53 protein-coding genes and 10 pseudogenes (2 of these 63 cut by a window edge) are annotated in these 57,671 nt (G+C 51.2%); 45 read left to right on the forward strand and 18 right to left on the reverse strand.

The genetic code is table 11. The annotated features are described in order from the left end of the window. Positions 1–937 (forward strand): annotated as a pseudogene (locus tag NSS88_RS15860) (mannitol-1-phosphate 5-dehydrogenase); it begins 226 nt to the left of the window's first position. A gap of 103 nt (positions 938–1,040) precedes the next feature. Here NSS88_RS15860 and NSS88_RS15865 read toward each other — a convergent pair. The 3 genes and pseudogenes from NSS88_RS15865 to NSS88_RS15875 form a co-directional block, all read right to left on the reverse strand. Continuing rightward, a complete protein-coding gene (locus tag NSS88_RS15865) occupies positions 1,041–2,081 on the reverse strand; it encodes a PucR family transcriptional regulator (protein ID WP_341085258.1) in 1,041 nt (346 codons plus the stop codon). 25 nt (positions 2,082–2,106) lie between these two features. Beyond that, positions 2,107–3,165 (reverse strand): IS630 family transposase, encoded by a 1,059-nt coding sequence (locus NSS88_RS15870; RefSeq protein ID WP_339239467.1) that lies wholly within the window; start codon positions 3,163–3,165, stop codon positions 2,107–2,109. Positions 3,166–3,262: 97 nt separating this feature from the next. Beyond that, a pseudogene (locus NSS88_RS15875) lies at positions 3,263–3,775 on the reverse strand (PucR family transcriptional regulator ligand-binding domain-containing protein); the annotation flags it as partial. A gap of 162 nt (positions 3,776–3,937) precedes the next feature. On the opposite strand from NSS88_RS15875, the gene NSS88_RS15880 reads away from it, so the two are divergent. The 9 genes from NSS88_RS15880 to urtE all read left to right on the forward strand — a co-directional run bounded on the left by NSS88_RS15880 (position 3,938) and on the right by urtE (position 12,854). Continuing rightward, positions 3,938–5,176, forward strand: a complete 1,239-nt coding sequence (locus NSS88_RS15880; RefSeq protein WP_055358533.1) for an allantoate amidohydrolase — start codon at positions 3,938–3,940, stop codon at positions 5,174–5,176. Between the two features lie 13 nt (positions 5,177–5,189). Next, a complete protein-coding gene (locus tag NSS88_RS15885; RefSeq protein ID WP_055357883.1) occupies positions 5,190–6,437 on the forward strand; it encodes an ArgE/DapE family deacylase in 1,248 nt (415 codons plus the stop codon). A gap of 458 nt (positions 6,438–6,895) precedes the next feature. After that, the gene (locus NSS88_RS15890; RefSeq protein ID WP_235468426.1) at positions 6,896–7,477 is read left to right on the forward strand and encodes a hypothetical protein; all 582 of its coding nucleotides are present in this window, start codon (positions 6,896–6,898) and stop codon (positions 7,475–7,477) included. Beyond that, the gene (locus NSS88_RS15895; RefSeq protein ID WP_235468428.1) at positions 7,474–7,863 is read left to right on the forward strand and encodes a PDC sensor domain-containing protein; all 390 of its coding nucleotides are present in this window, start codon (positions 7,474–7,476) and stop codon (positions 7,861–7,863) included. Before NSS88_RS15890 ends, NSS88_RS15895 begins: the two co-directional genes overlap by 4 nt. A gap of 290 nt (positions 7,864–8,153) precedes the next feature. Further along, a complete protein-coding gene (urtA, locus tag NSS88_RS15900) occupies positions 8,154–9,410 on the forward strand; it encodes an urea ABC transporter substrate-binding protein (RefSeq protein WP_055357884.1) in 1,257 nt (418 codons plus the stop codon). 61 nt (positions 9,411–9,471) lie between these two features. Next, positions 9,472–10,365 carry an urea ABC transporter permease subunit UrtB gene (gene urtB / locus NSS88_RS15905; protein WP_055357885.1) on the forward strand — a complete coding sequence of 298 codons (894 nt, stop codon included), beginning with the start codon at positions 9,472–9,474 and terminating at the stop codon, positions 10,363–10,365. Between the two features lie 11 nt (positions 10,366–10,376). Beyond that, positions 10,377–11,435, forward strand: a complete 1,059-nt coding sequence (urtC, locus tag NSS88_RS15910; protein ID WP_055357886.1) for an urea ABC transporter permease subunit UrtC — start codon at positions 10,377–10,379, stop codon at positions 11,433–11,435. Beyond that, on the forward strand, positions 11,410–12,174 hold the full coding sequence (gene urtD, locus NSS88_RS15915) for an urea ABC transporter ATP-binding protein UrtD (protein WP_055357887.1): 765 nt from the start codon (positions 11,410–11,412) through the stop codon (positions 12,172–12,174). The genes urtC and urtD overlap by 26 nt, the downstream gene beginning before the upstream one ends. Continuing rightward, positions 12,153–12,854, forward strand: coding sequence for an urea ABC transporter ATP-binding subunit UrtE (gene urtE / locus NSS88_RS15920; RefSeq protein ID WP_055357888.1), 702 nt, complete (start codon positions 12,153–12,155; stop codon positions 12,852–12,854). Before urtD ends, urtE begins: the two co-directional genes overlap by 22 nt. A 331-nt stretch (positions 12,855–13,185) precedes the next feature. On the opposite strand, the gene NSS88_RS15925 is transcribed toward urtE, so the two are convergent. Then, a complete protein-coding gene (locus tag NSS88_RS15925; RefSeq protein ID WP_095859072.1) occupies positions 13,186–14,622 on the reverse strand; it encodes a DDE-type integrase/transposase/recombinase in 1,437 nt (478 codons plus the stop codon). Positions 14,623–14,794: 172 nt separating this feature from the next. On the opposite strand from NSS88_RS15925, the gene ureA reads away from it, so the two are divergent. The 8 genes from ureA to NSS88_RS15965 are packed head-to-tail and all read left to right on the forward strand — an operon-like array spanning position 14,795 to position 20,430. Next, positions 14,795–15,100 (forward strand): urease subunit gamma, encoded by a 306-nt coding sequence (gene ureA, locus NSS88_RS15930; RefSeq protein ID WP_020755308.1) that lies wholly within the window; start codon positions 14,795–14,797, stop codon positions 15,098–15,100. A 44-nt stretch (positions 15,101–15,144) separates the two neighbouring features. Then, on the forward strand, positions 15,145–15,480 hold the full coding sequence (locus NSS88_RS15935; protein WP_055357897.1) for an urease subunit beta: 336 nt from the start codon (positions 15,145–15,147) through the stop codon (positions 15,478–15,480). Then, positions 15,477–17,186, forward strand: coding sequence for an urease subunit alpha (gene ureC / locus NSS88_RS15940; RefSeq protein WP_341085264.1), 1,710 nt, complete (start codon positions 15,477–15,479; stop codon positions 17,184–17,186). Before NSS88_RS15935 ends, ureC begins: the two co-directional genes overlap by 4 nt. A gap of 10 nt (positions 17,187–17,196) precedes the next feature. After that, positions 17,197–17,643 carry an urease accessory protein UreE gene (gene ureE / locus NSS88_RS15945; RefSeq protein WP_341085411.1) on the forward strand — a complete coding sequence of 149 codons (447 nt, stop codon included), beginning with the start codon at positions 17,197–17,199 and terminating at the stop codon, positions 17,641–17,643. Beyond that, on the forward strand, positions 17,636–18,313 hold the full coding sequence (locus NSS88_RS15950; RefSeq protein WP_055357899.1) for an urease accessory protein UreF: 678 nt from the start codon (positions 17,636–17,638) through the stop codon (positions 18,311–18,313). Before ureE ends, NSS88_RS15950 begins: the two co-directional genes overlap by 8 nt. 49 nt (positions 18,314–18,362) lie before the next feature. After that, positions 18,363–18,977, forward strand: coding sequence for an urease accessory protein UreG (gene ureG / locus NSS88_RS15955; protein ID WP_011231413.1), 615 nt, complete (start codon positions 18,363–18,365; stop codon positions 18,975–18,977). Continuing rightward, a complete protein-coding gene (locus tag NSS88_RS15960) occupies positions 18,974–19,789 on the forward strand; it encodes an urease accessory protein UreD (protein ID WP_011231412.1) in 816 nt (271 codons plus the stop codon). Before ureG ends, NSS88_RS15960 begins: the two co-directional genes overlap by 4 nt. Positions 19,790–19,809: 20 nt before the next feature. Further along, positions 19,810–20,430, forward strand: a complete 621-nt coding sequence (locus NSS88_RS15965; protein ID WP_055357900.1) for an urease accessory protein UreH — start codon at positions 19,810–19,812, stop codon at positions 20,428–20,430. A gap of 110 nt (positions 20,431–20,540) precedes the next feature. On the opposite strand, the gene NSS88_RS15970 is transcribed toward NSS88_RS15965, so the two are convergent. From NSS88_RS15970 to NSS88_RS15985, 4 genes and pseudogenes are all read right to left on the reverse strand, one after another. After that, positions 20,541–20,912, reverse strand: a complete 372-nt coding sequence (locus tag NSS88_RS15970) for a GNAT family N-acetyltransferase (RefSeq protein WP_341085268.1) — start codon at positions 20,910–20,912, stop codon at positions 20,541–20,543. Between the two features lie 25 nt (positions 20,913–20,937). Beyond that, positions 20,938–21,996 (reverse strand): IS630 family transposase, encoded by a 1,059-nt coding sequence (locus tag NSS88_RS15975; protein ID WP_339239467.1) that lies wholly within the window; start codon positions 21,994–21,996, stop codon positions 20,938–20,940. Between the two features lie 97 nt (positions 21,997–22,093). Further along, positions 22,094–22,210: pseudogene (locus NSS88_RS15980) on the reverse strand (GNAT family N-acetyltransferase); the annotation flags it as partial. A 69-nt stretch (positions 22,211–22,279) separates the two neighbouring features. Further along, a complete protein-coding gene (locus tag NSS88_RS15985; protein WP_055358110.1) occupies positions 22,280–23,449 on the reverse strand; it encodes an MFS transporter in 1,170 nt (389 codons plus the stop codon). Positions 23,450–23,718: 269 nt separating this feature from the next. Here NSS88_RS15985 and NSS88_RS15990 point away from each other — a divergent pair, with 269 nt between their 5' ends. Together NSS88_RS15990 and NSS88_RS15995 are read left to right on the forward strand one after the other, a co-directional pair. Further along, positions 23,719–25,098, forward strand: a complete 1,380-nt coding sequence (locus tag NSS88_RS15990) for a D-serine ammonia-lyase (RefSeq protein WP_341085270.1) — start codon at positions 23,719–23,721, stop codon at positions 25,096–25,098. 51 nt (positions 25,099–25,149) lie between these two features. Continuing rightward, positions 25,150–25,695 (forward strand): sugar O-acetyltransferase, encoded by a 546-nt coding sequence (locus tag NSS88_RS15995; RefSeq protein ID WP_121625932.1) that lies wholly within the window; start codon positions 25,150–25,152, stop codon positions 25,693–25,695. A gap of 59 nt (positions 25,696–25,754) precedes the next feature. On the opposite strand, the gene NSS88_RS16000 is transcribed toward NSS88_RS15995, so the two are convergent. Continuing rightward, positions 25,755–26,405, reverse strand: coding sequence for a cyclase family protein (locus NSS88_RS16000; RefSeq protein ID WP_061580726.1), 651 nt, complete (start codon positions 26,403–26,405; stop codon positions 25,755–25,757). A gap of 355 nt (positions 26,406–26,760) precedes the next feature. Here NSS88_RS16000 and NSS88_RS16005 point away from each other — a divergent pair, with 355 nt between their 5' ends. From NSS88_RS16005 to NSS88_RS16025, 5 genes and pseudogenes are all read left to right on the forward strand, one after another. Continuing rightward, positions 26,761–26,919, forward strand: a complete 159-nt coding sequence (locus NSS88_RS16005; RefSeq protein WP_160315817.1) for a hypothetical protein — start codon at positions 26,761–26,763, stop codon at positions 26,917–26,919. Between the two features lie 131 nt (positions 26,920–27,050). Beyond that, a pseudogene (locus NSS88_RS16010) lies at positions 27,051–27,623 on the forward strand (aldehyde dehydrogenase family protein); the annotation flags it as partial. Between the two features lie 237 nt (positions 27,624–27,860). Further along, positions 27,861–29,048: an IS701 family transposase gene (locus NSS88_RS16015; protein ID WP_049625563.1), complete on the forward strand. Its 1,188-nt coding sequence runs from the start codon at positions 27,861–27,863 to the stop codon at positions 29,046–29,048. Between the two features lie 89 nt (positions 29,049–29,137). Beyond that, positions 29,138–30,385, forward strand: a complete 1,248-nt coding sequence (locus NSS88_RS16020) for an RNA-guided endonuclease InsQ/TnpB family protein (RefSeq protein WP_341085273.1) — start codon at positions 29,138–29,140, stop codon at positions 30,383–30,385. Positions 30,386–30,448: 63 nt separating this feature from the next. Beyond that, positions 30,449–31,318, forward strand: a pseudogene (locus NSS88_RS16025) (aldehyde dehydrogenase family protein); the annotation flags it as partial. 95 nt (positions 31,319–31,413) lie between these two features. On the opposite strand, the gene NSS88_RS16030 reads toward NSS88_RS16025, so the two are convergent. Together NSS88_RS16030 and NSS88_RS16035 are read right to left on the reverse strand one after the other, a co-directional pair. Next, the gene (locus NSS88_RS16030; RefSeq protein WP_235434246.1) at positions 31,414–31,671 is read right to left on the reverse strand and encodes a hypothetical protein; all 258 of its coding nucleotides are present in this window, start codon (positions 31,669–31,671) and stop codon (positions 31,414–31,416) included. An 85-nt stretch (positions 31,672–31,756) separates the two neighbouring features. Beyond that, a complete protein-coding gene (locus NSS88_RS16035) occupies positions 31,757–32,635 on the reverse strand; it encodes an IS982-like element ISGsp1 family transposase (RefSeq protein ID WP_341085278.1) in 879 nt (292 codons plus the stop codon). Positions 32,636–32,738: 103 nt separating this feature from the next. Here NSS88_RS16035 and NSS88_RS16040 point away from each other — a divergent pair. Continuing rightward, a pseudogene (locus NSS88_RS16040) lies at positions 32,739–33,140 on the forward strand (Gfo/Idh/MocA family protein); the annotation flags it as partial. A gap of 16 nt (positions 33,141–33,156) precedes the next feature. Further along, positions 33,157–34,203, forward strand: a complete 1,047-nt coding sequence (locus NSS88_RS16045) for an aldose epimerase family protein (RefSeq protein WP_049626087.1) — start codon at positions 33,157–33,159, stop codon at positions 34,201–34,203. Positions 34,204–34,400: 197 nt separating this feature from the next. Here NSS88_RS16045 and NSS88_RS16050 read toward each other — a convergent pair. Further along, a pseudogene (locus NSS88_RS16050) lies at positions 34,401–35,012 on the reverse strand (RNA-guided endonuclease TnpB family protein); the annotation flags it as partial. A gap of 321 nt (positions 35,013–35,333) precedes the next feature. Between NSS88_RS16050 and NSS88_RS16055 the strand changes: the two are divergent. Together NSS88_RS16055 and xylB are read left to right on the forward strand one after the other, a co-directional pair. Continuing rightward, positions 35,334–35,998: pseudogene (locus NSS88_RS16055) on the forward strand (hypothetical protein). A gap of 13 nt (positions 35,999–36,011) precedes the next feature. Beyond that, positions 36,012–37,511, forward strand: coding sequence for a xylulokinase (gene xylB, locus NSS88_RS16060; RefSeq protein WP_049626741.1), 1,500 nt, complete (start codon positions 36,012–36,014; stop codon positions 37,509–37,511). Between the two features lie 43 nt (positions 37,512–37,554). On the opposite strand, the gene NSS88_RS16065 is transcribed toward xylB, so the two are convergent. Beyond that, positions 37,555–38,079, reverse strand: coding sequence for a hypothetical protein (locus NSS88_RS16065; RefSeq protein ID WP_128738870.1), 525 nt, complete (start codon positions 38,077–38,079; stop codon positions 37,555–37,557). 201 nt (positions 38,080–38,280) lie between these two features. On the opposite strand from NSS88_RS16065, the gene NSS88_RS16070 reads away from it, so the two are divergent. The 5 genes and pseudogenes from NSS88_RS16070 to NSS88_RS16090 form a co-directional block, all read left to right on the forward strand. Beyond that, positions 38,281–39,315, forward strand: coding sequence for a nitronate monooxygenase (locus tag NSS88_RS16070; RefSeq protein ID WP_049626740.1), 1,035 nt, complete (start codon positions 38,281–38,283; stop codon positions 39,313–39,315). 103 nt (positions 39,316–39,418) lie between these two features. Beyond that, positions 39,419–40,606, forward strand: coding sequence for an iron-containing alcohol dehydrogenase (locus NSS88_RS16075; RefSeq protein ID WP_049626739.1), 1,188 nt, complete (start codon positions 39,419–39,421; stop codon positions 40,604–40,606). A gap of 222 nt (positions 40,607–40,828) precedes the next feature. Then, the gene (locus NSS88_RS16080; RefSeq protein WP_047818459.1) at positions 40,829–41,230 is read left to right on the forward strand and encodes an acyl-CoA thioesterase; all 402 of its coding nucleotides are present in this window, start codon (positions 40,829–40,831) and stop codon (positions 41,228–41,230) included. 18 nt (positions 41,231–41,248) lie between these two features. Further along, positions 41,249–41,653 carry a DnaA N-terminal domain-containing protein gene (locus NSS88_RS16085; RefSeq protein WP_014195972.1) on the forward strand — a complete coding sequence of 135 codons (405 nt, stop codon included), beginning with the start codon at positions 41,249–41,251 and terminating at the stop codon, positions 41,651–41,653. 419 nt (positions 41,654–42,072) lie between these two features. Continuing rightward, positions 42,073–42,749: pseudogene (locus tag NSS88_RS16090) on the forward strand (IS110 family transposase); the annotation flags it as partial. A 32-nt stretch (positions 42,750–42,781) separates the two neighbouring features. Here NSS88_RS16090 and NSS88_RS16095 read toward each other — a convergent pair. Both NSS88_RS16095 and NSS88_RS16100 read right to left on the reverse strand, forming a co-directional pair. Beyond that, positions 42,782–43,288, reverse strand: a complete 507-nt coding sequence (locus NSS88_RS16095; protein ID WP_235434237.1) for an IS630 family transposase — start codon at positions 43,286–43,288, stop codon at positions 42,782–42,784. Beyond that, positions 43,275–43,838 carry a helix-turn-helix domain-containing protein gene (locus tag NSS88_RS16100; protein ID WP_183085841.1) on the reverse strand — a complete coding sequence of 188 codons (564 nt, stop codon included), beginning with the start codon at positions 43,836–43,838 and terminating at the stop codon, positions 43,275–43,277. Before NSS88_RS16100 ends, NSS88_RS16095 begins: the two co-directional genes overlap by 14 nt. A gap of 276 nt (positions 43,839–44,114) precedes the next feature. On the opposite strand from NSS88_RS16100, the gene nirB reads away from it, so the two are divergent. From nirB to NSS88_RS16115, 3 genes and pseudogenes are all read left to right on the forward strand, one after another. Beyond that, entirely contained in the window at positions 44,115–46,535 is a 2,421-nt protein-coding gene (gene nirB, locus NSS88_RS16105) for a nitrite reductase large subunit NirB (protein ID WP_049626733.1), read from the forward strand. Between the two features lie 221 nt (positions 46,536–46,756). Continuing rightward, a complete protein-coding gene (gene nirD / locus NSS88_RS16110) occupies positions 46,757–47,059 on the forward strand; it encodes a nitrite reductase small subunit NirD (RefSeq protein ID WP_049626735.1) in 303 nt (100 codons plus the stop codon). 11 nt (positions 47,060–47,070) lie between these two features. After that, positions 47,071–48,272, forward strand: a pseudogene (locus NSS88_RS16115) (molybdopterin-dependent oxidoreductase); the annotation flags it as partial. 172 nt (positions 48,273–48,444) lie between these two features. Here NSS88_RS16115 and NSS88_RS16120 read toward each other — a convergent pair. Both NSS88_RS16120 and NSS88_RS16125 read right to left on the reverse strand, forming a co-directional pair. Continuing rightward, positions 48,445–48,582, reverse strand: coding sequence for a hypothetical protein (locus NSS88_RS16120; protein WP_011231352.1), 138 nt, complete (start codon positions 48,580–48,582; stop codon positions 48,445–48,447). Then, positions 48,542–48,757 (reverse strand): Fur-regulated basic protein FbpA, encoded by a 216-nt coding sequence (locus NSS88_RS16125; RefSeq protein WP_081106636.1) that lies wholly within the window; start codon positions 48,755–48,757, stop codon positions 48,542–48,544. The genes NSS88_RS16120 and NSS88_RS16125 overlap by 41 nt, the downstream gene beginning before the upstream one ends. A gap of 267 nt (positions 48,758–49,024) precedes the next feature. Here NSS88_RS16125 and NSS88_RS16130 point away from each other — a divergent pair, with 267 nt between their 5' ends. The 6 genes from NSS88_RS16130 to NSS88_RS16155 all read left to right on the forward strand — a co-directional run bounded on the left by NSS88_RS16130 (position 49,025) and on the right by NSS88_RS16155 (position 55,062). Next, entirely contained in the window at positions 49,025–50,200 is a 1,176-nt protein-coding gene (locus NSS88_RS16130; protein WP_341083693.1) for an ISL3 family transposase, read from the forward strand. 80 nt (positions 50,201–50,280) lie between these two features. After that, positions 50,281–50,586, forward strand: a complete 306-nt coding sequence (locus tag NSS88_RS16135; protein WP_033017045.1) for a MerR family transcriptional regulator — start codon at positions 50,281–50,283, stop codon at positions 50,584–50,586. Positions 50,587–50,910: 324 nt separating this feature from the next. Then, on the forward strand, positions 50,911–51,486 hold the full coding sequence (locus tag NSS88_RS16140) for a YkoP family protein (RefSeq protein ID WP_341085299.1): 576 nt from the start codon (positions 50,911–50,913) through the stop codon (positions 51,484–51,486). A 60-nt stretch (positions 51,487–51,546) separates the two neighbouring features. Next, on the forward strand, positions 51,547–52,395 hold the full coding sequence (locus NSS88_RS16145) for a metallophosphoesterase (protein WP_061580925.1): 849 nt from the start codon (positions 51,547–51,549) through the stop codon (positions 52,393–52,395). 171 nt (positions 52,396–52,566) lie between these two features. Next, positions 52,567–54,072, forward strand: coding sequence for a Na+/H+ antiporter NhaC family protein (locus NSS88_RS16150; RefSeq protein WP_061580926.1), 1,506 nt, complete (start codon positions 52,567–52,569; stop codon positions 54,070–54,072). A 63-nt stretch (positions 54,073–54,135) separates the two neighbouring features. Next, a complete protein-coding gene (locus NSS88_RS16155) occupies positions 54,136–55,062 on the forward strand; it encodes an endonuclease I family protein (RefSeq protein WP_341085301.1) in 927 nt (308 codons plus the stop codon). Positions 55,063–55,223: 161 nt separating this feature from the next. Here the strand turns inward: NSS88_RS16155 and NSS88_RS16160 are convergent, their stop codons facing one another. Next, positions 55,224–56,183 (reverse strand): bile acid:sodium symporter family protein, encoded by a 960-nt coding sequence (locus tag NSS88_RS16160; protein ID WP_341085304.1) that lies wholly within the window; start codon positions 56,181–56,183, stop codon positions 55,224–55,226. Between the two features lie 226 nt (positions 56,184–56,409). Here NSS88_RS16160 and NSS88_RS16165 point away from each other — a divergent pair, with 226 nt between their 5' ends. Together NSS88_RS16165 and feoB are read left to right on the forward strand one after the other, a co-directional pair. Further along, positions 56,410–56,631, forward strand: coding sequence for a FeoA family protein (locus NSS88_RS16165; protein ID WP_341085305.1), 222 nt, complete (start codon positions 56,410–56,412; stop codon positions 56,629–56,631). After that, on the forward strand, positions 56,632–57,671 hold the 5' portion of the coding sequence (feoB, locus tag NSS88_RS16170) for a ferrous iron transport protein B (protein WP_341085307.1). 955 nt of this gene lie beyond the right edge of the window; only the first 1,040 of its 1,995 coding nucleotides appear in the window; the start codon lies at positions 56,632–56,634; the stop codon falls past the right edge of the window.

Here is a 57,671-nt window from a genome sequence, read left to right on the forward strand (position 1 = left end):
ATCGCGGCGATCGCCGCCGCTGATTTGGTCACGACCGCCGTCGGCCCGCACATTTTGCCGGCCATCGCCCCCCCTTGTTGCCGATGGGCTCAAGCAGCGGCTGGGCGTTCAGCAAACTCCCCTTCATGTCATCGCGTGCGAAAACATGATTGGCGGTACGGAGACGTTGAAGCAGTACGTATTTGCCCATCTTTCTGAAGCGGAACAACAGTTGGCGGGCGAATCGGTTGGCTTTCTCAACTGTGCGGTTGACCGCATCGTGCCGAACCAAACGAACGATGATCCGCTGGCGGTGACGGTCGAGCCGTTTTTCGAATGGGCGATTGAAACGCGCAACGTCATCGGCACTGTTCCGCCGATTCAAGGGGCTCATTTTGTCGCTGACTTAGAGCCGTATATCGAGCGCAAATTCTTTACGGTCAATACCGGCCATGCGTTGGCCGCTTACTTAGGGTATCTGCGAAACTACAAAACCGTCCAGGAAGCGATGAACGATGAAGGTATTCGATTGAATGTCGAGCAAGCGCTCAGTGAGTCGGGAGCCGTCTTAGTGAAAAAGCACGGATGGCATGAGGAAGAGCACCGTTCCTATATCAAAACGACGATCGGGCGTTTCACCAACCCGTCCCTTTTCGACGATATCGTCCGCGTCGCCCGTTCGCCGATCCGCAAGCTCGGGCCGAACGACCGGCTCATCGCTCCGGCGACGCAATACTGCACACTATTTGGCAACGTTCCTGCTGGTCTCGCCAAAGGAATTGCCGCGCTGTTGCGCTTTGATGATGCGAGCGATGCAGAAGCCGCCGCTCTGCAACAAACGATCGCACACCACGGAATCGAAGGCGCGCTTCGGCAATACGCGGGGCTTGAGAGTGCGCACCCGCTTGTGGCGGCGGTGAAGGACGAGTACGGAAGAATGAAGAAAAACAAAAGCTGACCGCCTTTCAAATGTCGTCGACCTCCAATCGTGCAAAAACCCCGGGGGATCGACGACAATGTGCTTTCGTGTCAAAACCCTACAGCTTACATTGCAGGTTCAGTTAGAAACAGCTACCATACTTTAATGGCAGGTGCAAGTACATCTTTTGGTGATGAACCAGTTTTTTCGCAGTTTCTGAAATTTGTCCATGGTTTTCTAAAAACACGAATAACGTTTGTAACAACATATCCCGTTCATTTGTTGAAGAAAGAGCCAACTTTTGAAATGTTTCATAATAGAAGGTTTTTAAATAATCCGGAGGAATCATTTGCAATAGTTCGGAAATGTCTTTTCGGCGATAAATTTGGATGAACTGGTGATGGTTTGCTAATTGGCCGATTTGCAACGCTTCTAATGCTTCTTTAAACCCTTTTTGCACGTCTAAAAATTGTGTGCATAAGTTGCTAACACCAAACGAAATGGTTCGATTGTATGTGTTCTTAATTTTGTACTGCAATTCTTTCAAAAATGGAAAAACGGTTGTGTGGAACTCGTTCCACGATTGGGAGATCGGAAATAAGGAAACGCATGTCGTTCCTTTCACAAAATGATGAACAGATGGAAAACAAACCTTCGTTTCGTCTTCGATCCATTCAAAAATCATATCTATTTCCTTCTGTGATTGGATGAAACTCAACGATGCTAGGTTCTCATCGAGCTTGCCAACGACACAAACATATGGCTGTTCATTTTCAATTTGGAATTCTTTGGCTTTTATCACGATTTCTTCTTGCGAGTGGAAAGCCCCCTCTATGATGTTGTTAAAAAATTCATTGCGCACTCTTTTTCCGTACTGCTTCAATGCTTTTTCTTTCATGAACTCAAAAGCGATAACGTTGGTTGCTTGTTCAACCGTTAAAACAAGCGATGGTTTTGAAAAAGGAATTGTTCCTACGATGATTAAGCAACCGCTTTTCTCTTCGTGAGTATAAATTGGGAAAGCAGAAAAAGTTTTTTTATTGCCTAATAGCGAAAAACAAGAATAGGGTGTTTTTTGCAAAAACAGGCGATATCCGTTTTTATGCAGATCTGTTAAATCCACAAGAAGATGGAAATCAGGATGCGATGAACTGATGACGCGAAGGTATTTATCTATATACATGCAACATGAAGAGTTAACTTCTCAGTCATCCTGCACACCCTAAGCGCTGCAGCACTTCCTCCGGACGTTCGTGGATGTAGTGGACAAACCGAGTAATGGCTTGAATGATATCGTTGCGATCCTTGTGAAATACATTGGCAATCACCGTATCTTTCAGCCATTTCCATAAGCGTTCGATCGGGTTCAGCTGTGGCGAATAGGGAGGAAGGTAAATAAAGTGAAAACACTGCCCTTCTTCCTGCAAAAACTCCTTGACCATTTTGGCATGGTGAATGCGGGCGTTATCCAACACCAAGACCATGAGACGGTCCGGATAGCGCTCTTTGAGCATTCTCAAGAAATCCAAGAACGTCGCGGCATTGGCAGCGGTCGTTTGATGAAGCACCGTTTCGCCATCGTGGATGTTGACCGCGCCAAACAGCGATACGTGGGCATGATGGCCGAACGTCGGCACTTGTTTTTGGCGGCCGACTTCCGACCATGTGGACCGCAAGACATGGTAAGAGCGGATATGTGTTTCATCAAGGTACAACAAGACCGAATCAGGATCCATTAAGTTTTTTTTTATGAAGTCGATCTGTTTCTCAAAATTCTTTTGTCGATCCGGATCGCCTTTCGCCAATGTGTAGGTCGGCCGTGTCCACGACAGCCCTTTGCGGTGCAGGAGTTTTCGCAACGCTTCGCGGGAAATGGAAACACCGAAGTGCTTTTCGACATAGGATTGCAGGAGTTTGGTGTTCCACGCCGAAGCGACGTCCCAGCCCAGTTCCGCGGGAGTGGTGGTCAACACAAGCTGTTTGATCTCTTCCTGCTGTTCTTCGGTGAGAAACGGCTCCCGCCCGGGGGCGAAATCCCGATGAAGCAAGAGCTCCAGACCGCCTTCGTTGAACAGCGACACATAATGGGAAACGGTTTGTCGGCACACGTTGACCATGGAGGCCACCTCTTTGCCCAAATAGCCTTCCATGACCAGGCGAACCGCCATCACCCGTTGGCGAAGAAGGGTGTTTTTGATTTTCCGTTCCTGTTTGCGAAGTGTCCGAGGTGTCCATCCGTGATCGTTGGTGATTTTGAGACGTTTCATGCAGAATTCCGCTCCTTTTCCATGCTTTTCCTTAGGAGCAGTATAACCGGAGTGGGCACCACTTATACGAAGGTTAACTTTTCAATGAGCATATATATAACAATAGAACAGGATGGCGAATAATAGACGATAAGTTTTTTAATAAAGAAGAAATGCCTTTTCCGCTCATAATATGCTCGGTAAACTTTTGATGGGTTTCAATCGCTTGCAACAGCTCGTTTGTTCGTTTATCAAGAATACGGCTTAATGTTTGCGTAACGACGTCGCCTAAGGCGATATGAATAGGCAGTTCGATAAGAGGGAATTCCATTTTATTCGCAAAAGCAAGCACCTCATGCGGAATTTCATGTAAAAAGCGTTTTGTTTTGATAGCAAGTCCTGCGCATTGTCGATTGACCATGCTTTGGACTAATTCGAGCAAATCGTTCGGTTTATCCTTTAAGTGGTAGGCGGTTGTGACAAGCAGCTCGTTTGGTTTTAAGTAATCAGCAATATCGGGGGCGTCCATCATGTTCACGCTATATACTTCGCGGTCTTTTCCTTTTTGTCCGGCTACTAATCGAGCTGACTGGAAGGCAGGGACTGAGCGGAATAAATCAGAAATTTTCATTAGCGTTCGCGCTCCTTTTTAGTCAAGTTGTATAAAAAAGTGTTGAATTTATAGCGATTTTACCAATGAATATCTTTCAATGGCAAGATAAAATAAAATCTATATTACAAGTCTTGCGATCTTTTATGACAATTCATGTTTTTAAGCAGAGGTGTACAGCAAATGACGATGCCTAATCTGCAAGTCGATCCTAGCCGAATTGTACAGAGAATTGAGGAGTTGGCCCGGTGCAGTGCAACAAAAGTAGGAGTGACACGCCTTTCATTTTCCGAAGAAAGCGAACGGGCTAATCAATTGGTCGCTCAATGGATGAAAGAGGCAGGAATGGATGTTAGAAAAGATGGAATGAACAATCTGATCGGCCGATACGAAGGGAAAGATCGCGATGCGCCGATTTTGCTTGTCGGATCGCATCTCGATTCAGTTGTTGAAGGCGGAAAATATGACGGCATTCTTGGGGTCGTAGCGGCGATTGAGGCTGTTCATACACTGCATTGGCATGGCATACGGCCCAACTGCTCTATTGAAGTCGTCGGTTTTTCGGATGAGGAAGGAGCAAGATTTCATACGACACTGCTTGGAAGCCGGGCGATGACAGGCCATCTTCGTCCGGAAGAACTGTTGGCCAAAGATGACCAGGGAACGACGCTAGCGGAAGCGATGGAACAGCTCGGGATGAATCCGCATCACTATCGCGCCGCTGTCCGGGATCCTCGCACCATTCGTGGCTATATTGAACTACACATTGAACAAGGGCCGGTGCTCGAGCAAATCGGCCAAGCGTGCGGAGCGGTGTCTGGCATCGCTGGACAGTCGAGGTATACGTTTCGGATCGAAGGAAAATCAGGACATGCGGGTACGGTTCCTATTCAATGGCGGAAAGATGCGCTTGCCGGAGCGGCGGAAGTCATACTGGCAGCCGAACAAATGGCGAGCCAATGTGATCAGCTGATGATGACAGTAGGGAAATTATCTGTGTTTCCGGGCGTAAGCAATGTCATTCCTGGAGCGGTGGAAGGGACGGTTGATATTCGTTCCATTGATGATGAATTGCGGAAGAGTGCGATCAATGAATTCGTAAGGAAATGTGAAAATATTGCCCAACGACGGGGACTCGTTTGCCGATTTACGGAAGTGATGGATTCTCCGGCTGTATTATGTTCGGGTCATCTCACAAATGTGATTACCGATGTCTTAAAAGAGCACGGAATGGCTCCGGTTAAGCTTGTCAGCGGGGCTGGGCATGATGCGATGGCGTTAGCTTCCATTACCGATGTGGGCATGATTTTTGTACGATGTAAAGATGGACTGAGCCATCATCCGGACGAGTTTGTGTCTGTGGAAGATATTGAAACAGGCACGAATGTTTTATTAGATGTCATTCGGAAACTAACAGCATAAAGGAGGCCGTATTATGCTATCTCACGAGAAACAAAACATAATCGATTGGATCGAGATGGAGAAAAAAGAAATTATTGAATTTCTCCGCGAGTTGGTCGCCATTCCTTCAGACAATCCACCTGGTGATTGCTATGCCATTGCCCAACATATCTATAAGCGGTTGCAGCAATTTTCCTTTTATGATGCCGAGCTGCTGGAGGTGGAGGCCGAGAAAGTAAGGGAACGAGGGATGATACGGGTAGCGAACGTCGTAGCAAAAACGACGTTTGGATCTGGCGATGGCCCAGAAATTGTCCTCAACGCCCACGGGGATGTCGTAGCCCCGGGGCTTGGCTGGACGTATGATCCGTATGGCGGGGAAATTGTCGACGGGAAAATATACGGGCGCGGAGCAGCGGTATCGAAATCGGACATTGCCGCCTATACGTTTGCAGTCATGGCACTTCGGCAAGTGGGTGAAAAGCTTTCGGGGACCGTCTCGCTTGCCTTTAACTTTGATGAAGAAACAGGCGGAGAAATTGGCCCGAAATGGATGATAGAAAACGGGTATATTCAGCCGTCTATGGCGATTTCAGCTGGATTTACGCATTCGATTGTCAACTCTCATAACGGTTGCCTTCATCTTGAAATTCGCACGAAAGGCAAGTCGGCCCACGCAGCGGCGCCATATACAGGGTATGATGCCGTTGAGGCGATGACGGGCGTATTGCAGGCCCTTTATGCTTATCGGGAAACGTTGCAACAGAAACGTTCGGTGGTTCCGGGGATTGATTCCCCTACTTTAGTTGTCGGGTTGATTTCGGGGGGGATTAACACGAACGTTGTGCCTGACCAATGCGCTATTCGCATTGATCGCCGCTTGATTCCTGAAGAAGACGGAGAGCAAGTGGAAATGGAGATTCGACAGTTAGTCAAACGGGCAGCCGAGCGCTATGAGGGGATTGAAGTAGAATGCGATCGAATTCTTTTGGCCAAAAGTTTTGAGCCGACACCGTCCGATTGCCCGCTCATTCAAACGCTTGTGGCAAATTGGAAGGAAATCATGACAGGAGAACCAGAAATTCATGGAATTCCGCTCTACACTGATGCACGGCACTTTGCGGAAGCGGGTGTTCCGGTTGTACTATTTGGCGCTGGTCCGCGCACGTTGCTTGAAGCGAACGGCCATCGGGCGGATGAACACGTTCGGATAGATGATTTGATTGCAGCAACCAAAATCGTGGCTCTTACGTTGTATGACTTGTTGCGGAAAGAGGAGTAAACGAGTCCGTCTTATCAGCGTGGAGCAGTTCGGAATAGTATTAAATAAGGGAAAAGGCCATCACGCGGAGGTTTCTTGCTCAAGAGTATCCGTCGTTTTTTGAAAAGCCGGTTGACTTCTTCATGCTATAGAAGTGGAGAGATAAACTTAGTCAGAAAACGGTGAGGAAAGGCAGGCGAAAAGGGGCTGGCCCAAAAGGGGAATTTTCCTCAAACAAAACACGACATATTGTTTCTTTTCTTAGTGATTGCTTTATGCCTATATACAGTAATAAGAAAGGGTGTTCCAATCCTTTTTGGGACACCCTCACTTTTTTTGTACGCTTGGTATGGTGCGGCGTTACAAAAGAAAAGTCTTCAATGGAGGATGGTGAGTGCCTATCATTAGTTGAAAGTTTGTTTTGTATTCATTTTATGTTATAATCATGTAATAAAATATTACATAAGGAGTGACACTCATTGATTTTTGCGAGACGTGCGGAACGAAAAATAAAGCGCGAACTGGATCAGCCTCGACGTGAGGAAACGCAGGGAGGACCGCAACAAATTGCAAGGCAAATTGTTGTGGCGGTTGATCAGCTCAAAGCAGCGATGGAACAGATGAAGATGGCGGCACTTTCGCTGAATGACATTTCCGATTCAAGCCGGAATAGTGCGGCAGAGCTGATGGACCATAGCGAGAAAACGGTGGAGTATACGGAAAAAGTGGCGAACAAAATGCGAACAATCGAGGAGGCGGCTAGGGAAATCGCTGCATCTTCACGTGATATGTATGCGAGCAGCCAGCAGTTTTCCGAACATTGGCTGCATTCATGGAATTCATTGGAGACGTTGCAAAAAGAAATTCGAACACTGCGCTCCCACCATGAAACGTTATTGGAACAAATGGACCATCTCGTTCATCATTCGCGACGCATCAATGAAATTATATCAGCGATCGGCGAGATTTCGCAGAAAGCGTCGAACAGATTTTACGCATTAATGAAGCGCTGCAAAAGACAGCGGAGGAGCTGCAGCAAACGGTCGGACGTGATTGGATGAGAGAAACGATTTCTGTCGATGATGCGGTCGTGAAAAACACGATTCAGAAACTATCGGCTTTGCTTCAGTCAGCTCCGTTGGAACAAATGGATGAGGCCATGCATCAACGCGTGCTGGATCGATTTTTATCTGAGAATGGAGAGATTGAGGCTGTCTGGTCGAATCGTCTTGATGGGGCGTTTGTCTATTCGAATCCGCCGGCGGGCTTGGTCAACGCCAAAGTCCGGTCGTGGTTTCAGGAAGCTTGTAGAGGAACAGTGTATGTTTCCGATCCGTATGTATCGGCATTGACGAAACATCTTTGCGTCACGGTGTCCGCTCCCATTAGGGATCATAACGGTCAAATTGTCGGGGTCATTGGAGTGGATTTGTCGCTTGTGAAATGAACGCTGCCCCAAAAAGGTGCATGTGTGCCTTTTTGGGGCATGTTTTGTTTTTCGACCTGGCTGATTGGTCGGAAGATGATTGATAATAAATATAACAAAAATGTGTAATAAAATATGACAAATATGTTGAGTCCGTGAAACGTGGGCCTTATACTGCTAATCAAGAACAAATCCTCAACGTGGAGAACATGCATCGCTTTTGAGGAACAAGGGAGGGAGGCCGCTTTGCCAGATGAACGAGGTATAGGGACTCATTGATTTTCAAAATGAATAGGGGGAAGGGTGTGCGAATGAAACCAACATTCATGCGGAAATTATGGTTGCTTTTATGCATCAGCGTTTTTGCCCTGGGGGGATGTGCGGCGTCATCAGCAGTGGATCAAGCCAAAAACGAGAATCAAAATGATTCATCTTCGGCTGGCAAAGAAGGGGATGTGGTCAAAGTAGGAATCCTGCACTCGTTAAGCGGAACGATGGCCATCAGTGAAGTGTCGCTGCGCGATGCCGAGTTAATGGCCATTGAGGAAATCAATGCATCGGGCGGGCTGCTCGGCAAGAAAATTGAACCGGTTGTGGAAGATGGGGCGTCGGACTGGCCGACGTTTGCCGAAAAGGCGAAAAAATTGCTGCAAAAAGATCAAGTGGCCGCCATTTTTGGCGGTTGGACATCGGCGAGCCGCAAGGCGATGCTTCCGGTTGTGGAGCAAAACAACGGGCTGCTTTGGTATCCGGTGCAATATGAAGGGATGGAGTCGTCTCCGAACATCTTTTACACTGGGGCGACAACGAATCAACAAATCGTTCCAGCGGTCAGCTGGCTCCTGAAAAACCGCGGCAAGACGTTTTTCTTGCTTGGATCGGATTACGTCTTTCCGCGGACAGCGAACAAAATCATCAAGGCCCAGTTGAAGGCCGAAGGTGGGCAAGTGGTCGGGGAAGAATATACGCCGCTCGGCCATACCGATTATAGCACCATTATCAGCAAAATCAAACAAGTGAAACCGGCTGTCGTCTTCAATACGCTCAACGGCGATAGCAATGTCGCCTTTTTCAAACAGTTGAAAGACGCTGGCATCACACCGAAAGACGTGACGGTGATGTCCGTCAGTATCGCGGAAGAAGAAATACGCGGGATCGGGCCGGATGTGTTGGCTGGTCACTTGGCTGTGTGGAACTATTTTCAGACGACCGATACACCGGAAAATAAGGCGTTTGTACAAAAGTATAAAGAAAAGTACGGGCAAGACCGCGTGACCGATGATCCGATTGAAGCGGCGTATACAGCCGTTCATTTATGGGCCGAAGCAGTGAAAAAAGCCGGCTCCTTTGATGTGGATCAAGTGAAAAAAGCGGCGGCCGGCCTTGAATACAAGGCGCCGGAAGGAACGGTGAAAATTGACGGGGAAACGCAGCATTTATGGAAAACGGTGCGCATTGGTGAAATCCAAGCGGACGGACAATTCAAAGAGTTATGGAATTCCGGTCAGCCGGTGAAGCCGGATCCGTATTTAAAAAGCTACCCATGGGCGAAAGGATTAAGTGAATAGTTCACTTGGAAGGAAGGGATTTCCTTCCTTCTCGCCCAGCGGACATGAGAGGGGGACGGCGATGTTTATTGACCAATTATTCAACGGGCTGAGCGTCGGTTCGATTTTGCTTTTGATCGCCATTGGGTTGGCGATCACCTTTGGATTGATGGGCGTCATCAATATGGCGCACGGTGAACTGATGATGGTCGGCGCGTACACAACCTACGTCATTCAACAAATCTTTGCCCATCATGTGCCGCAATCAGCGGGGATGTACTTTGTCATTGCCATTCCGTCGTCGTTTCTCATCGCTGCCTTGCTTGGGTGGGGGTTGGAAAAAAGCTTGATCCGCCATTTGTACCACCGCCCGCTGGACAGTTTGTTGGCGACATGGGGGATCAGTTTGATTTTGCAACAGACGGCCCGTCTCATCTTTGGGGCGCCCAACGTGGCGGTTGTGCCGCCAAGCTGGCTGGATGGTGGAATCCGCTTGTTTGGGGCGGTGTTTCCGTATAAACGGTTGTTTATTCTCTGTCTTGTATTGGCGATCGTGTTCTTTCTTTATATGTATTTAACGAGAACAAGAGCTGGCCGACGCATTCAGGCTGTCACCATGAACCGGTCGATGGCAGCCTGCCTCGGCATTGCCACGCAGAAAGTTGATGCATACTCGTTTGCGATCGGTTCAGGATTGGCGGGGGTGGCGGGATGTGCGTTGACCTTGCTTGGGCCGATTGGGCCGACGATCGGCACGTACTATATTGTCGATGCGTTTATGGTCGTCATTTTAGGGGGAGTGGGAAAACTGGCCGGGACGCTGCTGGGAGCGTTTGGCCTCGGCTTAATCTCCACCTTTGTCGAATATTCCACAAGCGCCACCATCGCCAAAGTCATTGTGTTCGTTTTGATTATTGCGTTCTTGCAATGGAAACCGTCCGGTCTTCTTAGCGTGAGAACGCGGTCGCTCGATTGAGGGGAGGGAGCATGGTGAACAAACGTTGGGGATACTGGCTGTTTTTCGTTGCTTTGTTTCTTGCGCCATTTTATTTAACGGAGTTTCGCCTGTCTTTGCTTGGCAAATTTCTTTGCTTTGCCATCGTGGCGGTCGGCATTTCTCTCATTTGGGGCTATACCGGCATTTTGAGCCTCGGCCATGGGGTGTATTTTGGATTGGGTGCTTATTGCATGGCGATGTATTTGAAGCTCGAAGCTTCGCAAGGGCATTTGCCTGATTTTATGGAATGGAGCAGCGTGCGCGAACTGCCGTGGTTTTGGAAGCCGTTTGCGCATCCTGTCGTGGCCATCGCCGCCGCGATCGTCTTGCCTACATTGCTGGCTGCCCTATTAAGCTATTTCACGTTTAAAAATCGGATTCAAGGCGTCTATTTTTCTCTCCTTTCCCAGGCGGTTGTTGTCGTGTTTGTTACGCTGTTTATCGGCAAGCAAGAATGGACGGGTGGAACGAACGGCTTGACCAATTTTTCGACCGTGTTCGGCTTTTCGTTATCATCGCCGCTTACGCAAATTGTGTTGTATTGGCTGACAGCAGCTGTTCTTGCCCTCATTTTCGTTATGACGCGCCGTCTAACGACTGGTCGGCTAGGAAAAGTGCTCATTGCCATTCGCGACGCTGAAAATCGGGTTCGTTTTTTAGGGTTTAATCCGACCGTCTATAAAGTGTTTGTGTATAGTTTGTCAGCCGCCTTTGCCGGAGTGGCAGGCGCATTGTTTGTCCTGCAAGTCGGGCTCATTTCCCCGGAGATGATGGGGATTATTCCTTCAATCGAAATGGTGCTGTGGGCTGCTGTCGGCGGACGCCACTCGCTCATGGGCGTGATTATGGGCGCGATCGTCATGAACACGGCGAAAAGCTTTTTAAGCGAAAATTATCCAGATCTATGGCTGCTTTTGTTAGGCGCCTTGTTTGTCGTTGTTGTGCTGTTTGTTCCGAAGGGATTGGCGGGCATTTATGAATCGCTCGCTGCCGTTCGCATCAAAGAAAAAAGGGGGCATGAATGTGAAGCCCGTGTTGATGTGTCGTGACGTCGTCGTTGACTTCGATGGATTTCGCGCTTTGCAAGGCGTCGATCTCGCGGTTTACCCCCATGAAGTGCGATTTTTGATCGGTCCGAACGGAGCGGGAAAAACGACGCTGCTCGATGTCATTTGCGGGCGGACGAGAGCGACGGACGGCCGAGTGCTGTTTTTCTCCCATGACATCACGAAACGGCCCGAATATGAAATTGTGCAAATGGGGATCGCCCGGAAGTTTCAAAGCCCTTCCATTTTTCCGTTTTTGACGGTGTGGGAAAATATGGAGTTAGCCATGCGACAAGATCGGCGTCTGCGTTCCGTTTTGCGGGCGAAGTTGACTGGAGAAGAGAAAGAAATGATGGCAGCACAGCTAGAGAAAATTGGATTGCTCGATGAACGTCATCGCTTAGCGGGCTCACTGTCTCATGGCCAAAAGCAGTGGTTGGAAATCGGCATGCAGCTCATTCAGCGTCCGCAGCTCCTCCTATTGGATGAGCCGATCGCCGGCATGAGTGCGGCGGAGCGGGAGCGCACGGGGGAATGGCTCCATGAAATGGCCGAACATTGTGCGGTCATTATTGTCGAGCATGATATGGACTTTGTCCGCCGCTATTCCAAACAAGTGACAGTCATGCATGAAGGAAAAGTATTGTGCGAAGGATCGATGGATGAAGTGCAGCAAAACGAACAAGTGATCGATGTGTACCTTGGAAGGGGGAAAAACGCGTGCTGCGCCTCCGGGATGTAACGGCTGGCTATGACGGAAGTGTGGTGCTCGATCATGTTGACATGGATGTTCCTCTTGGTCGGGTGACGGCGGTGTTGGGCAGAAACGGAGTCGGAAAAACGACGTTGATGAAAACGATCATCGGGTTGATTCGCCCGATGTCAGGCGTCGTCGAATGGGAGGGGGAAGATATCACGCGATGGCCGCCGGAGCGGCGGGCGCGAGCGGGGATCGGCTATGTGCCGCAAGGGAGGGAAATTTTTTCGGCGTTGACGGTGGAGGAAAATATTCTTCTCGGGCTGGAAGCGCAGGCCGAAAAAGTCCGTCCCCAGCCGACTCTGGATGAAATGTACGCGCTGTTCCCGATTTTAAAAGAGATGCGCCAGCGAAAAGGAGGAGATTTAAGCGGCGGACAGCAGCAACAGCTGGCCATTGCCCGCGCGTTGGCCGGCCGGCCGAAACTGCTCTTGCTTGATGAACCGATGGAAGGCATTCAGCCCTCGATCGTTGCGTTGATTCATGATGCGATTATGAAAATTGCCAAAGAAAAGCAGGTTGGCATCATATTGGTCGAACATAACGTGGAGCTGGCGTTTTCTTGTGCCGATCGTTTCTATATTTTGGATCGCGGTGCTGTCGTGGCGAAAGGGGATGTCGATGGGGCTGATTTGACTTATATTCAATCGTTTCTTGCTGTTTAAGCAGCAGACAGCGGTGTTAGCGAATGAGAGATTTTTTGAACCTGCGAGTATAGTCGGGAGCATTCAGGTAGCGTCAAAAGTTCTATGAAAACTCCACACAGATCATCCCATTGAGCATCGTGGGGCATGCGGAGGGCCGGATTCGCCCTTGACCAACACCCGCCAAAGGTGCGGAAGAGTCGTCAAGGGCGACGGGGACAAAAAAGAAGGCAATAAGAAAGCCGCCCTTGCCATGACCGAATTTTACCTTTGGCGGTGTTCGGTTGGTCAAGGGTTCGCTTCGCCGAATCCGGCAGGAGTTCTGTTCAACGGGCTCCGGAGGACAAAAAAGTCAGGCCGCCTCTTGTTGGAGAAACGCTTGTGCCATGGCGATCAGCTTCGTCCACCGGGCCGGCATATGCGGAAGATCCGCCAGTTCCGGGATGACGACCGGCACCCGGCCTTCGAGCGCGCTGTGTGGGCGCAGAAAGTTGAAATACGCCACAAACAGCGTCACAAAGGACACCGAGCCTTCTTCCGCACCAAACCCATGGGTCGGGCGGTAGTTGCCTTTAAAGGTCCGGTTGAATCGCTCGATGATCTGCTTGAGAGGGCGAAACTCTTCCGAGACCGGATCCTCATTGGTCAGCCCGATCACTTGGCGGACGTCAAATGAAATCCCGTGTTGGGCGAAGAAGTGTTGCGCCAGCAGGTAAATCGGGTTGCCATCCACGACGAACGACAAGTCGTCTGGGAGGGACGCTAGCTTCCTGAGGACATCATCGATGGCCTTGATGGCCGAGAGCGTGTCCCGGTTGGGCGAGACGCGATACGACAGCACGATCTTTTTGACGGCGTCAAACATAAAGAACAGGTAATGCCAGCGCCCTTTGACGCGAATATACGTCTCGTCCCCGCAAAACGAACCGGACAGCTCATACGGGAACCGGTCGACAAAGGGCTTGATCCAAAGCGCGACGCTGTTGGCGTAGTTGAGCACCGTCTGATGGGAGATCGAGACGCCATGGATGTCCTTCATGGCGGCGGCGGTCTCCCTCGAGGACATCCCAAAGTTGACGTAGTACGTCAACACGAGCCCCAACACGTGCGGCGACGCAGCCAGCCGGGACAAATCGACCTTCGGCTTGATGAGCGACGAGGAAGCCAACGGGAGAAAGTCAAACAAGAACTCTCGAAACAAATACCGCACCTTGAAGGCTTGAGGATCCTGTTGAAACTGTTGGCGCTCCTTCTTCGTCATCCGGCGAAGGTTGGCCTGGTAAAACGGGCAAGCGTTGTTCTTGCACTTATAGATGTTGTATTCTTTGCGTTCCTTGATTTTTTCCAGCGTCTTTTTGCAGTGCGGGCAGCGAAAGACCGCTTGCTTGGTGAACCGATTTCGGTGGTTGAACCGGCACTGGCACACTTTGCATTGGTATTGCCCGTTTCCGCCGTTATTGGCGTACAGGTAAGAAGAGGGAGCCTGGCAGCGAGGGCAGGTCAACGAATCCGGAACACGGTGTTTCGCATTCGCGCGGCGCTGGATGGGCCGTAAAGGACGTCCGTGCTGGGCTTCATAGTCTGCCAACAGCTTCCGGTAATCAAGGGTTTCCGGCACATCGATGATCGGAAGGTCATCGACCTGAAGTTTCCGGTACGGCTTTTGGATGGGTTCGTCCAAGTCCTCGAGATTCAAGGATTTTCCCACGATCACACCCATCAAATACACAATGATTTGATATTGGGTCTTGATTATTTCGAGCAAATAGGCTAATAATTGAGGTAACAAAGCTTGTCACTCCTTTGTTTTGGCTGTTGGGTGTCGTTACCTCAATGATGGCCGAAAACAACGGGGGTGGCAAGCTTTTTTTCTTCCAACCGTTGAAACTCAAGGGAAAACCGTGAGTGTGGAGGATAAACTTTTGACAATACCCCGAGCATTAAGAGGGGGGAAGAGATGAGTGAAACTGACTCCGCGTGAACAGGAAAAGCTGCTGATCGTCGTTGCCGCTGATTTGGCGCGCCGCCGGAAAGAGCGGGGCTTGAAGCTAAATTATCCGGAAGCGGTGGCGCTCATTACGTATGAACTGATGGAAGGAGCCCGCGACGGGCGGACGGTGGCGGAGTTGATGCAATACGGCGCAACGATTTTGACGCGCGATGATGTGATGGAAGGCGTCGCTGACATGATCGACGAGATTCAAGTCGAGGCGACGTTTCCGGACGGCACGAAACTCGTCACGGTCCACCAGCCGATCCGGTCGTAATAGCGCCGGCCGATTCCGATGAAGGTGGATAAAGGAGTGATCTTATGATCCCAGGAGAATACCGATTGCGCGACGAACCGATTGCGTGCAACCGGCAAAAGCCGGTTACGAAGCTGACGGTCATAAACCGCGGCGACCGCCCGGTGCAGGTCGGTTCCCATTTTCACTTTTTTGAAGTCAACGCATTTCTTGAATTTGACCGGCAGGCGGCGTACGGAAAACATTTGAACATTCCAGCCGGGACAGCGGTCCGTTTTGAACCCGGGGATGCGAAGCAAGTGGAGCTTGTCCCGTTCTCCGGCAAGCGCCGGGTGTACGGATTAAACAATATGGTCAATGGTCCGCTTGATGACAATGGGAAGGAGGGAGCAAGAGAATGAGTTTTTCCATGTCAAGACGGCAATACGCGGATATGTTTGGACCGACGACCGGGGACTGCATCCGGTTGGCGGACACAGACTTGTGGATTGAAATTGAGCATGACTATACCGTTTACGGCGATGAAGTGAAATTCGGCGGCGGGAAGGTGATTCGCGACGGGATGGGGCAGCATCCGCTCGCTGTCCGCGACGAAGCGGTCGATTTAGTGTTGACGAACGCCGTCATCGTTGATTACACCGGCATTTACAAAGCCGATATCGGGGTCAAAGATGGAAACATCGCCGCCATCGGCAAGGCGGGGAATCCGCTGTTAATGGACGGCGTCAATATTGTCATCGGCGCCTCAACGGAAGTGATCGCGGCCGAAGGGAAAATCGTGACCGCTGGAGGAGTGGATGCCCATATCCATTTCATTTGCCCGCAGCAAATCGAAACCGCCCTGTCATCCGGCATTACGACGATGATTGGCGGCGGGACCGGGCCGGCGACCGGAACGAATGCCACGACGTGCACGCCGGGAGAGTGGAACATTTACCGGATGCTTGAAGCCGCCGAAGCGTTCCTAATGAATCTTGGGTTTTTAGGAAAAGGCAACGCGTCGGCGAAAGAGCCGATCGCGGAGCAAGTGCGCGCCGGAGCGGTGGGACTCAAGCTTCATGAAGACTGGGGAACGACGGCGGCAGCGATTGATGCGTGCTTGCGAGTGGCGGATGAGTACGATGTGCAAGTCGCCATTCATACTGATACGTTGAATGAAGGCGGGTTTGTCGAGCATACACTGAAGGCCATTAACGGACGCGTCATTCATACATACCATACGGAAGGAGCCGGAGGGGGGCATGCGCCCGATATTATGAAAGTCGCCAGCTTCCCGAACATTTTGCCTTCTTCCACGAACCCGACGCGGCCGTATACGAAAAACACGCTCGATGAGCATTTAGATATGTTAATGGTGTGCCATCATTTAGATCCGTCCGTTCCAGAAGACATTGCCTTTGCTGATTCGCGCATCCGCAAAGAAACGATCGCGGCAGAAGACATTTTGCACGACATCGGCGCTTTCAGCATGATCAGTTCCGACTCGCAAGCGATGGGGCGTGTCGGTGAAGTCATTTTGCGCACGTGGCAAACGGCCGACAAAATGAAAAAACAGTTTGGCCGCTTGCCGGAGGAAACGGGGCGGGGCGATAATGTTCGCGTCAAACGGTATGTAGCCAAATATACGATCAACCCGGCTATCACTCATGGCATCGCGGAGTATGTCGGGTCAGTCGAAGTCGGAAAATTCGCAGATTTGGTCGTTTGGCATCCCGCTTTTTTCGGGGTCAAGCCTGAGCTCGTCATCAAAGGCGGGATGATCGCCTACAGCGTGATGGGCGACCCGAACGCCAGCATTCCGACGCCGCAGCCCGCTCTGTACCGCCCGATGTTCGCCAACTATGGCGCCGCCGTCGCGAAAACGTCCATTACGTTTTTGTCCAAAGCGGCGTTCGAACGCGGCGTCCCTGACAAACTGCGATTGCACAAAATCGTCAAACCGGTTGGAAACATTCGTTCGTTAACGAAACACGATATGGTGTTCAATAACGCCATGCCCCAAATCGATGTCGATCCGCAGACGTATGAAGTGAAGGTCGACGGGCGGCTCATTACGTGCGAGCCGGCCGAAGTGGTGGCCATGGCGCAACGATATTTTCTGTTTTGAGGTGATGATGATGATTGTAGAAACGGTTATCGGAAACATTCAAACCCTCCCTTCTCTCCCCCCGCACATCGAACGGGTGTACATGGCAAGCGACGATTTAGTGAAACGAATCCAGCGGGTCGTGACCGACCATGGGAGGGAGATTGGCATTCGCTTGAAAGAAACGAAAGAATTGGTAGACGGAGATGTGTTATGGATGGATGAGCATAATGCCATTGTCGTATCCGTTCTTCCCGATGATTTGCTTGTCATCCAGCCTGTTTCCATGAAACAAATGGGGGAGATTGCTCATCAGCTCGGCAACCGCCACTTGCCCGCCCAATTCGAGGAAGGGGAAATGCTCGTCCAATACGACTATTTAGTCGAAGAGCTGCTCCAGCAACTCGGCATCCCGTACAAGAGGGAAAAACGGAAAGTAAAACAAGCGTTCCGCCATATCGGGCATCGCCATGACTGACCAACAGTTGTTGTGGCTGCTGCAGCTCTCCGATTCGAATTTTCCGTCTGGAGCATTTTCCCATTCCTTTGGGTTTGAAACATACATGTACAATGAACAAATTTGCGATGCCAAAACGTTTGGCGATGTGCTTGTCGCTTATATTCAGACCCAGCTGACGTATACGGATGGATTGGCGTGCCGGATCGCCTATGAGCAGTTGGAAGTCGACCGTATGGAAGGACTGCGGCGGCTGAACGACACGCTGTTTGCTCTCTGCTTGGCGAAGGAAACGCGAGAAGGAACGAGAATGATTGGGGGGCGCTTATGGAAACTGTGCCGCGACATTTACGGAGTCGATGAATTGGATGAGATCGTGCAAACGACGCGGTCCATTCATCCGGCCATTGTGTTTGCGGCGGTTGGCCGCAAAATCGGAGCAGTCAAACAAACGACGGTGCTGACGTATTTGTTTGCTTCCGTACAAACGATGGTGCAAAACGCGGTTCGCGGCATTCCCCTCGGCCAGACGGACGGGCAAAAGCTGCTCGTCATGGCGCAGCCATATTTGATTCATGCCGCGAGCATCATCGAGACACTCGACGAAGAGGAGCTCGGGGCGGCAGCCATCGGCTTGGAAATCGCGCAAATGCAGCATGAACGTCTTCCTGTTCGATTGTTTATGTCGTAAATCTTGTTTGACGTGGAACGAAAGAAGGACAGAGAAGGGAGAATCCAGAATGGAACCGGTACGAATCGGCATCGGCGGCCCGGTCGGCGCCGGCAAAACGATGCTTGTCGAGAAGCTGACGCGGGCGATGCATCGCCGCTTTAGCATCGCGGTCATTACGAATGATATTTATACAAAAGAAGATGCCCAATTTTTAATCAAACATAGCGTCTTGCCGGAAGATCGGATTATCGGCGTCGAAACGGGCGGGTGCCCGCATACGGCCATTCGCGAAGACGCATCAATGAATTTTGCGGCCATTGATGAACTGAAACGGCGCCATCCAGATGTGGAACTCATTTTGATCGAGAGCGGCGGCGATAACTTGGCGGCGACCTTCAGCCCGGAGTTGGTCGATTTCTCCATTTATGTCATCGACGTCGCCCAAGGGGAGAAAATTCCGCGCAAAGGCGGACAGGGGATGATTAAGTCGGATTTGCTCGTGATCAACAAAATCGATCTTGCCCCTTACGTCGGCGCCAGTCTGGAAGTGATGGAACGGGACGCCAAAGCAGCGCGAGGGGCGAAGCCGGTCATTTTTACAAATTTAAAAGAAGAGATTGGTCTTTTTGACGTTGTGGATTGGATCGAAAAACAGGTGCTGCTGGCAGGGCTGGAAGAATGAGCTGGACGGGGCGTTTGCGATGTACAGCGGTCGTGAAAAACGGCCGCACCGTCATTTTGGACAACTATAGTGAAGGGGCGCTGAAACTGATGCGTCCTGTTTACCTCGACCCGGCTCATCCGACGTTATATCTTGTCCACGTGGGCGGCGGGTATGTCGATGGGGATTCATATGATATGGAAATCTTCCTCGAGCCCAGCGCCCGGTTGATGGTGACGACCCAGTCGGCGGCGAAAATCTACAAAACTCCTTCAACGCCTGTAAGGCAGTATACACGATTGTCACTTGGGGAGCAAAGCGTACTTGAATATTTCCCCGACCCGACGATCGCCTATGAGCATGCGCGCTTTTATCAAGAAACGACGGTGTACATCACGCCAAGCTCCACGTTTGTTTATGGCGAAATCATCACGCCTGGATGGTCGGAAAGCGGCGAGCTGTTCCGCTATGATTGGATTCGCTCGAAACTGAAGGTGTATCAAGACGAGGCGCTCGTTCTGTTTGATCATCTGTACTTGGACTCGCGGCAACACTTAACGAGCATGCTGCAGCTCGGCGGCTACACGCATGTCGGATCATTCGTGGCTCTTTCTCCGTTTATCACAAAGGAAGTGTTAGAACAGTTCAACCAATTCATGGAAGAGATGCCGCAAGAGGTTCGCTGCGGTTTTTCAGCGGCGGCCGTTCCAGGCTTTTCTGTACGTATATTGGCGTATGAAACATCGGTCATCGAAGCGATATTCCAACGCGTCCAACAGTTCATTCGCCAACAATGCGGTGAGAAAGCGCCAGTCTGTTGGAGGAAATATTGACAAGGGAAAGGAAGAAGACAATGGGAACGATATGGCCTGTGCTCTTGTTTGGATTGCTGCTTGGAATGAAACATGCGACGGAACCGGATCATGTCATTGCCGTTTCGACCATTGCCAGCCGGACGAAAAAACTGTCCCTTTCATCGCTGGCCGGCATGTTTTGGGGAATTGGCCATACGTTGACGCTGCTCGTTGTTGGGATGGCGATGATCGCCTTTGAGCGGCAAATTCCTGAACAGATTGCTTCTTATCTCGAAATGGGCGTCGGCATCATGATCGTTATTCTAGGAATTGCTAGTTTCCGTTCGACAATGAGGCTGGATCATCATCACCAGGGCGATATTCATCTACATGTGAAATCGACATTGATTGGCATCATCCACGGTTTAGCCGGCAGCGCCGGAATGGTGTTGTTGACGATGACGACGGTCAAAGGAACTTGGATGGCGCTTGCTTTTATTTTGATTTTTGGCCTAGGAACGGTCATCGGCATGATGCTGTTCACGACGTTTCTCGGGATTCCGTTTGTTTGGATGAAAGCGAAACAGCAAGTCATGAATCAATGGATCGTGAAAACCGTCTCCCTCATCAGCATCGCCTATGGGGTCTATTACATGTATCATATCGCCGCCGAAATTTGACGCTCCTCGCGGCTGGCGTCATAGGTGGAGGGTTGTTCAAAACAAAGAAGCACCGGTCTTGGGAGAAGGCCGGTGCTTCTTTTTCGATGCGGCGTCATTGCCACTTCGTGTCACACCAGTGGTTTGACCAGCAACAACTCATCTCGAATAGGAATGCCGTCAGGACTTGTTTTCGGAATGCTTGGCTTGATTCGCCGCGCCTTGTCGACAGCGTTCGGAAAGACATTCACAATTTGGTAGCCGCGCTTTTGGTAGAAACGAAGCGCATGCAAGTTGTCGTTGGTGGTGATCAGTTGAACAGCGGTGCACCTTTGTTGTCTCGCCCATGTCTCCGCCTCATGCAAAAGGGTGCTGCCGACGCCGCGGTTTTCCATTATGCTGTCTAGCGAGATGATCTCGCATTCGTTTCCGCGAATCACAAACGTAATGAGCCCGATGATCCGCTGTCCATTCTCGACAGCCGCAAATCCATCTATATACATGCAACATGAAGAGTTAACTTCTCAGTCATCCTGCACACCCTAAGCGCTGCAGCACTTCCTCCGGACGTTCGTGGATGTAGTGGACAAACCGAGTAATGGCTTGAATGATATCGTTGCGATCCTTGTGAAATACATTGGCAATCACCGTATCTTTCAGCCATTTCCATAAGCGTTCGATCGGGTTCAGCTGTGGCGAATAGGGAGGAAGGTAAATAAAGTGAAAACACTGCCCTTCTTCCTGCAAAAACTCCTTGACCATTTTGGCATGGTGAATGCGGGCGTTATCCAACACCAAGACCATGAGACGGTCCGGATAGCGCTCTTTGAGCATTCTCAAGAAATCCAAGAACGTCGCGGCATTGGCAGCGGTCGTTTGATGAAGCACCGTTTCGCCATCGTGGATGTTGACCGCGCCAAACAGCGATACGTGGGCATGATGGCCGAACGTCGGCACTTGTTTTTGGCGGCCGACTTCCGACCATGTGGACCGCAAGACATGGTAAGAGCGGATATGTGTTTCATCAAGGTACAACAAGACCGAATCAGGATCCATTAAGTTTTTTTTTATGAAGTCGATCTGTTTCTCAAAATTCTTTTGTCGATCCGGATCGCCTTTCGCCAATGTGTAGGTCGGCCGTGTCCACGACAGCCCTTTGCGGTGCAGGAGTTTTCGCAACGCTTCGCGGGAAATGGAAACACCGAAGTGCTTTTCGACATAGGATTGCAGGAGTTTGGTGTTCCACGCCGAAGCGACGTCCCAGCCCAGTTCCGCGGGAGTGGTGGTCAACACAAGCTGTTTGATCTCTTCCTGCTGTTCTTCGGTGAGAAACGGCTCCCGCCCGGGGGCGAAATCCCGATGAAGCAAGAGCTCCAGACCGCCTTCGTTGAACAGCGACACATAATGGGAAACGGTTTGTCGGCACACGTTGACCATGGAGGCCACCTCTTTGCCCAAATAGCCTTCCATGACCAGGCGAACCGCCATCACCCGTTGGCGAAGAAGGGTGTTTTTGATTTTCCGTTCCTGTTTGCGAAGTGTCCGAGGTGTCCATCCGTGATCGTTGGTGATTTTGAGACGTTTCATGCAGAATTCCGCTCCTTTTCCATGCTTTTCCTTAGGAGCAGTATAACCGGAGTGGGCACCACTTATACGAAGGTTAACTTTTCAATGAGCATATATATAGTTCGCTGCAGTTATAGATGCCGGTCGAGACAACCATTTGCGGACTTCCCCAATGGTTGGTGAAAAACTGGTTGACCATGGCGCGGTTCAATTGTTTGATTGGAACGATGTTCAAAGCATTCCTCCTTTTATCCATAAGACTTGCACTTGCGTGTGTAGCGGGTCACCCCCATCCCCTCTTGAATCAAAGGGACGTGTCTTTTTGCATCATCGCGCGTTGGAACGATTGAAAAACGGAAAAGGAAATGAATGTAAGCGCAATTCCTGCCGCATATGGCAAACTGGGCTTTAAGGTGAACAGCCAGCCGGCGATCGCCGGACCGCCGATGCGGCCGAGCGAATCGAACGAGGATAAAACGCCTGTCGCACTTCCTTGGCCATCCGCTGTATGCTTCGTTAACAAGGCGGAGACGCACGGGCGGATGACGCCGTTGCCAATGCCGAAAATCGTTAAATAGAGCGCGGCTGTCCAAAAGCTGTGAACGAATAAAATGAGAAAAAAGCCAACTGCTGACAGGAACAGCCCGAAACGAATGACAGCGCCTTCCCCGAATGAGCGGATCAGTTTTCCAAGCAACCCTCCTTGGACGATGGCCCCTGCAAGCCCCATGATCATAAAGATGTAGCCAAGTTCCGTCGACGAAAGCCCCGCTCGTTCAGCGGCAAAATAGGCGAACGTCGCTTCAAGTCCAGCGAGGGAAAACGTTGTGATCAGCTGCAGTAAGTATAGGCGCGCTACAGGCCCTTGGAGGGCGGCCGCAAGCGATGGCCGCTTTGTTCGTATATTCGTTCGTTTTTCTCTCGGAAGCGACTCATGCAAGAAAACGAAAACGAATAGAGCGGTCAAGAGCGCCAAGCTGCCTGCCATCCAAAACGGAGCGGTTAAGCTCGCTTTCGAGAACACGCCGCCGATCCCCGGTCCGAAAATGAATCCAAGCCCAACGGCCGCTCCGATCATCCCCATTCCTTTGCCCCGGTCTTCTTCCGTTGTCACATCTGCGACGTACGCCATAGCGGCCGGCATCGTGGCCGCCGATAGACATCCACCGATGATGCGAGCGGCAAACAACATCCAAAGCTTTGTCGCGACGGCGAGCAAGAAAAACGAAAGAGCCAAACCGAAAATGCCGACAAGCAACATCGGCTTTCGTCCATAGCGGTCCGATAAATTCCCCCACATCGGCGCAAATAAAAATTGCATGAGCGAATAAACGGCCATCAACCAGCCGAGCTGCGTTGGCGTCGCGCCGATTTTTTCCGCGTAAAATGGAAGGACAGGGATAATGATGCCAAACCCGGCCATGACCAAAAACATCACGAGAAACAAAAGCGATAAATCGCGACGATTGCTCATGATCATCATCTCCACGATATGGTTTGCCTCTTTCATCATAATGGAAAGACAGGCATTTTTCAAAGCAGATCGCACCTTGCTTGGCCGTTCCGACGAGGCTGGGATCACTCCCGAATGTCATCCACAACCCATTTTCCTTCCTCCCCATTGACAATGGAAGCGGTTTTCGCGAGACTGGAGGTAAACGGTTCGACAAACAATGAAGCGGACTTTGGACCGGCATCCGCCAAGGGTGCGAAACGACAAACACGCATGGGAGAGGATGGTGCATGATGACCAAAAACGAAATCCAAAAGTGGGGAAAGGAATTCCCGCTGCTTGAAATGATCATGGCGGCCGAAGAGGTGTTTTGGCGCAATCCAAAATATCACGCGTTCGCGCAAGCCATTCAAACGATTCCTTTACGCGAACGCGATGTCAAGGAGGCGGAAGAACGATTGCGCCGCTTTGCCCCCTACATCGCGAAAGTTTTTCCCGAGACGCGAACGGCCCACGGCATCATCGAATCCCCTTTAGTGCGAATTCCGAACATGAAACAGCGTTTGGAAAAGATGTTTCAGACCAACATTGAAGGGGAGCTGTTGCTGAAATGTGACAGCCATCTTCCCATCTCCGGATCGATCAAGGCGAGAGGGGGAATCTACGAGGTTCTGAAACATGCCGAAGACCTCGCGCTCGCCAACGGGATGATCACCATAGGAGACGACTATGCGGTCATGGACAGCGAGAAATTCAGGCAATTCTTTTCCCGCTATTCTCTGGTCGTCGGTTCGACAGGGAACTTGGGCTTGAGCATCGGCATCATCGGGGCAAAGCTTGGGTTCCGCGTCACCGTTCATATGTCAGCCGATGCGAAACAATGGAAAAAAGACTTATTGCGAAGCAAAGGGGTCACCGTCATCGAACATCTCACTGATTACAACAACGTGGTGGAAGAGGCGCGAAGACAGTCCGCCGAGGATCCAACGTCGTATTTTATCGATGATGAAAACTCGATCCATCTGTTTTTAGGCTATGCGGTGGCGGCGTTTCGGCTGAAAAAGCAATTAGAGGACATGAACATCACGGTTGATGAAAAACACCCGCTCTTTGTGTATCTTCCTTGCGGCGTCGGCGGCGGTCCGGGCGGGGTGACGTTTGGGCTGAAGCTCGTGTACGGCGATCATGTCCATTGCTTTTTCGCTGAGCCGACGCATTCGCCTTGCATGCTGCTCGGCCTGATGACAGGAGAGCACGACCGCGTGTCGGTGCAAGATTTTGGCCTCGACAATAAGACCGAAGCGGACGGGCTAGCGGTGGGCCGGCCGTCGCGGCTGGTGGGGAACATGCTTGAGAACGTCATCAGCGGCGTCTATACGGTGGACGATTCGACGCTTTACCGCTTGCTCGCGGCGATGGTGGAAACGGAGGAAATCTATTTAGAGCCGTCCGCCTTGGCGGGGGTGGCGGGGCCTGTTCGGCTGTTTCGTGATTTGGCGGGGCAAACGTACGTAGAGGCAAACGGTTTGAAAGAAAAGATGAAAAACGCCGTCCATATTGGCTGGGCGACGGGTGGAAGCATGGTGCCAAAGGATGTGATGGAGGCCTATTATCGGGAAGGCGTGCGCATCGAAACGATGACAGGGAACGGTTTTTCTGAAGGACGATAAGATCATTCCATGGAGTTTTGAAACGAATGCATGAAATGTTGGAGGGGTTCGATGAAAACCGAAAAAGAAAAGATGGTAGCGGGACACTTGTACAATCCCGCTGATCCGGAGCTCGTCAAGGAGCGGCGGCTCGTTCGTTTGTATAACGAAACGTTGGAAACGGAATATGAAAAGCGAACCGCTCTGCTGAAGGAGCTGTTCGGTTCAACGGGAGAACGGCTGTTTATCGAGCCGAACTTCCGCTGCGACTACGGCTACAACATTCACGTCGGTGAAAACTTTTTTATGAACTTTGATGGCGTGATTTTGGATGTATGTGAAGTGCGAATCGGCGACCATTGTTTTATTGGTCCTGGTGTGCACATTTATACGGCGACTCACCCGCTCGATCCGCACGAACGAAATTCCGGGTTGGGGTACGGAAAGCCGGTTGTGATCGGCCATAACGTCTGGATCGGCGGGCGGGCCGTCATCAACCCGGGCGTCACGATCGGCGACAACGCTGTCATCGCCTCAGGGGCGGTCGTGACAAAAGATGTCCCCGCCAACGCGGTCGTTGGCGGAAACCCGGCGAAAGTGATCAAATGGCTCAAATAGCCAAGGCCGCGCCCCGCGCAAAGCATGTGCGGGGCGTTTGGTTGCATCATCCTTCTTTGTTACGCCCACTGCACCGCCACCGCCCGAACAGGCGAACCGTCGCAGCCAGGCAAGGAAAGGGGGAGGGCAATAATATACGGGTCATCAAAATCGATTCGCTCGAAGTTCACGAAATTTTCCCCGATCACCCCGTTGGCACCAAGAATAAGTTCGTGGGCGCGGAACGACGAGCTGTCCGGCGGGTCGATGTTGAGCGCGTCGATGAAAAACGTCCGCACGCCCCGCTCCAGCATTGCTTCAATCACATCCGGCGCGACGTACGGATGATGGAAATACCGCTTTGTTCCGGCGTATTGCGACCAGCCGGTATGAAACAACACAATGGTTCCCGGCGACAGCTTCGGGATATACGGAGCGGCATCGGCCATCGTCACCGTTTCGCCTTCCGCTTTTCCGGTGGCATTGATCACGACGCCGCGGCCAAGAAAATACGTGAGCGGCACGTCATCGAGCCGCCAACCGTGTTCGTAAAAGTGAAACGGCGCATCCACATGCGTGCCGCTGTGCGACCCAAGCACAAGGCGGCTGACGTGATAGCCGTCTTGGGCGAATGTCGCCGCCGGTTCGATTTTCGGCTTCGGATCCCCCGGGTACACCGGAGTTTGGGCCGTGATCGGCATGGTGAGGTCGATGATTTTTTTGATGATCATTTCCCGGTATCCTTTCAAGAAAATATTGGCTGCATCCATCATATAACGAAAACATATGGGAAAGAAAGATAGACTCCCATGACCAAAAATTTTGTCACCATCGGAGGAATGAAAATATCCCTATGTTGAACGCTGCCACTTTACGCATTTTGGAGTTCGGGTATTTTCAGGATAGAGAATTGGTTGATGTCGGGCGGAAGAAAAAATAATTGCCCTGTGTTGCAACATTGGGAGCTCATCCGGTGAACAGTAGAACCGGTATGGTGAACCTATTCACTGTTTTTGTCGACCAATGGCCTACTTAGTTGTGCTGTCTACAAGCCATTGTTCTTGACCAGGTGTAGCCTCTTCTTGTTTGAACATTGTCACAAGCGAGGAAATACATCACCATCAGCAAGCATTTTGCGGTAAAGTGAGCCTTACAGACTTTAGAATGAGACTGCCGTTTGCGCTTGCCATGATGGCACAAAAAATGCTTAAAGATGTAACAGCAGGCTCAATCATCATCTATTGAAATAAGAGGAAAAAGAAGGATTTTTGGGCATGATGGCGAATGAAACAAATAAGCAGGGCGTGTGGGATATATAACAAAGGGGGATGCGTTGGCTAAAGCTGTATGCCCAAAATAAGGAAAGGGTGAAATAGATGGAAACAGCGGTACAGAAACAGAAATTATACATCAACGGCGAATGGCGGGAAGCCAAGTCGTACACTGAGCTGAAATCGCCATACTCACGCGAGACGATTGCCGAAATTCCGACAGCGACAGAAGAAGAAGTCGATGAAGCCATTGCCGCGGCATACGCCGCGCGGCAAACGATGGCGGCCATGCCAGCGCATGAACGAGCCGCCATTTTAGAGCGGGTCGTCGAGCAGCTGAAAGAGCGGCAGGAAGAAGCGGCAAGGTTGATCGCACTGGAAGCAGCCAAACCGATCACCACGGCGAAAGTGGAAGTCGCCCGCACGATCCAAACGTACAAATTCGCCGCCGAAGAAGCCAAACGCATTCATGGGGAAACACTGCCGCTCGACGCGGCGCCGGGCGGGGAACATCGCATCGCCTTGACGGTCCGCGAGCCGATCGGCGTCATCGGGGCGATTACGCCGTTTAACTTCCCGATGAACTTGGTCGCCCATAAACTTGGCCCGGCCATCGCCTCGGGCAACACAGTTGTGTTAAAACCAGCCAGCCAAACGCCGCTGTCCGCCTACTTTATCTTAATTAGGCGAGAAGACTCCCACTTCAACGAAGCGAAGCGGAGTAAGTGGGAGATGAATCGCCTTAACTATATTTTGCTGAAAATAGGATAGATTCAGTAAAATATAGTATAATATACTGTAGATGAGCAAATTTGCTAACATAAATTTACAAACTAAACAAAAAAGGAGACATGAACCCGATTCCTTGGTTAGAATAGATGTGCTACCAACTACCCACAAGGAGGTTCATGTCTCATGAATAGATTAGCACATCATCAAGGAATCCACAAGTTTTTCATGACGCTGGGATTGGCGCTTTATTTCTCGAAGCCGGTCATCAAGCATCTCGTTCATCTTGTCGACGCCTTGACGACCAAGGGATTTTCGGGGACATTGACGGATGTCCGGTACTGGAGTTTTCATCCGAATCATCGAACCACGCTCAGCCACTTTTTCACGAAAAGCCCTTGGAACGAGGAAAAACTGCTTGAGAAGCTTCAGGAGTGGGTTCTTCGCCAGATCGAACGCCTGGCCAAACGGACGAATCAACCCCTGTTCCTTTCGATTGATGATACCATTTGCCAAAAAACGAAGCCTTCGTCACGGGCAACGCACGCCATTCAAGGGTGTGACTGGCATTTCTCTCACAGCGATCATCAATTGGTCTGGGGGCATTCGCTTGTTTGGCTGATGGTGCACACCTTCACGCAAGCGTTTCCGTTCGCCTTTCGTCTGTATGACAAGACATCGGGAAGAAGCAAAATCGACCTGGCGATCGAGATGCTTTCCTCGCTCAAGGGGAAGCGGGCTCAGCCGGTGTATGTGCTCGTGGATTCATGGTATCCGTCCCAAGCGCTCATCGAAGCCTGTCTGAAACAAGGATTCCATGTCATCGCCATGCTCAAGACGAACCGGATTCTCTACCCGAAAGGTATCGCCATCCAAGCGAAGGAGTTTGCCCGCTATATCGAGCCAAATGACACCCGCCTCGTCACGGTGGGGAACGAGCGCTATCGTGTCTACCGCTACGAAGGCGCGCTCAACGGTCTTGATGACGCGGTGGTGCTGCTGGCTTGGAAGGCGGATCAACCGATGACGCCGGATCATCTCCATGTCATATTGAGCACCGACCGGGAGCTGAGTGACGAAGACATCTTGCGTTACTATGCCCAGCGCTGGACGATCGAATGCTTTTTCCGGCAGGCAAAAGACCAGCTGAAGCTCGATGGGTACCGTGTTCGCCACGTTCGGGCGGTGAAACGGTATTGGGTCGTGGTGCTGTTAGCCTGCGTATACAGCATCGCGGAATCTCAACAAGACATCTCTTCCGGCCTGGAGCTTCTTCGGTCTCGGAAAGGGCACAGCGTCGTCGAGTTCATCTATGACGCCGCAAAGCAAGATATTCCCATTGATGTGATCAAAAAACAGCTCCATGTCGCCTAAGGGGTCCCCTGTTTGTCTCTTAGGGAATGGAAATTACTGTAATGAAAAATACTCATCTACAGTAATATAGTTAAATGGGAGGTGAAAAAATGTATTTTTGTATCAAACAACAGCTAAATGGTTTGACCAAAGAAGAATACTTGACTCTTCGAGAACTGTGCCATATTGCCAAGAACATGTACAACGTCGGATTGTACAATGTCAGACAATACTATTTTGAACACAAGGAATTTCTTAATTATGAGAAAAACTATCATCTTGCAAAAACTAACGAAAACTATAAGCTGTTAAACAGCAACATGGCACAGCAAATTTTAAAAAAGGTCAATGAAGCCTTTAAATCTTTCTTTGGTTTGATCAGTCTTGCCAAACAAGGAAAATATGACCACAAGGCTATCAGTATTCCAAAATATCTTAAAAAAGATGGCTTTCATTCACTGATCATTGGCCAGATTCGTATAGACGGCAACAAATTCACGATACCGTATTCTCGCCTATTTAAAAAGACTCACAAGCCTATCACGATAACGATTCCGCCTGTGTTACTGGACAAAAAGATTAAGCAGATTGAAATCATTCCTAAGCATCATGCCAGGTTCTTTGAGATTCAGTACAAATATGAAATGCCTGAAGATCAAAGAGAATTAAATGACCAAAAAGCACTGGCAATTGATTTAGGATTAAACAATCTTGCCACTTGTGTCACATCAGACGGCAGATCATTCATCATTGATGGGCGGAGATTAAAAAGTATCAATCAATGGTTTAACAAAGAAAATGCCAGACTTCAAAGCATAAAAGATAAGCAAAAAATCAAAGGCACCACTCGTAAACAGGCTTTGCTTGCTATGAATCGCAATAATAAAGTGAATGATTATATCAACAAGACTTGCCGTTACATCATTAACTACTGTATTGAAAATCAAATTGGCAAACTTGTCATTGGCTATGCGGAAACATGGCAACGCAATATGAATCTAGGAAAAAAGACAAATCAAAACTTTGTCAATATTCCTCTCGGTAACATAAAAGAAAAACTAGAATATCTTTGTGAATTTTACGGCATTGAATTCTTGAAACAGGAAGAATCATATACGTCTCAAGCCAGCTTTTTTGACGGCGATGAGATTCCTGAATATAATGCCGACAATCCAAAAGAATATAAGTTCAGCGGCAAACGTATTAAGCGCGGCTTGTATCGAACAAAGTCTGGCAAACTAATGAATGCTGATGTCAATGGCGCATTAAACATCTTAAAGAAAAGTAAAGCTGTAGACCTGAGTGTCTTATGCTCTAGCGGCGAAGTGGACACGCCTCAAAGAATAAGGATTGCTTGAAGCAGTCAAACTTCTTTGGAAGCCCCCACTTCAAATTTTCGCTAGAAAATTAAGTGGGGGTAGTTCACTGCCGAACTGTTCGAAAAAGCCGGTTTGCCGAAAGGGGCGCTCAACGTCGTCACCGGAAGCGGCCGCACGGTCGGCGACAAAATCGTCACCGACCCGCGCATCAGCATGATCACCTTCACCGGCAGCCCGGAAGTCGGCATCGCGATCCGCAATAAGGCAGGCTTAAAGCGGGTGACGTTGGAGCTTGGCTCGAACTCCACCGTCATCGTTGACGAGCAGGTCGATCTTGATCGCATCATCCCGCGTTGCGTATTTGGCGCGTTCACGTTCCAAGGGCAAGTGTGCATTTCGCTCCAGCGCGTCTATGTCCATGAAAAACGCTATGACGAGTTCGTTGAAAAATTCGTCGCTGCCGCGAGACGGTTGAAAACAGGCGACCCGTTGGATCCAACCACCGATGTATCCGCCTTGATTACGCCAAACGATGTCGACCGGGCGCTCTCTTGGATCGAAGAGGCAAAACAAGGCGGCGCGAATGTCGTCCTTGGCGGCGAGCGCGACGGCAATATCTTGCTTCCGACGGTCATTGTGGACGCCGAACCGACGATGAAAGTGTCTTGCCAAGAAGTGTTCGCCCCGATCGTCTTGATCAACCGCGTCCGCTCGATCGATGAAGCCATTGAACTGGTCAATGACTCGCGCTACGGTTTGCAGGCGGGCATCTATACCGATAACGTCCATACCGCGTGGAAAGCGGCGAAGCAGTTGCACGTCGGCGGCGTGTTGATCAACGACATCTCGACGTTCCGCGTCGACCATATGCCATACGGCGGCGTGAAAGAAAGCGGGTTCGGCCGCGAAGGGATCCGCTATGCGATCGAGGAAATGACGGAGTTGAAATTGATTATTTTTAACCAGAATTAAGCGGGATGAGAAGAGATTGGAGTAAAGTTTGTTCCTAAAATTCTAGAAGAATAGTTGCGCAGCCTTGGAGAGAGTGGCACTCCAAGGCTGTATGTTTAAACATGCTTTTCCAAAATATATCCCCAACGGTTCGAGGCGAGAACAGACAGGTGGTATTGATGCTCGAGCTGTTTGCTGAACCATGCTTTTTTCACGAGAAGCAGGCTTCGGCTTGTATGCAAGAACGTTTTCAGCCCTCCGTGCCGAGGTTTGAGGTCATTCGCAAGCTCTGCTGTCAAGACCGCATTTTGCGGCCAGCGACCCTTCTCGTGCAACGGATGGTACATAAACAGTTCGTATCCATGAACAGGCATTTGGGCGGTCTGCTGAAGCAATGCCAGTTCGAAATTTGGCTTGGGATGATGGATATAATGTTGAACCCGTGGTGCTAGTTGAGCGTCAGCGCTCAACCAGCCCTAGTGTGACCAAGGAATAAGCCAACAAGATGCCATCGAGTGCCCCTTCAAACCCGGCCATGGAATTCGCTCGAATGTCGGTGATCCGGTATTGGTCTACGAGAATCGAAAACATCGTCTCGATGACTTTGCGTTTTTTCCTGATCCATTCTTCCCATGCCTTGGATGGGCCGTGCTTTTGATTGTGTCGAGACGGTGTCCAGAACGCGGCTTGGTGTTCTTCGTACAGCTTTTCTCGAAGAGCGTGGCTGATGTACCCTTTGTCCCCAAAGTTGTAGGGATGAGGGATTTGAGTCATCACCGTTTCAGCGGCTTTGACGTCGTGGCAGGACGCTTCCGTCACGACATAGCCCATGGCCAGCCCTTGATTGGTCACTTGAAGATGCAGCTTGAAACCGTAGTACCATTGCTTTTTGGAAGCACAATACCCCATATCCGCGATCCCTCGAAATCGCTTGACGCGCTGCATTCTTGCGGGATGGCACAACGGAAGAGGCAAGCTGTCGACGACCGCATAAGCATGGTGTTGGCCACGTTTCGCCAGCTCATGACGGATCCATTTGATGGCGAAACCAAGCGCTCGGCAGCGGCGGTTGTATCGGGAGCGTTCAAGAAACGAGCCGTTTGTGAACAAATTTCCCGTGACAAAACGATGCCAGGCTCGTTCGGAAGAAAAGCCCAGCAGCTTCCCCAAAAGGTGAACCGCCATGACCACTTCGTCTTCTTGCTTGACCAAGTGACGGTTGCGGCGATGAAGATACATTTGAATCAACGACAGTTGGGCAGAAACAAAACAGAAAATAGCGGCATATTGTTTTTGAAGTTTGGCTGGATCTGTAGTAAAATGAAAGTGCTCTTGCATGGGGGATCTCTCCCTTCGAATGTTGGGTGACACTTTCATTCTACTGGAGATCCGCCAGCAAGGGCTATTTTTATGCTTGCTCAAGTTTATCTAGCACCACGGGTTTGTTCAATCCCATTTTGATCCACACCGTTCGGTCGATTTAACGACGAATGGTTGGATGAGGATGGAAAACGGTGTTCTTGTGCAGTTCACGTGCAGTTTTGATATGCTCTTTCAGAACGAATACGAAGTAGTGGGCACGAAGGGAAAAATCGTTGTCTCGCGGGCGTATCGGTCGGATGTGGATGATGGAGAGGGACGGATTACGATCGTAACGGCTGATGGCAGCGAGCGCGAGGAAACGGTGGCAGGCGACCAATACGCGCTGCAAATCGAGCACTTTTCGCGCTCCATTCTCGAAGGAACGCCGCTGTTGTATTCCCCGGAGCGCATGATCCAACAAGCACGGACGCTTGATGCTTGCCGCACATCGATGAAAACGGAAGAGATCGTACAATTATAAAGGAAGGAGAATCGAGATGAACATTACATACGAAAAGTGGTCCGAACTTAATGGAAACGATATTCTGTTGTTCACCTTGGTCAATGATCGCGGCATGGAACTGTCGACGACAAACTACGGATGCATCGTGACGGACATCCGCGTTCCAGACCGGAACGGCAACATCGAAAATGTCGTACTTGGGTTTGATCGGTTTGAGCCGTATGTGGAGAATGAGCCTTACTTTGGCGCGGTGATCGGCCGGGTGGCGGGGCGCATTCAAGGGGCGAGTTTTGAGCTTGATGGCGTCACGTACCGGTTGGCGAAAAATGAGAACAACAACCACTTGCACGGCGGCCCGAACGGATTCCATCGCGTGCTTTGGCAGGCGGAACCGGTTCAGCGCGATGATGCGGTTGGGATCGTCTTTTCGTACACAAGCCCGGACGGGGAGGAGGGATATCCGGGAACGGTTCATGTTCAAGTAGCGTATTGGCTCAATAATAACAACGAATGGACCGTCACGTACCGGGCCCGTTCGAACAAAACGACGCTTGTCAATTTGACGAACCATACGTATTTTAACTTAAGCGGCAACGGCAAGCGTGATATTTTGGATCACACGCTGACCATCCAAAGCTCCCGTGTGTTGGAGCTGAATGAGGAGTTGATTCCGACAGGCCGCGTCTTGGATGTCGCCGGCACGCCGTTTGATTTGCGGCAAGGAAAGACGATCCGGGAGGCGGTCGAATCCGGGCATCCGCAAATTGCACTCGGCGGCGGGGGTTATGACCATCCGTTTTGGCTCGATCGGCATCATGACAAAGAGATTGTGCTTTCCGATCCAGAGAGTGGGCGGATATTGACCGTCGAGACGGATGAAGTCGGCGTCGTCGTGTACACGTCGAACCAGTTGCCGGAAGGGTTGGATTTGGGCGGCGTGCCGTCGCGGAAATATCTCGGCATTTGCTTAGAAACGCAAGGGCTTCCGGATGCCATTCACCATCCGCAGTTTCCGTCGATCGTATTGCCGGCTGACAAGGAGCAGGTGTCGATGACAAGGTATCGATTTAGTGTTGACTAAGTTGAATTTTAAAATCTGAAAGCAGTTGTGGAAACAGAAAGTCATCATAACAAGTGTCGGGATGTAAAGCATTACGTAGTGAACTACCCCCACTTAATTTTCTAGCGAAAATTTGAAGTGGGGGCTTCCAAAGAAGTTTGACTGCTTCAAGCAATCCTTATTCTTTGAGGCGTGTCCACTTCGCCGCTAGAGCATAAGACACTCAGGTCTACAGCTTTACTTTTCTTTAAGATGTTTAATGCGCCATTGACATCAGCATTAATTAGTTCAGGCATTTCATATTTGTACTGAATCTCAAAGAACCTGGCATGATGCTTAGGAATGATTTCAATCTGCTTAATCTTTTTGTCCAGTAACACAGGCGGAATCGTTATCGTGATAGGCTTGTGAGTCTTTTTAAATAGGCGAGAATACGGTATCGTGAATTTGTTGCCGTCTATACGAATCTGGCCAATGATCAGTGAATGAAAGCCATCTTTTTTAAGATATTTTGGAATACTGATAGCCTTGTGGTCATATTTTCCTTGTTTGGCAAGACTGATCAAACCAAAGAAAGATTTAAAGGCTTCATTGACCTTTTTTAAAATTTGCTGTGCCATGTTGCTGTTTAACAGCTTATAGTTTTCGTTAGTTTTTGCAAGATGATCGTTTTTCTCATAATTAAGAAATTCCTTGTGTTCAAAATAGTATTGTCTGACATTGTACAATCCGACGTTGTACATGTTCTTGGCAATATGGCACAGTTCTCGAAGAGTCAAGTATTCTTCTTTGGTCAAACCATTTAGCTGTTGTTTGATACAAAAATACATTTTTTCACCTCCCATCTAACTATATGATACTATATTTTACTGAATCTATCCTATTTTCAGCAAAATATAGTTAAGGCGATTCATCTCCCACTTATTCCGCTTCGCTTCGTTGAAGTGGGAGTCTTCTCGCCTAATTAAGATAAAAAACGGTAACATCAGAGTGTGGGGGATCGTATGCCCATCCCCCCTGTAAAACTTCAACCAACATAGTTGTGGTTTTACAGGTGAGAATACTTTGTTTATATGATATACAAACAAATATGAAAGCGTTATAATAAAACTGAAACAAATCATTCTCGCTTATTTAAGGAGGACTTGGACATGGCGTATTTCTCGAATATCGGCACCATTCCATATGAAGGACCAGAGTCGCGCAATCCGTTGGCGTTTAAGTTTTATAATCCGGAAGAAAAAGTCGGCGACAAAACAATGGAGGAGCATTTGCGCTTTTCGGTGGCGTATTGGCATACGTTTACGGGGGATGGATCGGATCCGTTTGGCGTCGGCAATATGATTCGTCCATGGAATAAGTACAGCGGCATGGATTTGGCGAAGGCGCACGTGGAGGCGGCGTTTGAGCTGTTTTGTATACGACGACGTTGGCGATGTATGAAATTTTGCAAAACGGCGGCCTTGGACGCGGCGGCTTGAACTTTGACGCGAAAGTGCGGCGGGGCTCGTTTGAACCGGAAGATTTGTTCTACGCTCATATCGCCGGGATGGACAGCTTTGCGATCGGCTTAAAAGTCGCGCATCGATTGTTGGAAGACCGCGTGTTTGAACAGTTCATCGAAGAGCGGTACAAAAGCTATACGGAAGGCATTGGCCGCGAAATTGTCGAAGGAACGGCCGATTTCAAAAAACTCGAGGAGTATGCCTTGCAGCTCGGCGAAATTCGCAATACGTCCGGCCGCTTAGAGCGGCTGAAAACGCTGCTCAACCAATATTTGTTGGAAGTCAGCGTGCCGAGCGTATCCCGTTCGTGAAAGAGGGATGACTTTGGAATACGTCATTGGCGTCGATTTAGGAACGAGTGCAGTCAAAGTATTGCTTGTCGATCGAAACGGGCAGGTAAGAGGGGAATGGACCGAGTCCTATCCTCTCTACCAGCCGCATTCCGGCTATAGCGAGCAGCGCCCCGACGATTGGGTGGAAAAAACGATCGTCGCACTGCGCCGCGTCTGGGAGACGGCGGGCGTTTCTCCGGAGTCGATCGTGGGGCTTAGTTTTTCCGGACAGATGCACGGGCTTGTGCTGCTTGATGACGATGGGAATGTGGTGCGCAATGCGATTTTGTGGAATGATACGAGAACGACAGCACAGTGTCGGGACATTGAAGAAAAGGTCGGCCAAGACGCGCTGCTGGCAATCGCCAAAAACCAGGCGCTTGAAGGATTCACCTTGCCGAAGCTCCTTTGGGTGAAACAACACGAACCCGAGCTGTACGAGCGGGCGCGGGTGTTTTTGTTGCCGAAAGATTACGTCCGCTTCCGCTTGACCGGGCACATCGCGATGGATGTATCGGATGCGGCGGGGACGTTGCTGTTGGATATCAAAACGAAAACGTGGAGCGAGGCGATCGCCCGGGCGGTCGGCGTCGATCTTTCGCTTTGTCCGCCGCTTGTTGAGGCGACGGCATGGGTCGGGACGCTGCGTCCGGAGGTGGCCGAACAGACCAGGCTGCCGGCATCGGTGAACGTGTTCGCCGGCGGAGCGGACAACGCTTGCGGCGCGGTGGGTGCGGGCATTTTGGCAGAAGGCCGCATGATGTCGAGCATCGGCACATCCGGCGTCGTCTTGGCGTATGAGCAAAGTGGGGAAAAAGATTTCGCCGGACGAGTGCATTACTTCAACCATGCCGAGCCGAACGCCTACTATATTATGGGGGTGACGCTGGCGGCGGGCTACAGTTTCGACTGGTGGAAGCGGACGTTTGCCGAGGACGTGCCGTTCGCTGAGATTGTAAAATGCGCGGCCAAGTCGCCGATCGGCGCGAACGGCTTGTTGTTTACGCCGTATTTGGTCGGCGAGCGGACGCCTTATGCGGACGCCGATATTCGCGGGTCGTTTATCGGCATCGACTCGCGGCAGACGAAATGGGATTTCGCCCGCGCGGTCATGGAAGGGATTACGTTCTCGCTCAACGAGTCGGTGGAGATCATCAAAGCGAGCGGCAAAACGATCGACTCGGTCGTCTCGATCGGCGGCGGGGCGAAAAGCGCCGAGTGGCTGCAAATCCAAGCCGATATTTTCGATCTCCCGGTGGAAAAGCTGAAGAACGAACAAGGGCCGGGACTAGGCGCTGCGATGATCGCCGCGTGCGGCGTCGGCTGGTTCGATTCGCTCAAGCAATGCGCGGATGCGTTCAAACAAGTCGAATCCGTCGTCGAACCGCGGCCGGATGCGGTCGCCCGATACAAAGAGCTGTTTGCGATTTATCGCGATGTATATCCGCGTACGAAAGAACTGGCGAAACGGTTAAAGGCGTTTCGGCCGTGACTTCTCTCCCCCAAACCGGCTGGTGGGTTGGGGGAGAAGCATTTTATTTTTCCAACTGTTTTGTGCTTTGGTTCATCTGTGATTGTTTTGTGATCGCTTCGTCGATTAGTCGTTCGATTTCTTCACGTGTTTCAGCTCCGAAAATGTCATCTAACAGATGGGTCAATATATACAAATCGGTGATCGTATCTACTTTGTCCTGTATTTCTTTTGCCGCTGCTCCATACCGGGCTTTCATATATTTTTTGATGGCTTGTTGGCTTTCAAAAATTCTCCCTTTCAGCTCTGCTCTTTTTTCCAATTCCCGAAGTACTCTCACCATTTTGATCGCCTCCATTAGTCTTTCAACGTATTTCTCATCGATAAATTTGTCCGACACAGCAATAATCGTTGACAATAAGCGGAATTGTTTTTCTGGATCTGTAATCTTTTGGGCTAATTCTACTGCCTCAATTGCTCGTTCTGAACAGTCTACAGTACTTTTCATCAAGGGTAAAAAGATAAGATTCAACTCATCTCGTTCTGTTAGTTCCTCGTTGTTTTCGATTTTGGTTTTTAGTTGCTTCATTATTTGATCCCCGTCATAGTCTTTCATAAAGACAGCCTGTGTCTCGTTATTTCTTCGCCGTATCAGTTTTTTATCCCTTTGTAGGAGAATCAAAATGCTCCTATACGCAACGATGAAGGGATTTCTTGAGTAAAACGCGAAAGAGTTAAGAAACCGTAAACGAGGATAGGACAACCACTAATGCAGAAAGAGGGTATTGCCATGTTCTCTACACTTCCCATCCCGATCATCCAAGCCCCGATGGCTGGCGGAGTGTCGACGCCTGAACTGGCCGCGGCGGTGTCGAACGCCGGAGGGCTTGGGTTTTTGGCTGGCGGGTACAAGACAGCGGAGGCCATGAGGAAGGAAACTCACGAGCTGCGGACGTTGACGGACCGGCCGTTTGGGGTGAATGTGTTTGTGCCGGGGGATAAAACAGTGGATGAAAAGGCGCTCGAACGCTACCGCGCCGTGCTCGAATCCGAGGCGGAGCGGCTTGGGGCGTCAGTCGGCGAGCCGAAATGGGAGGACGACGACTGGGAGGCGAAGTTTGATGTGCTTCTTGAGGAGCGGGTGCCGGTCGTGAGCTTTACGTTCGGCTGCCCGGACAAGGAAGTGATCGCCGCCTTGCAAAAGGCCGGGTCGTTTGTCATGGTGACGGTGACATCAAGGGAAGAAGCCTGCATGGCTGCTGAAGCAGGGGCGAATGCGCTTTGTGTGCAAGGGGAGGAAGCGGGAGGGCATCGGGCGTCGTTTGGCAACGATCCGAAAAAGGATGAGACGCTCGCGTTGTTCCCGCTGCTGGCCCAAGTGCGGACGGCGGTTCGGATTCCGCTTGTGGCGGCGGGCGGGATCATGGACGGGCGCGGCATCGCGGCGGCGCTCAAAGCAGGGGCGAGCGCGGTGCAGCTCGGGACGGCGTTTTTGCGTTGCCCGGAAAGCGGGGCGCATCCGCTCCATAAGCAGGCGCTTGCCGATCCGCGGTTTGCCGAAACGGCCGTGACGAGGGCGTTTACCGGCCGACCGGCGCGCGGGCTTGTAAACCGGTTTATGGCGGAGTATCGCGCCATGGCGCCGGCGGCGTATCCGCATGTGCACCATATGACGAAGCCGCTGCGAGCTGCTGCCGTCAAGGCGGGCGACCCGGAGGGAATGTCGCTTTGGGCCGGGACAGGATACCGGCTGGTGCGGGAGCTTCCGGCCGCGGAGCTTGTCGAAGAGCTGAAGCGGGAGCTGGAGGAGGCGCAGGGCCGCTAAATTAGCCCTTGCATTTGTCTGATGGAAAAAGCGGGGCGCGTCGTTTTGAGCGAGTGTCTAAATGGCGCTGTTTGATCAACGAATAGAAAGGATGGGGAGAACCATGACCGCAGCTCGCATTGTTTTTCCGCCGCTCAGCCATGTCGGCTGGGGGGCGCTTACGCAGTTAGTTCCAGAAGTAAAAAGGCTTGGGGCAGCACACGTGTTGGTGATCACCGATCCAGCGCTTGAAAAACTCGGCCTCGTCGAGCAAGTGGCATCTCCGCTCCGGCAAGCAGGGTGCAGCGTGCATGTGTATACGGATGTTGTGCCGGAGCCGCCGCTTGAAACGGGGGAGAAGGCGGTGGCGTTTGTCCGCGACGGAGAGTTTGACCTTGTCATCGGCGTCGGCGGCGGCAGCGCGATGGATTTGGCGAAACTGGCCGCTGTTTTGGCCGTGCATGAAGGTTCGGTCGCCGATTATTTAAACTTAACTGGAACGAGAACACTTGAGAAAAAAGGATTGCCGAAAATATTGATTCCGACGACATCAGGCACCGGGTCGGAGGTGACGAACATCTCCGTGTTGTCCTTAGAAACGACGAAAGACGTCGTGACGCATGACTATTTGTTGGCGGATGTGGCGATCGTCGACCCGCAACTCACGGTTTCTGTTCCGCCGCGGGTGACGGCGGCCACGGGCATTGATGCGCTTACCCATGCGGTTGAAGCGTACGTGTCGGTCAACGCGAGTCCGACATCGGATGGGTTGGCCATCGCCGCCATGCGCCTGATTTCTCGCTCATTGCGCAAAGCGGTGGAAAACGGAACGGACAAACAGGCGCGCACCGATATGGCGAACGGCAGCTACCTGGCCGGTTTGGCGTTTTTCAACGCCGGGGTGGCCGGCGTGCATGCGCTCGCTTATCCGCTTGGCGGACAGTTTCATATCGCCCATGGCGAATCAAATGCCGTGCTCTTGCCATATGTGATGGGCTACATTCGCCAAAGCTGCACGAAACGAATGGCTGATATCTTAAACGCCCTCGGCGGCAACTCGAGCTTTTTATCAGAGGAGGAGGCGTCGCACCGCTGCGTCGAGGAGCTCGAGCGCCTCGTCGCCGATGTCGGCATTCCGAAGACGCTCGGCGGTTTTGGCATTCCGGAAAGCGCATTAGAAAGTCTGACGAAAGACGCCGTCCAACAAAAACGGCTGCTCGCCCGCAGCCCGATGCCGCTTTTGGAAGCCGACATCCGCGCGATTTATCAAGCAGCGTTTGCCGGGACGATCATGGAACCGAACAACAAGTGAGAACACAAAAACAGGGGCTGCTTCAGGCTCCTGTTTTTTCTTTGGCTGTTGGAAATAGGGTCTCGCTCCTCAGGTTGGATCCCCCTTCCGCTCAAGGGGTGACGTTTTTCACGTTTTCTTGATGGTGAAGCAGGAATTTCCACGTCGTGAAGCGAACACATATACATCAGCCGCCGAAATTCGACAAAAGACGATTCCAGTTCTTGTGGAGGAGGGGCGTTCGTGTTTACGACTGTCATTACGCCGCGCGTGTCAGAAACGGACGGCGTCGGCCATATTAACAATACGACCGTGCCCGTTTGGTTTGAAGCGGGGCGGCATGAAATTTTCAAGCTGTTTACGCCTGACTTGTCATTCAAACGTTGGCGGATGGTGATCATCCGCATGGAGGTTGACTACGTCAACCAACTGTATTATGGGCAAGATGTGACTGTGTATACCGGCATTGAGCGCATCGGCAACACAAGCCTCACGATTTATGAAGAAATCCACCAAAACGGGGTGGTGTGCGCCAAAGGGCGGGCGGTGTATGTCAATTTCAATTTTGACACCGGGCGGCCTGAACCGATTCCGGATGACATTCGGGCGAAATTGCGCGAACATGTATGGCAGCCGGGCGAGTAGACGAAAGGGGGTGAGTGTGTGAAGGAGCACCATCTTTGGGAACAAGTGAAAACGAAGCTTGCGCAAAAGCTGCCCGGCCCGTCGTTTGACACGTGGTTTGCCTCGACGTCGGCGACGGTGGATGACGATTGGCTCATCATTGAATGCCTCAACGACATTCAATGTGAATGGCTGCAAACAAGATACGGCGAACTCATCAGTGAAACCGTCCGCGAAGTGTTCGGCCGCGAGATGCGCATCTTCGTCTCTGTCCACGGCGAGCGGCAGAAAATCGAAGAGCGGCTCGAACAGCGATTCGGCGCTCCGATGACCTTCCGTCAATACGTCACCCGCCTTGAGCGGCAGATGGAGGAGCTGGAGCGGCGCATTGACCACTACGCGCGCATTATCGATGAACTGCTGGAATCCCGTCCGATTCACTGATGATCCCCTTAACGAGTAAACCTCCAACAAGAAGCGGCCTCCGCTCCATCAAGCGGAAGGTCGCTTTTTTATGTGATAAAAAGTTACATTTTTTCGACAAATACGTATATTAATCTGATTTTTTATATGATTATTATTTTTTTTTAAAATTGTGTTATATAATCTTATATAGACTCCCATGACAAAAAAATTTCGTCACCACGGAAGGATGAAAACAACCTTCTGTCGAATGGTCTCCTTGCAGCTGGGGTCATGAGGTCGTTGTATCTATGGTACGTAAAAGTCCGATATATAGACGGACCCCAGTAGTCTGGTGCACCACGGAATGTCGCTCCCTTGAGGGAAGCACGCAGGATAGAATGCTTGAACAAAGGCTACTGCACCAGCTGTTTTTGAGAACGAAGCAGGGAGGGAGACCGATGCGCGTCTTGTATGAACGCTGTTGCGGATTGGACGTGCATAAGCAATCGATTACGGCTTGCGCCCTTACCCCTGAAGGAAAAGAGATTCGCACGTTTGGTACGCTGACCGACGATCTCGAGGAGTTGGTGGATTGGCTGAAAGAAAAAAGGTGACGCACGTTGCCATGGAGTCGACGGGCGTATATTGGAAGCCGGTGTATAATCTCCTCGAAGCAGAGCCGATCGAAGTGCTTGTCGTCAATGCCCAACACATCAAAGCGGTTCCCGGGCGAAAGACCGATGTCAAAGATGCCGAATGGATCGCGGACTTGCTTCGCCATGGATTGCTAAAAGGGAGTTACATCCCTCATCGAGCTCAGCGGGAGCTCCGGGAACTGGTCCGTTATCGGCGCAGTTTGATCGAGGAACGGGCACGGGAGCTCAACCGCATCCAAAAAGTGTTGGAAGGAGCCAATATCAAGCTTTCTTCGGTCGTATCCGACATCAACGGGATGTCGGCCCGGCTCATCATTCGCGCCCTTATCGAAGGAAAAGACGATCCGGCGGCCCTCGCCCAGCTCGCCAAAGGGCGGCTGAAACAAAAAACGGAAGAGCTCCGGCGCGCGTTGAAAGGAGTGATAGGGCCGCATCAACGCATGATGCTGGCCGAGCAATGGCGTCATGTGGAGTATTTATATAGATGCACCTTGAAAAGTTAACTTCTGGATTACACTGCACACCCTAGGCGTTGTAGCACTTCCTTCGGGCGTTCATGGATGTAGTCCACAAACCGGGCAATGGCTTGGGCGATATCGTTTTGATCTTTGTGAAACACATTGGCAATGACAGTGTCTTTCAGCCATTTCCGCAAGCGTTCGATCGGGTTCAGTTGCGGAGAATACGGAGGAAGGTAAATGAAGTGAAAACTCCGTCCTTCTTCCCGCAAAAACTCTCTCACCATTTTGGCATGATGAATTCGGGCGTTATCCAGCACCAAGACAATGAGACGATCCGGGTAACGCTCTTTGAGAACCCGCAGGAAATCCAAAAACGTTGTCGCATTGGCCGCTCCTGCTTGATAAAGAACTGTTTCGCCATCATGGACGTTAATGGCGTCAAACAGCGATACGTGAGCATGATGGCCGAACGTCGGCACTTGCTTTTGACGGCCAACCTCTGACCATGTCGTACGCAACACATGATACGATCGGATATGCGTTTCATCGATGTACAACAGGACGGAATCTGGATCGATTAAGTTTTTTTATTAGATCCATTTGTTTTTCGAAGTGTTTTTGCCGATCCGGATCTCCTTTCGCCAACGTGTAAGTCGGCCGGGTCCACGAAAGCCCTTTTCGATGCAAGAGTTTTCGCAAGGCTTCGCGGGACATGGAGATGCCATAATGGTGGTGTACATAGGATTGAAGGATCTTCGTATTCCACGCCGAAGCGATGTCCCAGCCCAGCTCCGCGGGTGTCGTGGTCAACACAAGGTGTTTGATCTCTTCCTGCTGTTCTTCGGTGAGAAACGGCTCTCGCCCAGGGGCAAAATCCCGATGAAGCAGGAGTTCCAGGCCCCCTTCGTTAAACAGCGACACATAATGGGAAACGGTTTGGCGGCACACGTTGACCATGGAGGCCACGTCTTTGCCCAAATAGCCTTCCATGACCAGGCGGACGGCCATCACACGTTGGCGGAGATGAGCGTTTTTGATCTTCCGTTCCTGCTTGCGGAGTTTCCGGGGCGTCCATCCATGGTTGTCGGTGATGTTGAGACGTTTCATGCAGAATTCCGCTCCTTTCCCATGCTTTTCCTTAGGAGCAGTATAACCAGAGTGGGCACCGCTTATGCGAAGGTTAACTTTTCAATGAGCATGTATATATAAAAAATGCATGCTTCATGTTTGACGTGATATGATGGGCACAGCCAAGGCAAAGGGGAAATTGTGAGGGTGATGCGAACAAAAACAGTCGGATTATGGGAGCTGCTGGTGATGACGATCCGACTTTGGCTGCATCGATGACGATAAACAAAGTAACGAAGATGGAGGGATGGCGACGTGAGACGAAAACTCGTGTTAATCGGCAACGGCATGGCGGGGGTTCGCTGCATCGAGGAGATTTTGAAACTTGACCGCGAGGCGTTTGAGATCACGATTTTTGGCAGCGAACCGCATCCGAACTATAACCGCATTTTGTTGTCGGAGGTGCTGCAAGGAGATACGCGTCTTGATGACATTACGTTGAACAGTTGGGAATGGTACGAACGAAACGGTATTCAGCTGTTTGTCGGCGAAACGGTGACGGAAGTCGACATCAAGCGGCGGCTTGTCCGGACCGACCGTGGGAGGGTAGTCGAATACGATGAATTGATTTTCGCGACAGGGTCGAATCCGTTTATCTTGCCGGTGCCGGGGGCGGATTTGCCCGGGGTGACGGCGTTTCGCGATATCCAAGATTGCGAGCGGATGATCGAATATGCGAAGACATACAAAAAAGCGGCGGTCATCGGCGGCGGCTTGCTTGGATTGGAGGCGGCGCGCGGGTTGCTTCACTTAGGGATGGATGTCGATGTCATCCATATTTTCGACTATTTGATGGAACGCCAGCTTGATCCGACCGCTTCCAAGCTGCTGCAGCGGGAGCTGGAGAAACAAGGGATGAACGTTTTGCTTCGCAAAGAGACGGCTGAATTGTTCGGCAACGGCCGTGTGGAAGGAGTGCGGTTTAAGGACGGTACGTCCATTGCCGCCGACTTGGTGGTGATGGCGGTCGGCATTCGTCCGAATGTTGATTTAGCGCGGAGAAGCGGCATTGAAGTGAATCGAGGGATCGTTGTCAATGACTACTTGGAAACGAGCGTGCCGCACATTTACGCGGTCGGTGAATGCGCGGAACATCGCGGTGTTGTGTATGGGCTCGTCGCTCCGCTTTATGAGCAGGGGAAAGTGCTGGCAGAGGCGATTTGCGGCCGAAAAGGAAAGCCGTATGAAGGATCGGTCGTTGCGACTCAGCTGAAAGTGTCCGGTGTCGATGTGTTCTCGGCTGGTGAATTTATGGATGGCGAAGGGACGGAGTCGATCAAACTGTATGACGAAGCGCGCTCGGTGTACAAGAAAGTCGTCGTTCGCCAAGGGAAAGTCGTTGGGGCGGTGCTGTTTGGCGATACGAGCGAAGGTCGAAAGCTGTTCGATATGATCCAGCGCGGCGATTCGGTTGAGGCGCTCTCGCTGTCGCTGTTTGCCCCAGCCGCTTTAGGCGGGAAGGGAAGCCTTGCGGCGGCGATGGCCGACACCGATGTGGTTTGCGGTTGCAACGGGGTGACAAAAGGCGCGATTTGTCAGGCGATTGCCGAACACGGGCTTAAGACGGTCGCCGAGGTGCGCGACTATACGAACGCGTCTCGCTCGTGCGGCAGATGCAAAGGGCTTGTCGCCGAGCTGCTTGAGCATATGCTTGGTGAAGAAGCGAACCGGTATGCGGTGAAAGAAATGATCTGCGGCTGCACGGACTTAAGCCGTGAGGAAGTGCTCGAGGCCATCGGACAAAGACGGTTGATGACGGTCAAAGAAGTGATGAGTGTATTGGGATGGAAAAACGAGGAAGGGTGTTCGAAATGCCGTCCGGCGCTCAATTATTACCTGGGCATGTTGTATCCGGGCGAGTACGATGAAGAAGCGGAATCCTTGTTTGTCAATGAGCGGCTGCACGCCAACATCCAGGCCGACGGCACGTACTCCGTTGTGCCGCGCATATATGGCGGGGTGACGACAGCCGAACAGCTGCGGAACATCGCTGATGTCGCGGAAAAATACAACGTGCCGATGATTAAGATCACCGGCGGGCAGCGCATTGACTTGCTTGGGGTGAAAAAAGAAGATTTGCCGCGCATTTGGGCCGATCTCGGCATGCCGTCAGGCTACGCCTACGCCAAGGCGCTTCGGACGGTGAAAACGTGCGTCGGCAAGCAGTTTTGCCGCTTTGGGACGCAAGATTCGACCGGGCTTGGCATTCGGATGGAACAAACATTTGAGCGGCTGAAAACGCCGCATAAAGTGAAAATGGCCGTCTCCGCCTGCCCGCGCAACTGTGCGGAATCGGGCATTAAAGATGTCGGCGTCGTCGGCGTCGAGGGCGGATGGGAGATTTATGTCGGCGGCAACGGCGGCACCCATTTGCGTGCAGCTGACTTGCTTTGCACGGTCAAGACGGAAGACGAAGTGATCGAGATGACTGGTGCTTTTTTGCAATATTACCGCGAGTCCGCGCATTATTTGGAACGGACGTCCAAATGGGTCGAGCGCGTCGGGCTTGAGCATATCCGCGAAGTGTTGTTCGATGTGGAAACGCGCCGCGCGCTGCTTGAGCGGCTTCACAAAGCTCTTTCCGCGACAACAGATCCGTGGCGGGACATCGTCGAAAACGAGAGAGTGCAGCAACTGTTGTTCCGCGATATCGGCGACAAAGAGCCGGTGGAATGAAGGGGGATGACGGCGGGCGGAAAAAGTTGATGTTCCGCCGCCTGGATTGATCATGGGTTAGGATCAATGCTGGAACGAAGAGAGGGAAATGATGGCCATCGTTCAGCCGGAAACGAGGTTTTCGTTTGCGAAACGACGATTTTACGTTGTTGTTCATGAAAGTTTGTAAAGGAATGGCCAAACAGGATCAGACATCGATGCAGGGGGAGGACGAAGAGAGGATGAAGGTGGAAGTGGGAACATTGGAACAGCTGCCGAAGCGGCTCGGAAAATGCGTGCGGGTCGGGAATCGTGAGCTGGCGTTGTTCCGGACGAGTGACGATCAAGTATTTGCCGTTGAAAACCGCTGTCCGCATCGAGGAGGCGATTTGTCACAAGGTATTGTGAGCGGTGAGTTTGTGTTTTGTCCGCTTCATGATTGGAAAATTTGCCTGAAAGACGGCCGGGTGCAGGCGCCGGATGAAGGGTGTGTCAAAACGTACCGCGCGGCGGTGAAAGACGGCTTGGTATATGTCGAGCTGTAGGAAGCGGGGGAATGGCGATGACGAACGAATTGCTGCGCTACTTTCGCGCCAAGGAAAAAGAACGGGCGTCAGAAACGGCTGCCGCGACGCAATGTCCGTTTTGCAGCGTCCAGTGCACGCTTCAGCTGGTGGAGGAGCGGATTGTAGAGCGGCGCCGCTACAAGGCGGTCCCGACCGACAACCCGACGTCCAACGGCCGCCTTTGTTTAAAGGGGATGAACGCCTGCCAGCACGCTTTGCATCCCGAGCGGCTGTTGGTTCCGCTTGCGAAAGTGGACGGCCGGTTTGTGCGGGTCCGTTGGGAGGAGGCGCTTTCGCTGATCGCGGAACGAATCATCTCCATTCAGAAGGAGATGGAGTCGATGCGTTTGCTGTTTACGGCGGCGGATCCTTGACGAATGAGGAGGCGTATTTGCTCGGGAAATTTGCCCGCGTGGCGCTCAAGACGCGGCACATCGACTACAACGGCCGTTTTTGCATGTCGGCTGCCGCGGCCGCGATGAACGACGCGTTTGGTCTTGACCGCGGGTTGACAAATCCGCTCTCCGACATTCCACTCGCCCAGACGATCATTTTGGCTGGAACCAATGTCGCCGAATGCCAGCCGACGTTGATGCCGTATTTTTATGAAGCGAAGAAGAACGGCGCTTTTATCATCGTGGTGGATCCGCGGGAAACGAAAACGGCGGCGTTGGCGGATCTGCACCTGCCGCTCAAGCCCGGAACGGATGCGGCGCTGGCCGTCGGCATCGGGAAAGTGCTGCTTGACGAAGGATATATCGATGAAGCGTTTGTGCGCGAGCGGACGGTTGGGTTTGTCGAATGGAAACAGCACATAGAAGCAGTGGAGATGGATGAGATCGTCCGGCTGACTGACGTGCCGGAAGAGAAGATTCGCTTGGCGGCGCGAAAGTACGGGGAGGCGGCCGATGCGATCGTGCTCACGGCGCGCGGCTTGGAGCAGCAGACGGACGGCTATGCGGCGGTCAGACAGTGGATCAACGTCGTGCTGGCAACCGGAAACATCGGCCGTCCTGGCTCTGGGTTTGGCTCGATCACCGGACAAGGGAACGGGCAGGGCGGGCGCGAGCATGGACAAAAAGCCGATCAGCTGCCGGGCTACCGAAGCATTGAGCATCCGCAACACCGGCGGTATATCGCAAGCGTATGGGGCGTTGCGCCGGATGAGCTGCCGCGAAAGGGGGTGTCAGCCGTTCTCCGTCGGGAACACAGTCCTTTCTTTAGGTTGACAAAGAGGGGGGTTCGCGGCGTTTCTTAAGTTTTTCCAGCCTTGGCGCTGATTTCGGAAGGATTTCTGTTGAAGAATGAGGGTGAAAAAAGGTGCCCGTGAAGAAATTCAGGGCACTTTCTCATTTGCGATCGTTTTACAATCGATTTTGCAAAAAACGAAGCAGTTCATCCGCTCGGTTGCCGATGAGCGCGATCAGTTGCTCAAACATCGCATCGCGCTCCAGATCGAGCTCAATGATGCGCTTGGCCAGTTCGAGCGCTTGTTTGTCCATGGCGGCGTCCTCCTTCGATCGTGTGGGCGGGGTGGAATCGTTCGTATTCGCGTCGCAGTTCGGCCATTGTCCATTCTTCAAACCGATCACGGTCAGCGGCTAAGCCGAACCGTACGAGCTGTTCAATATAAAATTGCTTTTTCTTCCGCACGGCGCTTCTCATCCATGTCCCCATTCGATTCCCTCCCTGTTTTTACCTTTACCATACTATCTTTTTCTTCAGTGTACAGCAAATGTGTTAAGTACATTTACAGGAAATTTAAAAAATATGTTAATTTTATTTACAAAAGTTAGCGGGCTAACATCATTTTTTGGGCTCTTCACCACAAGTTGTACTTGATCATTGAAGATCGGTGTGCATAGAGAAAATAGAGGGTACAAAAAATGCGAATTTTCCTGTATGGTAAAGGTGTCCAAACCAAACCATTGGAGGAAAATTCGCATGTACGCTCAGTTTATCAAAGAACTCATCGATTTACCAGATGTTTTGATTCAAAAGGTGCGAAAAGAAGAAGAACGTTGGATTTTCGAACTTTCTCTTCCTGAACAATGCCCGTTATGTCCTGTTTGCTTGAAACGCACGATCAAAATGACAGGAAAAAAGAAGCAATGGATGCATGGGTATGCTCAACGGATCGGCATCTTTTGGGTGGAACTCCCTGTGGAGCGTAGACGTTGTTGTACATGTGGCATGACATTCAGCACGTCTTATCCCGGAATTTCCCCTCGAAGTGCAGCGACGGATGCGTTTCAGCAATGGGTGGCGCAATCTTGCATCGGAACATCCATTCAGGCGGTGGCTCGTATGCTCAAGCTTCCGTACACGACCGTTGAACGCTGGTTTTATACCCATGCCCCTTCCTTCCTATCGAATGACATCCAACCAAAGGCAGTTTGTGTCGATGAGTTTGCGTTTCGAAAAGGACATGATTACGGAGTGGCAGTCATGGATGCCGAAACGGGAGAAGTGTATGCCGTTGAAGCAGGAAAGAACGAGGAAGCCATTGGACGTGTGTTGGCTCCTGTGTCTGGTTCTGTTCAGTATGTCGTGAGTGATTTGGCTCCAGCGATGAAAAAAGCCATTCAAGAGGTGTGTCCGGAAGCGAAGCATGTGGTCGATTATTTTCATGTGATTCAATTGTTTACGGAAGCGTTGGATCGATGCCGCAAATCCTTCGGAAAAGGGAACAAGAAACATGGGCATGTTCGGCATGTTTGCCGCTTATTGACCCAGTGCCCCGAGAAACTCACCGAGGAGGAGCGCCAAACGGTGCGGGAGTGGCAGAAAGAGAGCGATTCCTTGCAGGCTGTCTATCAATCCCTTCAACATTTTCGTTATGTATCCAAAAGCCAAAGCGAGCGACAAGCGAAACGTCGTTTGAACGCCTGGGTTCATCGGTATTTGTTTTGTCCTTGTTCTGCTGTTCGCGCCATCGCAAAATCACTCGTCAAACGAACAGACGAAATCATATCGTGCATTTTATCCCCTTATTCAAATGGGAAAATGGAGGGAACAAATAACAAGATCAAGCTGATGAAACGTCGGGGATACGGATACAGAAATATCCAGCGTTTTGCATTGCGGGTTCGGCTAGAAACAGCTAACATACTTTCATGACAGGTGCAAGTACAACTTTTGGTGATGAACCATTTTTTGTATAATTACGTTAGAAAATACAACGAATTGAGGTGAGGAGTATGACAGATCATCCTCAAGAGGATCATTACAAATACAAAAAAGTCATTTCGATCGGGATTGTCAGCGAGCTGACCGGGCTGTCGCAGCGGCAAATTCGTTATTACGAGGAACGGAAGCTTGTGTTCCCTGACCGTTCGAAAGGCATCCGCAAATATTCGTTCGCCGATGTGGAGCAGTTGATGAAAATTGCCAATCAGCGCGAGGAAGGGGTGTCGACGTGGGAAATCCGTCAGGAAATGACGAAAGAGCTGCGTGAGCGGATGTTGAAAGGGCAAATGAATGCGCATTTTCGGATGCGTTCCTAGGAGCGCGGTCAGATTCGAATTTTGGATGCATCCCCTGCTTGGAAGCAAAGCATGCGGAAAACCGCCTGGCCGTGTGCCAACAGGATGTAAACACAGTGGCGTTTGTCCAATCATAAGAGCATGGTTGTTTGGCGCGCATAGAGATTCGTGCGCGCTTTTTTTGATAAAGCCTCGAGCAGGGGGCGAAATGGAACTGGACCTCAGTACGCGCGTCTCCCGACTGGTCATGTAGCCATCTTTTCTCCTTTTTTCTCCATTTTATAATGCCGCTCGATCGATTCCATAATGTAAATGGATAGAACGAACAGGGGAAGGATGCCGCCAATGAGAAGCAAAGCGACGCAGTGGCTGTTGTCTGTATGGGGACTGATGGATCCGCTCTATTATGCATGTTCCCGCCTCGAATATGTTGGTGGGAAAGAGAACGGCTGTCGTTCCATTTTCCGCGTCCGTTTGCTTCGATACAAGGGTGAAACCATTCACCTTTCGGACGGAACGACGATCGCGGCCAATTACTGGCTGTTGAAAATTCACCTTCATAATGTTCGTCTGCTTCGCGAACTGATGCAGTATGGAGGTGATATTCAAAAAGGACGTTATATTTTCGAACAGGTGAAGGCCAGTTTGCCGTATGTTGCTCATTATCTTTACCATCACGAACAGTCCGCCTGCATAAAAGGGATTATCGGCGTAACGATGTTAAACAAAGGTTGTGAGAGACTCGGATTTGATGTCATTGACATAGCGGATTCATTTTACCGTTGGTTGAAAATGGCATCCCATTGGCCGATGATGACAGTGGCCCAACACCGTCTCATGCCGCTTGTTCGCCCGCCGAAATATTTGGTGATGTCGAAGGAAAAGTTGTTTTCATTGTATGGTTACCATCTCATCCACTAACTCCCTCTTTCTTCTCTCCTCCGTTTCACTATAATAGTGATGGAGGGAGGAGAGAAGACAATGACGTTCGTTTTCATTATTCTATCAATCTTTTTATTGCTTGTTTTGGCCATTCGCAAAGCCCACCGCAACACGTATGAAGCGGTTTTGCATAAAGTTCAGGTCGGCAGTCTGGATGGTGGGAACGGCGCCATCCGCATTTTGCAGCTGTCTGACCTTCATTTGGAAAAACTGTCCATTTCCCCGGATGATGTGTATGAAAAGCTGAAAGGGGAGCGCATCGATTTGATCGCCTTAACGGGCGACTTTTTGGACCGTGAGGAAAGCATTGTCAAACTCGGTCCGTATTTGACGGCGTTGAAACAGTTGAATCCGACATATGGCATGTACGCCGTGTTTGGCAACCACGATTACGTGCTGCAAGGCGAGTCGTTCGAGCGCCTGAAAGCGACGCTTGAGGCGCACGGCTGCGTCGTCTTGCAAAACGAGACGAAGACGATTACCGTCAACGGTCACACCGTCAATATCATTGGCATCGATGACTTTTACACGGGGCGCAGCGACATTGAAAAGGCGTATGCGGGCGTCAAAGACGGCCTTAACCTCGTGTTGACGCACGATCCAGACATCGTGCCGCATATGAAAGACTATCATTTTGACTACTTGTTGTCCGGCCACTTCCACGGCGGGCAAATTCATTGGCCAAAGCCGTACCATTTGGCGAAAATGAGCAAAACGCTCACCGAGCGGAACATGATCAAAGGTTATCATGAATGGGAGGGAAAACCGTTTTATATCAACGAAGGGCTTGGGCAAACCGGGGTGAACATCCGGATCGGCTCGAAGCCGGAAGTGACGCTCCACTTGTTGGCGCTGCCGTCCCGAAGAGAAGCGGTGAAAGCTGTCTAATTGGCAGCTTTTTATTTTTTTAGGTAGGAAAGCGGTTTCGCTTGCGCGTGCCACCATGCGGCGCGCTTTTTGTGTAGACTCGTCTCCCCGTTGTTGGGGGAAAATCAATGACCGTTTGCATAGACAAGGGAAACCATCGCCATACTTTTTAAAGAAAGGAGTGAATGGCCAATGGAACCGTCGTGGAAAGCTCTCTTGCCATTTTTAGTTGTCATCCCGATTTCGATTTGGACGAAGCAAGTCATCCCCGGGCTGTTTGTCGGGCTGTTGGTTGGCAGTTATTTGATGACCCCGTCCTTGCTTGGCGGGTTGCGGACGATGCTTCATTACGTTGTTGACAACTTAATGCAGACGAACAACATTCGCATCATCATTTTCTTGTATGTGTTCGCCGGTCTTGTGAGCATGATCAAATACACCGGCGGAATCAAAGGATTTGTCCATCTCGTCAGCAAAAAAGTGAAATCGGCCAAAACCGCCATGCTGCTGACGTGGATTTCGACGATGGTGACGTTTAGCGACCCCGATTTTCGCATCGTCACCGTCGCGCCGATCATGAAGGCGCTGCGCAAACGGCTCGGGCTGTCGTCCCAGCAAATCGGCTTTGCCATTGAGGTGACCTCCAACCCGGTCGTTGCCTTGATTCCGATCGCCACTGCCTTTGTCGGCTATATGGTGTCGGTCATCGACAAGGCGCTTGATACGGCCGGCATCGGTGCGGAGCCGTACATCGTGTACGTCCGAAGCATTCCGTTTAACTTTTTCTCGTATGCCATTATTGCCGTCGGGCTCTACTACAGTTTTTTTGTCTATTCGCGCCAAAAACAAGCAGCAGTAAGCGAAAAGCGGAAAGAGGCGCCGATTCGGAGCCGGAACGAGCGGTTGGCGCTCGAAATGGCGGAAGAACAGCGGCCGGCTGACCATGAACCCAATGAAGCGCAAGGGGAAGAAGGAGACGCGATGCAGACGTGCCCGCGCGCCTACCAAAAAGAAACGCCGGTCAAGCCGTGGAATTTGATCGTTCCGCTTTCGATCGTGCTTGTCTTGACGTTGTTTTTAAGCTGGTGGGACGGCCGCCGGGGGGCAAGAACGTTTTGGCAGGCGTTTTTGCAAAGCGATGCGCTCGGCGCGATGTTGGAGGCGCTGTTGTTTACCGTCATCATTACAGTTGCTTTCTTCCTTTGGCAGCGATTTAAATTGAACGATTTGTTGACGCATTTTGTCAAAGGCGGCAATGAGCTGATTTCCGTCATTTTAATGCTGGCGCTCATTTGGGCGCTGTCGGCTGTGGCGGAGGATTTAGGGTTTTCGCAATACATTACGGGCCATGTCAAAGAATGGATTCCGCCGTTTTTCGTCGCCCCGATTTTGTTTTTGCTTGGCGCTGTCATTTCCTATTTCATCGGCTCGTCGTGGGGGACGTGGGGGATGTTGATGCCGCTTGGTGTGACGCTAGCGAGCCAGTCGGGAACGAACATTTTGCCGGTCATCGGCGCGGTGTTTGCGAGCGGGACGTTCGGGGCGTTTGCGTCGCCGCTTAGCGACAATACGGTGACGCTTTGCACCATTTTGGATTTGCCGGTGATGGAATACGCGCGCACGAAGTTGATCCCATCGTTGATCGCCGCCGGCATCGCCGCCGTTTTGTTCGGCGCGACATCGTTTCTTTTGCATTAACGCTGTTGTCGCCCTCTTTCGCCTTCCATGATACACTAAAAGAAAAAAGAAAGGGGAGCGCCGATGGGAGAGGCGGAACGGCGGCTTGAGGAGCTCGGCCAATGGCGGGAGGAAGATCCGAAAGAACGGCTCGAGCAGCTGAATGAGCGGCTCGCGGTGGAGGACGCGTATTATCGTGCGGATGAAGACCAACGGGCGCGCGAACGGTATTACCGCCATCTGCCGCTTGAAGGGGACGGATTGATGTTGTTTGTCCGCTATCATGAACTGGCGGCGCACACCCATAAGCGGCGGCTGCCGTATTTTTTCAGCAAGGATGAGTATTTGTACACATGGGTCGACTTGCACCCGGACGGAACGGTGCGCAGCTTGTATTCCGGCGAGCGGAAAGATCCACGAACACTGATCGTTCAAGATGTGGAAACGATGAAGCGGCGTTATGAAGAGTTTCGTCAACTGTTGAGAAGGACGAAAAATGGATGGGGCGATGTGCACGAGCGGGTGAACACGATCGAGCAGCAATGGAAATTCAATGCCGAACATGTCGTGCCGCAGTCTTGGTTTGGCGCCCGCGAACCGATGAAAGGCGATTTGCATCATTTATTCGTTTGCCAGCCGGAGTGCAATACGATGCGGTCGAATTTTCCGTACGCGGATTTCCCGTTTTACAATCCGGAAGATCCCGACGAGCAAATCCAAAACCGCTGCGGCGTCGTTCATAACGGCTATTTCGAGCCGGAATACGGCAAAGGGACGGCGGCAAGGGCGATGCTTTACTTTCTGCTTCGCTACCCGAAGGCGATCGCGAAATCATTCCGGCGCAAAATCGATATTCCGCTCCTTGTCCGTTGGCACGAACAATTTCCGCCAACGGTGTATGAGCATCATCGCAACAGCGCGATTTTCTTCATCCAAGGCAACCGCAATCCGTTCATTGATTTCCCGGAACTAGCGGGAAGGATGGTGTTTCCGTTTGAGGGGGCGCTGTGAAATGAGATTGAGGGCGGATGTCCGCTTTTTGTTTCCAAAGAGCGCCTAATCGTCCGAGAGCGGAAAAACAGCGTGATAATAGGCAGAAAAGCTGTCTCCGAAAAATGGTCGTTTCATTTCGGGAGACAGCTTTTTTGCGGCTAAACAAAGCGTGAGAGAGGTCAAGCGGAAATCGTTTGTTCATCCGTTGTCTGGCGGTCTGCTTGTTTGCGGAAGTACGTTGCGACAATCGGGCCGGAAATATTGTGCCAGACGCTGAAAATAGCGCTTGGAACGGCGGCGAGCGGCGAAAAATGGGCGGTCGCTAAAGCCGCACCAAGCCCAGAGTTTTGCATGCCCACTTCAATGGAAATCGCCTTTTGTTTTGGCGGCGACAGGCGAAACAGTTTGGCAAACCAATACCCAAGCAGCAGCCCCAATCCGTTGTGAGCGACTACAATCAGAAAAATAAGAAGCCCGCTTTTGGCAATGGCGGCTTGGTTTTGCCCGACGACGGCGGCGACGATGGCTACAATGGCGATGACCGAAACGAGCGGCAGCGCCGGGATGCACGCTTTTACTTGCTTTTGGAACAGCGCCTGGGCGATGAGCCCTAAAACAATCGGAATCAGCACGACTTTGACGATTGACCAAAACAACGCAGCAGCGGATACGGACAGCCATTTTCCAGCTAAAAGCAAGATGAGCGAAGGCGTCAAAATCGGCGCCAAAATCGTCGAAACCGAGGTGACGGCGACCGACAGCGCCGTGTCCCCTTTCGCCAAATACGTCATGACGTTGGACGCCGTTCCGCCCGGGCAGCAGCCGACTAAAATAATGCCAAGCGCCACTTCACGCGAAACCGGCAAGAAATAAGCGAGCAAAAACGCGATAAGCGGCATGATCAGAAATTGGGCAACGACGCCGATCAACACATCAAGCGGACGTTTGAATACTTCTTTGAAATCATCTGCTGAAAGCGTCAATCCCATGCCAAACATCACGATGCCTAGAAGCGGCACGATATACGGAGCGATCCACGTAAACGCGCTGGGAGCGAAAAAGGCGAGCGCTCCAAACAGAAGCACCCAGATGGCAAAGGTGTTGCCGACAAAGTTGCTGATTTTTCCTAGTGTGTTCATTGAGCTTCCTCCTTGAGCAAAGATGGGAAAGATATACAAAAAATTATATATACTTTTCAGAAAAATTCAACTGATGAGGTGGCGAATTTTGAAGAAATGGTGACAATGAGGAATGATTGTGAAAAATGTCACTCCTTTTTTCTTAGCTTATGGTATGATTGAAATTGAGAAGAAGAATCATTATTGGACCACAGGAGAGTGGATAGAAAAACAGGGGGAAATGATCATGGTGCTGACTGATTTGCATAAAGGGGAAACAGCGGTCGTCGTCCGTCTGGCCGTGGAGCAGGAGGCACTGAAACAGCGTCTTCTTCATCTAGGGGTGAAAGAAGGGAAAACGGTGCGGTTGAAAGCGGCGATGCCGTTTGGCGGACCGGTGATGGTCGAAGTCGATGGGCAGGCCATCGGCTTGCGGCGCAAAGAGGCGTCATCGATCGAGGTGAAATAAATGTCCTACATCGCTTTATTTGGCAATCCAAACACCGGCAAAACGTCATTGTTTAACTGCTTAACTGGGTCTTATGAATATGTGGGCAACTGGAGCGGGGTGACGGTCGAGAAAAAAATCGGAGTGCTCCGCCAGCACGGGGTTTCGGTGGTCGACTTGCCCGGCGTGTATTCGCTTCAGCCGCTGTCTCGCGATGAAGGAGTGGCGACCGATTTTTTATTGACCGAGCCGTGCTCAGCGATTGTCAATATCGTTGACGCGTCGCAGTTGCGCCGCAATTTGCATTTGACCGTTCAGCTGCTGGAATTTGGCCGTCCCGTTGTCATCGCGCTAAACATGGTCGATGTGGCGGAAAAACGGGGCGTGAAAGTGGACGCCGCTAAACTGTCGAAGTATCTTGGCGTTCCTGTTATCCCGGTCATCGCCCGAACAGGAAAAGGAACGAACGAATTGGTTCACGCCGTTTTGGCGGCAAAAGACAAGCCGCACCCGGCAATCGCAATCGATTACGGCGCCGAAGTGGAGAACGCCATCAGACGCATTGCCGAGCAGCTGCCGGACGATGTGCCTGGAAACAAACGATGGGCGGCGTTGCAGTTCCTTGAGGGAAATGAACGCATGGCTGCGTATTTGCATAATAGCATGAACCTTTCGCCGCTCGCGGCGATTCGCGCGGAGACGGAGCGGGCGCTTGGCGGCGCGCTCGCCAAGCATATTTACGAGGCGCGCGACCGTTGGATCGCTGAGGTGATCGCTGCTTCAGCCATTGAGTTCAAACATAAGCCGTTGACATGGACGGAAAAAATCGATGCGGTGGTGACGAACCGCTACGTTGGGCTGCCGATTTTTTTGGCGCTGATGTATGTGGTGTTTATGCTGACGTTTAACTGGCTGGGGACGCCGCTTGCCGATCGGCTTGATGCGTTTTTCTCCGGTCCGCTGGCAGATGGGTTGTCCCGTTTTCTCGACTGGGCAGGGGCATCGCCGTTTATCAAGGCGCTCGTTTTGGACGGGATTGTCGCTGGGGTCGGCGGGGTGTT

This window comes from Geobacillus sp. FSL W8-1251 (assembly GCF_038005945.1).
Classification (GTDB): Bacteria; Bacillota; Bacilli; order Bacillales; family Anoxybacillaceae; genus Geobacillus; species Geobacillus stearothermophilus.

Coding starts and splice junctions, on each gene's coding strand:
- NSS88_RS15880 (WP_055358533.1), top strand. CDS start 3,938: ATGACGATGCCTAATCTGCAAGTCGATCCTAGCCGAATTGTACAGAGA.
- urtA (WP_055357884.1), top strand. CDS start 8,154: ATGAAACCAACATTCATGCGGAAATTATGGTTGCTTTTATGCATCAGC.
- NSS88_RS16135 (WP_033017045.1), top strand. CDS start 50,281: ATGACAGATCATCCTCAAGAGGATCATTACAAATACAAAAAAGTCATT.
- NSS88_RS16165 (WP_341085305.1), top strand. CDS start 56,410: ATGGTGCTGACTGATTTGCATAAAGGGGAAACAGCGGTCGTCGTCCGT.
- ureG (WP_011231413.1), top strand. CDS start 18,363: ATGGAACCGGTACGAATCGGCATCGGCGGCCCGGTCGGCGCCGGCAAA.
- NSS88_RS16120 (WP_011231352.1), bottom strand. CDS start 48,582: ATGGACAAACAAGCGCTCGAACTGGCCAAGCGCATCATTGAGCTCGAT.
- NSS88_RS16065 (WP_128738870.1), bottom strand. CDS start 38,079: ATGAAGCAACTAAAAACCAAAATCGAAAACAACGAGGAACTAACAGAA.
- NSS88_RS15990 (WP_341085270.1), top strand. CDS start 23,719: ATGATGACCAAAAACGAAATCCAAAAGTGGGGAAAGGAATTCCCGCTG.
- NSS88_RS16145 (WP_061580925.1), top strand. CDS start 51,547: ATGACGTTCGTTTTCATTATTCTATCAATCTTTTTATTGCTTGTTTTG.
- NSS88_RS15995 (WP_121625932.1), top strand. CDS start 25,150: ATGAAAACCGAAAAAGAAAAGATGGTAGCGGGACACTTGTACAATCCC.
- NSS88_RS15865 (WP_341085258.1), bottom strand. CDS start 2,081: ATGTATATAGATAAATACCTTCGCGTCATCAGTTCATCGCATCCTGAT.
- NSS88_RS16035 (WP_341085278.1), bottom strand. CDS start 32,635: ATGCAAGAGCACTTTCATTTTACTACAGATCCAGCCAAACTTCAAAAA.
- NSS88_RS15975 (WP_339239467.1), bottom strand. CDS start 21,996: ATGAAACGTCTCAAAATCACCAACGATCACGGATGGACACCTCGGACA.
- NSS88_RS15960 (WP_011231412.1), top strand. CDS start 18,974: ATGAGCTGGACGGGGCGTTTGCGATGTACAGCGGTCGTGAAAAACGGC.
- NSS88_RS15950 (WP_055357899.1), top strand. CDS start 17,636: ATGACTGACCAACAGTTGTTGTGGCTGCTGCAGCTCTCCGATTCGAAT.
- NSS88_RS16075 (WP_049626739.1), top strand. CDS start 39,419: ATGACCGCAGCTCGCATTGTTTTTCCGCCGCTCAGCCATGTCGGCTGG.
- NSS88_RS15895 (WP_235468428.1), top strand. CDS start 7,474: ATGAGAGAAACGATTTCTGTCGATGATGCGGTCGTGAAAAACACGATT.
- NSS88_RS15985 (WP_055358110.1), bottom strand. CDS start 23,449: ATGAGCAATCGTCGCGATTTATCGCTTTTGTTTCTCGTGATGTTTTTG.
- NSS88_RS16150 (WP_061580926.1), top strand. CDS start 52,567: ATGGAACCGTCGTGGAAAGCTCTCTTGCCATTTTTAGTTGTCATCCCG.
- NSS88_RS16015 (WP_049625563.1), top strand. CDS start 27,861: ATGAATAGATTAGCACATCATCAAGGAATCCACAAGTTTTTCATGACG.
- NSS88_RS16045 (WP_049626087.1), top strand. CDS start 33,157: ATGAACATTACATACGAAAAGTGGTCCGAACTTAATGGAAACGATATT.
- NSS88_RS15935 (WP_055357897.1), top strand. CDS start 15,145: ATGATCCCAGGAGAATACCGATTGCGCGACGAACCGATTGCGTGCAAC.
- NSS88_RS16155 (WP_341085301.1), top strand. CDS start 54,136: ATGGGAGAGGCGGAACGGCGGCTTGAGGAGCTCGGCCAATGGCGGGAG.
- NSS88_RS15965 (WP_055357900.1), top strand. CDS start 19,810: ATGGGAACGATATGGCCTGTGCTCTTGTTTGGATTGCTGCTTGGAATG.
- NSS88_RS16030 (WP_235434246.1), bottom strand. CDS start 31,671: ATGCCTGTTCATGGATACGAACTGTTTATGTACCATCCGTTGCACGAG.
- urtB (WP_055357885.1), top strand. CDS start 9,472: ATGTTTATTGACCAATTATTCAACGGGCTGAGCGTCGGTTCGATTTTG.
- NSS88_RS15970 (WP_341085268.1), bottom strand. CDS start 20,912: ATGTATATAGATGGATTTGCGGCTGTCGAGAATGGACAGCGGATCATC.
- nirD (WP_049626735.1), top strand. CDS start 46,757: ATGAAGGTGGAAGTGGGAACATTGGAACAGCTGCCGAAGCGGCTCGGA.
- NSS88_RS16125 (WP_081106636.1), bottom strand. CDS start 48,757: ATGGGGACATGGATGAGAAGCGCCGTGCGGAAGAAAAAGCAATTTTAT.
- NSS88_RS15870 (WP_339239467.1), bottom strand. CDS start 3,165: ATGAAACGTCTCAAAATCACCAACGATCACGGATGGACACCTCGGACA.
- NSS88_RS15885 (WP_055357883.1), top strand. CDS start 5,190: ATGCTATCTCACGAGAAACAAAACATAATCGATTGGATCGAGATGGAG.
- NSS88_RS16130 (WP_341083693.1), top strand. CDS start 49,025: ATGTACGCTCAGTTTATCAAAGAACTCATCGATTTACCAGATGTTTTG.
- NSS88_RS16000 (WP_061580726.1), bottom strand. CDS start 26,405: ATGATCATCAAAAAAATCATCGACCTCACCATGCCGATCACGGCCCAA.
- NSS88_RS16140 (WP_341085299.1), top strand. CDS start 50,911: ATGAGAAGCAAAGCGACGCAGTGGCTGTTGTCTGTATGGGGACTGATG.
- NSS88_RS16070 (WP_049626740.1), top strand. CDS start 38,281: ATGTTCTCTACACTTCCCATCCCGATCATCCAAGCCCCGATGGCTGGC.
- urtC (WP_055357886.1), top strand. CDS start 10,377: ATGGTGAACAAACGTTGGGGATACTGGCTGTTTTTCGTTGCTTTGTTT.
- ureE (WP_341085411.1), top strand. CDS start 17,197: ATGATTGTAGAAACGGTTATCGGAAACATTCAAACCCTCCCTTCTCTC.
- NSS88_RS16160 (WP_341085304.1), bottom strand. CDS start 56,183: ATGAACACACTAGGAAAAATCAGCAACTTTGTCGGCAACACCTTTGCC.
- NSS88_RS16020 (WP_341085273.1), top strand. CDS start 29,138: ATGTATTTTTGTATCAAACAACAGCTAAATGGTTTGACCAAAGAAGAA.
- NSS88_RS16100 (WP_183085841.1), bottom strand. CDS start 43,838: ATGAAACGTCTCAACATCACCGACAACCATGGATGGACGCCCCGGAAA.
- ureC (WP_341085264.1), top strand. CDS start 15,477: ATGAGTTTTTCCATGTCAAGACGGCAATACGCGGATATGTTTGGACCG.